Origin of the sequence: Pseudomonas sp. CCNWLW23, from assembly GCF_037095675.1 — a bacterium.
GTDB classification, from domain to species: domain Bacteria; phylum Pseudomonadota; class Gammaproteobacteria; order Pseudomonadales; family Pseudomonadaceae; genus Aquipseudomonas; species Aquipseudomonas atacamensis.
Window position 1 is genome coordinate 1 of sequence record NZ_JBAWKM010000004.1, and the last position, 55,996, is coordinate 55,996.

At 59.4% G+C, this 55,996-nt stretch carries 55 protein-coding genes (1 of these 55 cut by a window edge); 25 read left to right on the forward strand and 30 right to left on the reverse strand.

Going from position 1 to position 55,996, the window contains the following annotated elements; genetic code table 11:
- Positions 1 to 210: 210 nt before the first annotated feature.
- The gene (locus V8J63_RS07115; RefSeq protein ID WP_016773369.1) at positions 211 to 669 is read right to left on the reverse strand and encodes an REP-associated tyrosine transposase; all 459 of its coding nucleotides are present in this window, start codon (positions 667 to 669) and stop codon (positions 211 to 213) included.
- Between the two features lie 474 nt (positions 670 to 1,143).
- Here V8J63_RS07115 and V8J63_RS07120 point away from each other — a divergent pair, with 474 nt between their 5' ends.
- From V8J63_RS07120 to V8J63_RS07150, 7 genes are all read left to right on the forward strand, one after another.
- Entirely contained in the window at positions 1,144 to 2,565 is a 1,422-nt protein-coding gene (locus V8J63_RS07120) for an amino acid permease (protein ID WP_110646216.1), read from the forward strand.
- Positions 2,566 to 2,802: 237 nt separating this feature from the next.
- The gene (locus tag V8J63_RS07125) at positions 2,803 to 3,165 is read left to right on the forward strand and encodes a GtrA family protein (protein ID WP_016773371.1); all 363 of its coding nucleotides are present in this window, start codon (positions 2,803 to 2,805) and stop codon (positions 3,163 to 3,165) included.
- Positions 3,162 to 4,631 (forward strand): UbiA family prenyltransferase, encoded by a 1,470-nt coding sequence (locus V8J63_RS07130; protein ID WP_241663609.1) that lies wholly within the window; start codon positions 3,162 to 3,164, stop codon positions 4,629 to 4,631. The genes V8J63_RS07125 and V8J63_RS07130 overlap by 4 nt, the downstream gene beginning before the upstream one ends.
- On the forward strand, positions 4,628 to 5,944 hold the full coding sequence (locus V8J63_RS07135; RefSeq protein ID WP_130926770.1) for an FAD-binding oxidoreductase: 1,317 nt from the start codon (positions 4,628 to 4,630) through the stop codon (positions 5,942 to 5,944). Before V8J63_RS07130 ends, V8J63_RS07135 begins: the two co-directional genes overlap by 4 nt.
- Entirely contained in the window at positions 5,941 to 6,681 is a 741-nt protein-coding gene (locus V8J63_RS07140) for an SDR family oxidoreductase (RefSeq protein ID WP_016773373.1), read from the forward strand. Before V8J63_RS07135 ends, V8J63_RS07140 begins: the two co-directional genes overlap by 4 nt.
- A gap of 11 nt (positions 6,682 to 6,692) precedes the next feature.
- On the forward strand, positions 6,693 to 7,640 hold the full coding sequence (locus tag V8J63_RS07145) for a flippase-like domain-containing protein (protein WP_081489869.1): 948 nt from the start codon (positions 6,693 to 6,695) through the stop codon (positions 7,638 to 7,640).
- A gap of 21 nt (positions 7,641 to 7,661) precedes the next feature.
- Positions 7,662 to 9,080 (forward strand): glycosyltransferase family 39 protein, encoded by a 1,419-nt coding sequence (locus tag V8J63_RS07150; protein ID WP_016773375.1) that lies wholly within the window; start codon positions 7,662 to 7,664, stop codon positions 9,078 to 9,080.
- Positions 9,081 to 9,126: 46 nt separating this feature from the next.
- On the opposite strand, the gene V8J63_RS07155 is transcribed toward V8J63_RS07150, so the two are convergent.
- Together V8J63_RS07155 and V8J63_RS07160 are read right to left on the reverse strand one after the other, a co-directional pair.
- Entirely contained in the window at positions 9,127 to 10,746 is a 1,620-nt protein-coding gene (locus V8J63_RS07155; protein WP_016773376.1) for an FMN-binding glutamate synthase family protein, read from the reverse strand.
- Positions 10,747 to 10,904: 158 nt separating this feature from the next.
- Positions 10,905 to 11,705: a helix-turn-helix transcriptional regulator gene (locus V8J63_RS07160; RefSeq protein ID WP_024014176.1), complete on the reverse strand. Its 801-nt coding sequence runs from the start codon at positions 11,703 to 11,705 to the stop codon at positions 10,905 to 10,907.
- 124 nt (positions 11,706 to 11,829) lie between these two features.
- On the opposite strand from V8J63_RS07160, the gene V8J63_RS07165 reads away from it, so the two are divergent.
- From V8J63_RS07165 to V8J63_RS07185, 5 genes are all read left to right on the forward strand, one after another.
- The gene (locus tag V8J63_RS07165) at positions 11,830 to 12,651 is read left to right on the forward strand and encodes a carbon-nitrogen hydrolase family protein (protein ID WP_130926771.1); all 822 of its coding nucleotides are present in this window, start codon (positions 11,830 to 11,832) and stop codon (positions 12,649 to 12,651) included.
- Between the two features lie 267 nt (positions 12,652 to 12,918).
- Positions 12,919 to 14,244: an APC family permease gene (locus tag V8J63_RS07170; RefSeq protein ID WP_110603279.1), complete on the forward strand. Its 1,326-nt coding sequence runs from the start codon at positions 12,919 to 12,921 to the stop codon at positions 14,242 to 14,244.
- 68 nt (positions 14,245 to 14,312) lie between these two features.
- Positions 14,313 to 14,723 (forward strand): NUDIX hydrolase, encoded by a 411-nt coding sequence (locus V8J63_RS07175; RefSeq protein WP_125925654.1) that lies wholly within the window; start codon positions 14,313 to 14,315, stop codon positions 14,721 to 14,723.
- A 22-nt stretch (positions 14,724 to 14,745) separates the two neighbouring features.
- Positions 14,746 to 15,384, forward strand: coding sequence for a LysE family translocator (locus tag V8J63_RS07180; protein ID WP_024014171.1), 639 nt, complete (start codon positions 14,746 to 14,748; stop codon positions 15,382 to 15,384).
- 1 nt (position 15,385) lies between these two features.
- Positions 15,386 to 15,883 carry a GNAT family N-acetyltransferase gene (locus tag V8J63_RS07185; protein ID WP_122747866.1) on the forward strand — a complete coding sequence of 166 codons (498 nt, stop codon included), beginning with the start codon at positions 15,386 to 15,388 and terminating at the stop codon, positions 15,881 to 15,883.
- Between the two features lie 151 nt (positions 15,884 to 16,034).
- Here the strand turns inward: V8J63_RS07185 and metR are convergent, their stop codons facing one another.
- A complete protein-coding gene (metR, locus tag V8J63_RS07190; protein WP_016773382.1) occupies positions 16,035 to 16,952 on the reverse strand; it encodes a transcriptional regulator MetR in 918 nt (305 codons plus the stop codon).
- Between the two features lie 216 nt (positions 16,953 to 17,168).
- Between metR and V8J63_RS07195 the strand changes: the two genes are divergently transcribed.
- From V8J63_RS07195 to V8J63_RS07205, 3 genes are all read left to right on the forward strand, one after another.
- Positions 17,169 to 18,203, forward strand: coding sequence for an alpha/beta fold hydrolase (locus tag V8J63_RS07195; protein ID WP_076564013.1), 1,035 nt, complete (start codon positions 17,169 to 17,171; stop codon positions 18,201 to 18,203).
- A gap of 107 nt (positions 18,204 to 18,310) precedes the next feature.
- On the forward strand, positions 18,311 to 19,006 hold the full coding sequence (locus tag V8J63_RS07200; RefSeq protein ID WP_336463828.1) for a hypothetical protein: 696 nt from the start codon (positions 18,311 to 18,313) through the stop codon (positions 19,004 to 19,006).
- Entirely contained in the window at positions 19,003 to 19,911 is a 909-nt protein-coding gene (locus tag V8J63_RS07205; protein ID WP_130902353.1) for a hypothetical protein, read from the forward strand. The genes V8J63_RS07200 and V8J63_RS07205 overlap by 4 nt, the downstream gene beginning before the upstream one ends.
- 18 nt (positions 19,912 to 19,929) lie before the next feature.
- On the opposite strand, the gene V8J63_RS07210 is transcribed toward V8J63_RS07205, so the two are convergent.
- The 11 genes from V8J63_RS07210 to V8J63_RS07260 form a co-directional block, all read right to left on the reverse strand.
- The gene (locus V8J63_RS07210; protein ID WP_172834034.1) at positions 19,930 to 20,259 is read right to left on the reverse strand and encodes a GlpM family protein; all 330 of its coding nucleotides are present in this window, start codon (positions 20,257 to 20,259) and stop codon (positions 19,930 to 19,932) included.
- A gap of 8 nt (positions 20,260 to 20,267) precedes the next feature.
- Positions 20,268 to 21,593, reverse strand: coding sequence for a sigma-54-dependent transcriptional regulator (locus tag V8J63_RS07215; protein WP_336463829.1), 1,326 nt, complete (start codon positions 21,591 to 21,593; stop codon positions 20,268 to 20,270).
- Positions 21,590 to 23,491 carry a sensor histidine kinase gene (locus tag V8J63_RS07220; RefSeq protein ID WP_073473185.1) on the reverse strand — a complete coding sequence of 634 codons (1,902 nt, stop codon included), beginning with the start codon at positions 23,489 to 23,491 and terminating at the stop codon, positions 21,590 to 21,592. The genes V8J63_RS07215 and V8J63_RS07220 overlap by 4 nt, the downstream gene beginning before the upstream one ends.
- A gap of 228 nt (positions 23,492 to 23,719) precedes the next feature.
- The gene (locus V8J63_RS07225; protein WP_016773390.1) at positions 23,720 to 24,454 is read right to left on the reverse strand and encodes an amino acid ABC transporter ATP-binding protein; all 735 of its coding nucleotides are present in this window, start codon (positions 24,452 to 24,454) and stop codon (positions 23,720 to 23,722) included.
- Positions 24,451 to 25,122: an amino acid ABC transporter permease gene (locus V8J63_RS07230; protein ID WP_016773391.1), complete on the reverse strand. Its 672-nt coding sequence runs from the start codon at positions 25,120 to 25,122 to the stop codon at positions 24,451 to 24,453. Before V8J63_RS07230 ends, V8J63_RS07225 begins: the two co-directional genes overlap by 4 nt.
- Positions 25,122 to 25,868 (reverse strand): amino acid ABC transporter permease, encoded by a 747-nt coding sequence (locus tag V8J63_RS07235; protein WP_056790046.1) that lies wholly within the window; start codon positions 25,866 to 25,868, stop codon positions 25,122 to 25,124. The genes V8J63_RS07230 and V8J63_RS07235 overlap by 1 nt, the downstream gene beginning before the upstream one ends.
- A 200-nt stretch (positions 25,869 to 26,068) precedes the next feature.
- Entirely contained in the window at positions 26,069 to 26,983 is a 915-nt protein-coding gene (locus V8J63_RS07240) for a glutamate/aspartate ABC transporter substrate-binding protein (RefSeq protein WP_110603271.1), read from the reverse strand.
- A 521-nt stretch (positions 26,984 to 27,504) separates the two neighbouring features.
- The gene (glpD, locus tag V8J63_RS07245; RefSeq protein WP_016773394.1) at positions 27,505 to 29,040 is read right to left on the reverse strand and encodes a glycerol-3-phosphate dehydrogenase; all 1,536 of its coding nucleotides are present in this window, start codon (positions 29,038 to 29,040) and stop codon (positions 27,505 to 27,507) included.
- Between the two features lie 292 nt (positions 29,041 to 29,332).
- Entirely contained in the window at positions 29,333 to 30,088 is a 756-nt protein-coding gene (locus tag V8J63_RS07250) for a DeoR/GlpR family transcriptional regulator (protein WP_007953179.1), read from the reverse strand.
- Between the two features lie 95 nt (positions 30,089 to 30,183).
- Positions 30,184 to 31,686: a glycerol kinase GlpK gene (gene glpK, locus V8J63_RS07255; protein ID WP_024014162.1), complete on the reverse strand. Its 1,503-nt coding sequence runs from the start codon at positions 31,684 to 31,686 to the stop codon at positions 30,184 to 30,186.
- Positions 31,687 to 31,763: 77 nt separating this feature from the next.
- Complete coding sequence (locus tag V8J63_RS07260) at positions 31,764 to 32,615, reverse strand: MIP/aquaporin family protein (protein ID WP_016773396.1); 852 nt, start codon at positions 32,613 to 32,615, stop codon at positions 31,764 to 31,766.
- A gap of 350 nt (positions 32,616 to 32,965) precedes the next feature.
- Between V8J63_RS07260 and ybaK the strand changes: the two genes are divergently transcribed.
- Positions 32,966 to 33,436 (forward strand): Cys-tRNA(Pro) deacylase, encoded by a 471-nt coding sequence (ybaK, locus tag V8J63_RS07265; RefSeq protein ID WP_336463830.1) that lies wholly within the window; start codon positions 32,966 to 32,968, stop codon positions 33,434 to 33,436.
- Between the two features lie 99 nt (positions 33,437 to 33,535).
- Entirely contained in the window at positions 33,536 to 34,318 is a 783-nt protein-coding gene (locus tag V8J63_RS07270; protein WP_125917685.1) for a PhzF family phenazine biosynthesis protein, read from the forward strand.
- Positions 34,319 to 34,438: 120 nt separating this feature from the next.
- Here V8J63_RS07270 and V8J63_RS07280 read toward each other — a convergent pair whose 3' ends face one another.
- Positions 34,439 to 35,548 carry an ABC transporter ATP-binding protein gene (locus V8J63_RS07280; RefSeq protein WP_016773399.1) on the reverse strand — a complete coding sequence of 370 codons (1,110 nt, stop codon included), beginning with the start codon at positions 35,546 to 35,548 and terminating at the stop codon, positions 34,439 to 34,441.
- The gene (gene argF / locus V8J63_RS07285) at positions 35,545 to 36,465 is read right to left on the reverse strand and encodes an ornithine carbamoyltransferase (RefSeq protein WP_264365714.1); all 921 of its coding nucleotides are present in this window, start codon (positions 36,463 to 36,465) and stop codon (positions 35,545 to 35,547) included. Before argF ends, V8J63_RS07280 begins: the two co-directional genes overlap by 4 nt.
- Positions 36,466 to 36,869: 404 nt before the next feature.
- Between argF and V8J63_RS07290 the strand changes: the two genes are divergently transcribed.
- From V8J63_RS07290 to grxD, 3 genes are all read left to right on the forward strand, one after another.
- Positions 36,870 to 37,160: a hypothetical protein gene (locus tag V8J63_RS07290; RefSeq protein ID WP_016773401.1), complete on the forward strand. Its 291-nt coding sequence runs from the start codon at positions 36,870 to 36,872 to the stop codon at positions 37,158 to 37,160.
- A gap of 135 nt (positions 37,161 to 37,295) precedes the next feature.
- Entirely contained in the window at positions 37,296 to 39,401 is a 2,106-nt protein-coding gene (locus V8J63_RS07295; RefSeq protein ID WP_130902351.1) for a molybdopterin oxidoreductase family protein, read from the forward strand.
- A 97-nt stretch (positions 39,402 to 39,498) separates the two neighbouring features.
- Positions 39,499 to 39,840 (forward strand): Grx4 family monothiol glutaredoxin, encoded by a 342-nt coding sequence (grxD, locus tag V8J63_RS07300; protein WP_016773402.1) that lies wholly within the window; start codon positions 39,499 to 39,501, stop codon positions 39,838 to 39,840.
- 201 nt (positions 39,841 to 40,041) lie between these two features.
- On the opposite strand, the gene bfr is transcribed toward grxD, so the two are convergent.
- Entirely contained in the window at positions 40,042 to 40,515 is a 474-nt protein-coding gene (gene bfr / locus V8J63_RS07305; protein ID WP_016773403.1) for a bacterioferritin, read from the reverse strand.
- Positions 40,516 to 40,716: 201 nt separating this feature from the next.
- A complete protein-coding gene (locus tag V8J63_RS07310) occupies positions 40,717 to 40,935 on the reverse strand; it encodes a bacterioferritin-associated ferredoxin (protein ID WP_003227725.1) in 219 nt (72 codons plus the stop codon).
- A gap of 312 nt (positions 40,936 to 41,247) precedes the next feature.
- On the opposite strand from V8J63_RS07310, the gene V8J63_RS07315 reads away from it, so the two are divergent.
- Positions 41,248 to 41,850 (forward strand): peroxiredoxin, encoded by a 603-nt coding sequence (locus V8J63_RS07315; RefSeq protein WP_003227723.1) that lies wholly within the window; start codon positions 41,248 to 41,250, stop codon positions 41,848 to 41,850.
- Positions 41,851 to 41,925: 75 nt separating this feature from the next.
- Here the strand turns inward: V8J63_RS07315 and rnt are convergent, their stop codons facing one another.
- Positions 41,926 to 42,603: a ribonuclease T gene (rnt, locus tag V8J63_RS07320; protein ID WP_016773404.1), complete on the reverse strand. Its 678-nt coding sequence runs from the start codon at positions 42,601 to 42,603 to the stop codon at positions 41,926 to 41,928.
- A complete protein-coding gene (gene pyrC / locus V8J63_RS07325) occupies positions 42,600 to 43,646 on the reverse strand; it encodes a dihydroorotase (protein WP_016773405.1) in 1,047 nt (348 codons plus the stop codon). Before pyrC ends, rnt begins: the two co-directional genes overlap by 4 nt.
- A gap of 160 nt (positions 43,647 to 43,806) precedes the next feature.
- Here pyrC and V8J63_RS07330 point away from each other — a divergent pair, with 160 nt between their 5' ends.
- The gene (locus V8J63_RS07330) at positions 43,807 to 44,721 is read left to right on the forward strand and encodes a flagellar protein MotY (RefSeq protein WP_122507760.1); all 915 of its coding nucleotides are present in this window, start codon (positions 43,807 to 43,809) and stop codon (positions 44,719 to 44,721) included.
- 129 nt (positions 44,722 to 44,850) lie between these two features.
- A complete protein-coding gene (locus V8J63_RS07335) occupies positions 44,851 to 46,068 on the forward strand; it encodes an argininosuccinate synthase (protein WP_007953201.1) in 1,218 nt (405 codons plus the stop codon).
- A gap of 123 nt (positions 46,069 to 46,191) precedes the next feature.
- On the opposite strand, the gene V8J63_RS07340 is transcribed toward V8J63_RS07335, so the two are convergent.
- Entirely contained in the window at positions 46,192 to 46,905 is a 714-nt protein-coding gene (locus tag V8J63_RS07340) for a hypothetical protein (protein ID WP_110646234.1), read from the reverse strand.
- Positions 46,906 to 47,337: 432 nt separating this feature from the next.
- Between V8J63_RS07340 and V8J63_RS07345 the strand changes: the two genes are divergently transcribed.
- Positions 47,338 to 47,964 (forward strand): response regulator transcription factor, encoded by a 627-nt coding sequence (locus tag V8J63_RS07345; RefSeq protein ID WP_016773408.1) that lies wholly within the window; start codon positions 47,338 to 47,340, stop codon positions 47,962 to 47,964.
- Between the two features lie 88 nt (positions 47,965 to 48,052).
- Here V8J63_RS07345 and V8J63_RS07350 read toward each other — a convergent pair whose 3' ends face one another.
- The 8 genes from V8J63_RS07350 to metG form a co-directional block, all read right to left on the reverse strand.
- Positions 48,053 to 48,232 carry a PA3496 family putative envelope integrity protein gene (locus tag V8J63_RS07350; RefSeq protein ID WP_016773409.1) on the reverse strand — a complete coding sequence of 60 codons (180 nt, stop codon included), beginning with the start codon at positions 48,230 to 48,232 and terminating at the stop codon, positions 48,053 to 48,055.
- A gap of 107 nt (positions 48,233 to 48,339) precedes the next feature.
- Complete coding sequence (gene nth, locus V8J63_RS07355; protein ID WP_016773410.1) at positions 48,340 to 48,978, reverse strand: endonuclease III; 639 nt, start codon at positions 48,976 to 48,978, stop codon at positions 48,340 to 48,342.
- Positions 48,975 to 49,547, reverse strand: a complete 573-nt coding sequence (locus tag V8J63_RS07360; RefSeq protein ID WP_130902350.1) for an Rnf-Nqr domain containing protein — start codon at positions 49,545 to 49,547, stop codon at positions 48,975 to 48,977. The genes nth and V8J63_RS07360 overlap by 4 nt, the downstream gene beginning before the upstream one ends.
- Positions 49,544 to 50,149 (reverse strand): RnfABCDGE type electron transport complex subunit G, encoded by a 606-nt coding sequence (locus tag V8J63_RS07365; RefSeq protein ID WP_125925645.1) that lies wholly within the window; start codon positions 50,147 to 50,149, stop codon positions 49,544 to 49,546. The genes V8J63_RS07360 and V8J63_RS07365 overlap by 4 nt, the downstream gene beginning before the upstream one ends.
- On the reverse strand, positions 50,146 to 51,129 hold the full coding sequence (locus V8J63_RS07370; RefSeq protein ID WP_336463831.1) for an RnfABCDGE type electron transport complex subunit D: 984 nt from the start codon (positions 51,127 to 51,129) through the stop codon (positions 50,146 to 50,148). The genes V8J63_RS07365 and V8J63_RS07370 overlap by 4 nt, the downstream gene beginning before the upstream one ends.
- The gene (rsxB, locus tag V8J63_RS07375) at positions 51,116 to 52,120 is read right to left on the reverse strand and encodes an electron transport complex subunit RsxB (protein ID WP_336463832.1); all 1,005 of its coding nucleotides are present in this window, start codon (positions 52,118 to 52,120) and stop codon (positions 51,116 to 51,118) included. The genes V8J63_RS07370 and rsxB overlap by 14 nt, the downstream gene beginning before the upstream one ends.
- Complete coding sequence (locus tag V8J63_RS07380; protein WP_217878760.1) at positions 52,117 to 52,686, reverse strand: electron transport complex protein RnfA; 570 nt, start codon at positions 52,684 to 52,686, stop codon at positions 52,117 to 52,119. Before V8J63_RS07380 ends, rsxB begins: the two co-directional genes overlap by 4 nt.
- A gap of 114 nt (positions 52,687 to 52,800) precedes the next feature.
- Complete coding sequence (metG, locus tag V8J63_RS07385) at positions 52,801 to 54,852, reverse strand: methionine--tRNA ligase (RefSeq protein WP_024014151.1); 2,052 nt, start codon at positions 54,850 to 54,852, stop codon at positions 52,801 to 52,803.
- Between the two features lie 216 nt (positions 54,853 to 55,068).
- Between metG and apbC the strand changes: the two genes are divergently transcribed.
- Positions 55,069 to 55,996 carry the 5' portion of an iron-sulfur cluster carrier protein ApbC gene (gene apbC / locus V8J63_RS07390; RefSeq protein ID WP_024014150.1) on the forward strand. 167 nt of this gene lie beyond the right edge of the window, so only the first 928 of its 1,095 coding nucleotides appear in the window; it begins with the start codon at positions 55,069 to 55,071; its stop codon lies beyond the right edge, outside the window.

Genomic DNA, 55,996 nt, shown 5'->3' on the forward strand with positions numbered 1-55,996 from the left:
TCCCTGTGGCGAGGGGATTCATCCCCGCTGGGCTGCAAAGCAGCCCCAAAACCTGCCACCACAGTTTCTACAGGCCCTCCGCGTGTGAGCAAATGACGACTGCTTCGCAGCCGAGCGGGGATAAATCCCCTCACCACAAGGATGTTGTGCACATCCCGGGATGTTGTCTGTGTGACGAAGAAATCCACCTATTCCATAGAACTATTGTGCTCAGAGCCAGTAGGCATCCCAAAGCGGGTAATCACCGAGGTTATCGACCAGCCCGGCTCGCAAAGGATTATTGATGATGTAGCGGGCGAAGGGCTCCAGGTCCTCGCCGTCACGGATCGCACGGTCGTGGTAGCCGGTTTGCCACAGCGGTCCGTGACGTCCGGTTTTTCTGTTAACCGCATGCGCACAGCGAGCCTTTACACCGCCAATGACTTCACCAAGTGAGCCGCGTTGCAATTGCATCAGCCAATGAAAGTGGTCAGGCATGACAACCCAGGCGATGGATTGCGCGACTCCTTGCTCATGAGCCCGGCGCAGTTCGGCAACCAGTAATCGGCCGGTCTGCCAATCTGCAAATACGGGCTGGCGTTCGTGGATGACAGAGGTGACGAAATAGGCACGACCGTTTTCCGAGAAACGACCTTGGCGCAGACGGTGGGAGTTGGGACGGACTGGCATGTGAGCTTCCTTGCATGTGCTCCTGGCTTTTTCAAAGGTTAGTGGTTGGCCACCCCGCTCGGCGCTGCAACTGTTGAGCGAAATTTCTGAATCCGTCGGGCGATTTATCCGTGATCAAGCGCGAGGCGAGACATCACACAGTGGATCAAATGCCCTAGGGCTGAAACATGACGCTGCACCATGTCTGTGCAATACTTCGCGGCTTTTTCAGTGACGACTTTTCCTACGTAATGCAGGTAATGCCTCTCCGCAGAACCCACTATTGCCGAGAGTTGTCGCTGAATGTTGGGACTTTTAGAGTGAAAAATCCTGCCCTGAGCTTTTTATACTGCACGCCCCGCTGATCTTTCAGGCCCGCCCTGCAAGACGCGTCAGCCCACGAAGCAGACGCGGTTTCCTGCCCAGCCAAGGCCTATCGGCCGACGCTTCGAAACCCGGTGGTCATATCCAATAACAAGACGAGGTTGTACCCCTATGCCAGTTGGCAATCCTCTGCCGCACGGCGACACCGCTTCGGGCGGTCCGCTCAAACGTGAACTCGGCGAACGGCATATCCGCCTGATGGCGCTCGGTGCCTGTATCGGCGTCGGCCTGTTTCTCGGCTCGGCCAAAGCCATCCAGATGGCCGGTCCGGCGATCATGCTTTCCTACATCCTTGGCGGTCTGGCGATCCTGGTGATCATGCGCGCCCTTGGCGAAATGGCCGTGCATAACCCGGTGGCCGGTTCGTTCAGCCGCTACGCGCAGGACTATCTCGGTCCGCTGGCAGGCTTTCTCACGGGTTGGAATTACTGGTTTCTGTGGCTGGTGACCTGCGTCGCAGAAATCACTGCGGTGGCGGTGTACATGGGTATCTGGTTCCCGGATGTGCCGCGCTGGATCTGGGCCCTGGCGGCGTTGATCAGCATGGGCTCGATCAACCTGATCGCGGTGAAAGCCTTCGGCGAATTCGAATTCTGGTTCGCCCTGATCAAGATTGTCACCATCATTGCCATGGTTATCGGCGGCGTCGGCATCATCGCCTTCGGTTTCGGCAATGATGGCGTGGCGCTGGGCATTTCCAACCTGTGGGCCCACGGCGGTTTCATGCCCAACGGCGTGACCGGTGTGCTGATGTCGCTGCAAATGGTCATGTTCGCCTACCTCGGTGTCGAGATGATCGGCCTCACCGCCGGTGAAGCGAAGAATCCACAGAAGACCATTCCTGACGCAATCGGCTCGGTGTTCTGGCGGATTCTGCTGTTCTACGTCGGCGCGCTGTTCGTGATTCTGTCGATCTACCCGTGGAACGAAATCGGCACCCAGGGCAGCCCGTTTGTGATGACCTTCGAGCGGCTGGGCATCAAGACCGCCGCCGGTATCATCAACTTCGTGGTGATTACTGCGGCGCTGTCGTCGTGCAACGGCGGCATCTTCAGCACCGGGCGCATGCTCTACAGCCTGGCGCAGAACGGCCAGGCCCCGGCCGGTTTCGCCAAGACCTCGAACAACGGCGTGCCACGCCGCGCGCTGTTGCTGTCAATTGCGGTGTTGCTGTTGGGCGTAGTGCTCAACTATCTGGTGCCGGAAAAAGTCTTCGTCTGGGTCACCTCGATTGCCACCTTCGGTGCGATCTGGACCTGGGTGATGATCCTCCTCGCCCAGCTGAAATTCCGCAAAGGCCTGAGCGCCAGCGAACGTGCCGGGCTCAAGTACAAGATGTGGCTGTACCCGGTCAGTTCATATTTCGCCCTGGCGTTTCTGGTACTGGTGGTCGGCCTGATGGCGTACTTCCCGGATACCCGCGTGGCGCTGTATGTCGGGCCGGCGTTTCTGGTGTTGTTGACGGTGTTGTTTTACGTGTTCAAGTTGCAGCCGACGCAAGTGTCGCAAGGTTCGGTGCGTTCGGTTTCTTGAACCGTAAGTGCGTAAACAACGAAGCCCTGATCGAGAGATCGGGGCTTTTGGGTTTTATGGGCACGGCGTTTAACGGTCAACGCATTGAAATCGCACGCGATGAGCAATTGACACGTGAGTACGACAAGATGACCGCTGGTCGGATAAAGCCCTCTACCTGTAATTTCTGACAGTAGACCGTTTTCAAGCTCCGGCCTAGCTTGGAGGTCCGTCCTCTGGAAGCGGCTGGCAACCACCATGAAAGGATTCTCTGCAACTACCGTTATCGGACTGGCCGATGCGCTCATCCATTGGCAAATATTTTTCGTGCTCTGTCAGGCGGCCGCCCTGAGTCAGGCAGCCAGCAACTTTGCGGCGTTCTGCGTAGCTGCTGCGCTCTCTTTCTATCTGAACATGCTTTATATCTTTGAAAGGGAAACGCCGGTATTTCCCTATCTGATGTTCATCGGCCTGATGGGCGGCGTCAGTTTTGGCGTGGGTGTCATCGCGGACGTCTGGCGCTTGTCCGGGCTGGTGACGGTCGCTTCGTTTTCGCTGGTGAATATTGTTTTAGGGTACTGCGTTTTCCGCTTTGTCCTTTTTAGAGGGCGACGGGCATGAACGTCTCGCTGCCTGACGTACTGCCGATGTCAGCGTCCTGCGCTACTTCAATGCCCTTCGTGGTTGATCTGGACGGGACCCTCCTCAAATCTGATCTGCTGTTCGAATGTGTGATGTCCTTTGTCCGCAGCAAACCATTGCACTGCCTGAAACTCTTACCTTGGCTCTGGCATGGCAAGGCGTATCTGAAAGATCGACTGGCAATGGCGACGGACATCGATGTCGCGACTTTGCCCTATGATCCCGACGCGCTCCGGATGATTGAGGAACAGCGCAATGCCGGTCGGAAAATTGTTCTGGCCACGGCCAGTCATCACACATTGGCGGTACGTATCGCCGAGCACCTGAAGCTCTTTGATGACGTTTTGGGTACGACCCTTGAGCAGAACCTTTCCGGAACGAACAAGCGTGATGTGCTGGTGACGTTATATGGGGAAAAAGGGTTCGATTACATCGGTAACTCGCTGGACGACTTGCCGATTTGGCGCTCGGCCAGACGTGCATATATCGTCAACCCTTTAGCAGGCGTCGAACGCGCCACCCGGCACATGGATAACGTAGTTCAGGTGGTTCAATCTCGGGTTACGTACTTCAGAAGTTTGTACAAGGCCTTGCGCATTCATCAATGGATGAAGAATGTGCTGATTTTCGTTCCCCTTTTTGCCGCGCATCTAATGGCCAATCCGCTGCTGTTGGGGCGCGGCATGCTGGCCTTCATACTTTTCGGCTTGTGTGCATCGAGCGTCTATCTCCTGAATGACTTGCTCGACCTGAACGATGACCGCAAGCACCCGACCAAACGCCACCGACCTTTCGCCAGTGGATCGTTATCTATCCAGTCCGGTCTGGTGGTTTTTCCCCTGCTGTTGTCAGCTTCGTTCATCGGTGCCTGGTTGTGGCTGCCTCATCCATTCGTTGCCGTGCTCGCCTCTTATTACATTTTGACGCTGGTGTATTCGCTGGCGCTGAAGCGGTTGATGGCACTGGATGTGATCGCCTTGGCGCTGCTTTATACCTTGCGCATCATTGCCGGTGGCGCCGCGTTTGGCCTCGACCTGACGGGGTGGATGCTGGCTTTTTCCATGTTCATGTTTTTGAGCCTCGCGCTGGTCAAGCGCTATGCCGAGCTGTTGCTGGCGCTGCACAGCGGCATCACCGGTAAGACCGGCGGCCGCGACTACTTTCCTGCGGACCTGGCAATGCTCTCCTCTTTGGGGGCCGCATCCGGTTATCTCGCCGTCCTGGTGTTAGCGCTTTACATCCATGACAGCGTGACTACCCAGCTGTACACATCTCCCCGATGGCTCTGGTTTGCCTGCCCATTGATGCTGCTCTGGATCACCCGTATCTGGCTCCTGACGCATCGCGGCCGCATGAATGAGGATCCGGTGGTTTTCGCACTGCGTGATCGCTTGAGTCTGGTGATGGGAACGGCGTTCTGTCTGATTTTCTGGATGGCGGCATGATGGCCTCGCTGGCTTCCTGGGGAAACTATCCCCATGCCCCTCAGAGTGGTCGTCCCTGCCACTGGCAAGCGGATATCAGACCGCAGTGGCAGCATTTGATCGAATCTCACGGGACAACGTTACCGTTTGGCAATGGCCGCAGCTATGGCGATAGCTGCATGGCCGCAAGCGATCATGTGCTGCAATTACGCCCCCTGAACCGCTTCATCGAAGCCGATTGGGAAAAGGGTGAGATCTGCGCAGAAGCGGGTGTGACACTGGGCGAGATTCTGCAATTGGCCATTCCCCGCGGCTGGTTTTTACGCGTCACGCCCGGTACGCGGCACGTAACGCTGGGTGGGGCGGTGGCCAATGACGTCCACGGGAAAAATCACCATCGCTGCGGCACGTTTGCTCATTCGCTGGTGTGTTTCGAACTGCACCGATCCGTGCAATCGCCGATGGTCTGTTCGCTGCGGGAAAATCCTCAGTGGTTTGCTGCAACGATCGGCGGGCTCGGCCTGACGGGCGTGATTACCTGGGTGCGCATTCGTCTGCGCAAGATCCAGTCGAGCCTGATCGACAGCACACGGGTGCGTTTTGACTGTCTGGATGATTTTTTTGCCCTGTCGGCCGACATGGATGCGCAGCATGAATACAGCGTCGCGTGGATCGATTGCCTGGCCAAGGGCAATGCGCTAGGGCGCGGATGCTTCACGGCTGGTGATCATTGCGTGGCGGGGCCCCTTGAGGTCGCTGCACCACGTTCTCTGTCTGTCCCGATCCGCCCTCCGGTATCGCTGATCAATTCGCTCACCTTGAAACTGTTCAACGATCACTACTGGAAACGGCAGCCAGCGAACGGACAACATCAAAAGGTTGGCTACAGCTCGTTTTTCTATCCGCTGGACCGTATCGAAAACTGGAATCGCATCTACGGACGCAGAGGTTTCCAGCAATTTCAGTGCGTATTGCCGGCCTCGGTTGCAGCCGTGGCACTGGCCGAATTACTCAAGTCGATTGCGCGTAGCGGCAGTGGCTCTTTCCTCGCGGTACTCAAGCGTTGTGGCGACATTCCTTCGCCGGGATGGCTTTCCTTTCCTATGCCCGGTACTTCATTGGCGCTGGACTTTCCACACGACATAGATCTGCCGAAAAAACTTCTGCCGCGGCTCGACGCCATCGTGCGGGAAGCAGGCGGTCGTTTGTATCCAGCCAAGGACGCTCACATGAGCGGCAGCGATTTTCGCCAGGCCTATCCCGCCTGGGAGCAACTGGAAGCGATGCGCGATCCAACCCTGATGTCCCGTTTCTGGCAGCGAGTCACGCGATGAAAAAAATACTGATTGTGGGCGCCACCTCGGCGATTGCCTGCGCTTGCGCACGATTGTGGGCGGCTGATCGCAGCGAATTGTTCCTGGTCGGCAGGGATGCGCAAAAGCTCCAGCAAACCAGTGTCGATCTGCAGGCTCGAGGTGCCAGAGCCGTGACCACGTACGTCATGGACGCCAGTGATATCGCCGCACATCCGGTCATGTACGAGAAGTGCCTGGCGACGTTGCAGACGGTGGATATCTGTCTGATTGCCTATGGCTCGCTGCCAGATCAGTACGCGTGCGAACAACACGTTGAACAGGCCATGGAGCAGTTCGCCAATAACGGCAGTTCAATGATCGCGCTGTTGACGCTGTTGGCAAACCGCATGGCTGTCCAGCAGCACGGCACGCTGGCGGTCATTTCCTCGGTTGCCGGGGATCGAGGACGACCTTCCAATTACCTGTACGGCGCGGCAAAGGCGGCCGTGTCCACGTTCTGCGAAGGCCTGCGGGTACGCTTGTTCAAGGCGGGTGTGCATGTGATCACGATAAAGCCCGGGTTAGTCGACACGCCCATGACGCAAGGGCTGGCGCTGCCCTCCTTGCTTGTAGCGCAACCCGATACGGTTGCCCGGCGAATAGTCAGAGGGATCAATCGACAGGTGGCGGTGCTGTATGTGCCCGGGTTTTGGGGGCTGATCATGTGGCTGATTCGGGTGATGCCGCAGCCGTTGTTCAAGAGGCTGAACCTGTGAATCAGAGACTGATGTTATCCGGGTGGCGCTATCGCGTTTTGATTGGCTCGGTGATCTGCTCCGCCCTCGCTTATCTCGCTGTTTCCCTGTGGGGTGGGTGGTCGGCTGTGAGCGTGGCGGTCAGTCGAGTGGGCTGGTGGCAGTGCGGGCAAATCGTCAGCGTGGTTTTGCTTGGATACGGTCTGCGTTTCTTGCGTTGGCAGGGTTATCTGTCTGCCCTGGGCCACCGGTTGCCCTGGCGGCCGAGCTTGAACATCTACCTGGCCGGATTCGCCCTGACGACTACTCCCGGCAAGGCCGGGGAGGCGTTGCGCGGTGTTTTGCTCAAACGTTTGGAGGTGCCTTACGCACAGAGCTTTGCCGCGCTGTTCAGTGAGCGGCTTGCGGACCTGCTGGCGATGGCGGGCCTGGCATTCTTCGGCTTGAGCGCGCATCCGGAATGGTTGTCGATGATCGTTGCCAGTTTCGTCCTCCTGGCATGCGGTGCATCGATGATGTTTTCCCCAAGCCTTGCCAGCGCGATTGATCGTCGCACTGAGCAACGGCACGACAGATTCTCGCGGTTGCTGGGGCATGCCGTTCAGGTATTGCGTCAGTCGCGCCGCTGTCATTCTCCTCGTCGCGTCATGGGCGCAACGCTATTGAGCCTGCTGGCCTGGGGGCTTGAAGCATTGGCGTTTTACTGGATTTTGCAGGCGATGGGCGCGGACGTGAGGCTGACGTTAGCGATCTTTATTTATGCGGTGGCCATGTTGGCGGGGGCGTTGAGTTTCATGCCGGGCGGCTTGGGCACTGCCGAAGCAGTGATGCTAGCGCTGCTGGTTTCAGGCGGAGTCGGGTTGGCGGATGCGATCGCGGCGACGGTTTTGTTGCGGCTGGTGACGTTGTGGTTGGCGGTCGGGGTGGGGATGCTCGCACTTTTATGGAAGAGGTCGGTAGCCGGTTTTGCTCATGGCTGAGTAACTACTGAGGAGATGAAAATGGACATTGAGTCGCGAAAGTACAAGTTGGCAATGTACCTGTGTCTGACTGGCGCGATTGGATTTGGCCTGTATGTAAGGTTGCGCAACATCGATGCTACTGGCCTGTGGCTGGATGAGGCCTTCAGTGTGTCGGTAAGCGATCCGCAAAATGGATTCTTTGACGTTTATCGAACTACATTGAATGATGTTCATCCTCCCTTTTATCAGATTTTACTGTGGGCTTATTATCATGCTGTCGGATTTGGAGAGCACACAGGGCGGTATCTCTCTGCGGTAATCGGCGTGCTGTTGATTCCCGCTATATTCCTCCTCGGGCGCAAATTGTTTGATGAGCAAATAGGGCTCATCGTTGCGTGGTTGGCATCGGTCAACAGTTTTTTGGTTCAGTATTCGCAAGAGACTCGCTCTTATGCGCTTTTGACGTTGCTTACCGTTTTGTCTTTTGTGGTCTTTTTGCGTTGCTTGAGTCGAGGCAGGGGGCAGGATTTTTTTTGCTACTGGCTGATTTCCGCTGCACTGATAAATACTCATTACTTCGGCTATCTGCCAGTCTTTGCTCAGGTGCTTGTGTTGCTTCGCATGATCTTGCGCAGTGAAGTCCAGAGCCAAGTTATATACAAGTTCGCTTGCGCTGGATTTTTCGCCGCGTTAACCGTGGTTCCTGCTTTATCGTACGCTGAGAGTAGCTTTTCGCGGGAGTTCTGGATTCAACCGCCTGAGGATGTGTTTTTTTTCAAGGTTTTCCTGTCGTATTTTGGAGATTCGTTTTTAGCTGCTTTGTGCGCAGTAATCTTGATTACAGGGCTGGTTTCGATAGCTGGAAATCCTGCAGGCACAAGTACTTACAGGCTGATTATGTTCTGGGGGGTAGTAGGAATTGTGGTGCCCTATGTCTGTTCTGTTTATCTACGGCCGGTGGCGACTATACGCAATTTTATTTTTCTTCTGCCTGCGGTATTGCTGGTAGCTGCGCACGCGGTTGGCAATATAAGAGATGTGACAGTAAAAATTTTAATGCTGGTGGTTTTGATGACATTTTCTGCTACGCCTTTATTCAAGGATGTCAGTTATCTAAGGGATCCTGAAAATCCCTACTCCCGCGAAACGCACATGAGAGATATCGTCATCTCTGTAATGGGTAAGTCAAAGGTGTTGCCAATTTATTCGCTTGATGCGGTTCAGTTTGGCGTCTATTTCAAATTGCTGGAGTCTCCGCTGCTTGTGAATAATTTAGAGAAGCTGAAAGCTGATTTGTCGTTGCCCGGTCGCCCAAAAGATTTTTATGTTCTGGAAACGAACTATGGTGCTGGCTTTGCTCAGGAAGTCGAACTTTTGCAAAGATACGAAGCAAAAATTATCGATAAGGAAGAAATAGGTCATGTGCGTTTATTCAAGATACGTACGTTTGCACCATGATCGGTAAGGGTGTGCATTCCGAATGGAAATGCACACCTTTCAGCCGTTACGCAGCGACGACTTCTGCCGGCTCAAAACTGTCCGCCCGCGCCATCTGCCACATCCGCGAATAGAACTCGCCATTCACCTCACCGGTGAGCAACTCCCCCGGTTTCAAAAACACGTGCAACTGCGAGAACAGTTTGATCTCGGTCGCCGACATGCGCCGCACCAGATGCTTGGCCGACAGTTGCGATGGATGATCGAGCCCGGCGGCAGCGAGCATCTCCGCCAGCGCTTTGAGCGTGCTGCGATGGAAGTTGTAGACGCGCTGGGCCTTGTCCGGCACCACCAGAGCGCGCTGGCGCAGGGCGTCCTGGGTGGCGACGCCGGTCGGGCATTTGTTGGTGTGGCACGACTGTGACTGGATGCAGCCGATGGCGAACATGAAGCCGCGCGCCGAGTTGGCCCAGTCGGCGCCGATGGCCAGCACGCTGGCGATGTCGAAGGCGCTGACGATCTTGCCGCTGGCGCCGAGTTTGATCTTGTCGCGCAGGTTCAGGCCGACCAGGGTGTTGTGCACGAACAACAGGCCTTCGCGCATCGGCACGCCGATGTGGTCGGTGAACTCGACAGGCGCTGCGCCAGTGCCGCCTTCCTTGCCATCGACGACGATGAAGTCGGGAAGAATGCCGGTTTCCAGCATGGCCTTGGCAATGCCCATGAATTCCCACGGATGGCCGAGGCAGAACTTGAAACCCACCGGTTTGCCACCGGACAGCTCACGCAGTTGCTGGATGAACTGCATCATCTCGATCGGCGTGGAAAACGCACTGTGGCGCGACGGCGAAACGCAGTCCTCGCCCATCAGGATGCCGCGGGTTTCAGCAATCTCTTTGGTGACCTTGTGCTTGGGCAGGATCCCGCCGTGGCCGGGTTTGGCGCCCTGGCTCATCTTGATTTCAATCATGCGCACTTGCGGATTCTGTGCCTGTACGGCGAAGCGCTCCGGGTCGAAACGGCCGTCGCTGGTGCGGCAGCCGAAGTAGCCGCTGCCCAGCTCCCAGGTCAGATCGCCGCCGTGTTCGCGGTGATACGGGCTGATGCTGCCTTCACCGGTGTCGTGGGCGAAATTGCCGAGTTTCGCGCCCTGGTTCAGCGCGCGAATGGCGTTGGCGCTGAGCGAGCCGAAGCTCATCGCCGAGATATTGAAGATCGACGCTGAATACGGCTGCGTGCACTGCGGCCCGCCGACAGTGACGCGGAAACCATTCGGGTCGCTCAACGGCGCCGGGCGCATCGAGTGGCCGATGAATTCGAAGCCGGACTGGTAGACGTCGATCAGCGTGCCGAACGGTTTGTCGGCGGTTTCGTTTTTCGCTCGCGAGTACACCAGCGAACGCTGGGCGCGGGAGAAGGGCAGGGCGTCGCTGTCGGACTCGAGCAGGTACTGGCGAATCTCCGGGCGGATACCTTCGACCAGATAACGGATGTTGCCCAGAATCGGATAATTGCGGCGTACTGCATGGCGCGTCTGCAACAGGTCGAACACGCCGAGCAGGCTCAGCACCGCGGTGACGGCGGTGATTGGCCACAGCCAGTCATGTTCGAGAAAGGGCAGGCTGGCGAGGGTGAAAATCACGCAGACGGCAAAGAAGGCGTAGCGGCTCAGCAAAGACAGGCTCATACGGGTTCCTTGGTTCGGACTCAATTTTGTGCAACGGCACGCATTTCTGTGGGAGCGAGCCTGCTCGCGAAGACGGCGGACCAGCCAACCTTGATGTCGGCCATAAGGGCCTCTTCGCGAGCAGGCTCGCTCCCACAAAAAGCGTTAGTCACATTGTTTCAGGCGTTCTGCGCCTGCAGAAAAATCGAAAACAGCTCGGACTGGGATTTGATCCCCAGCTTGCTGTACATGTGTTTCTTATGGACTTTCACGGTTTCCACGGAGATTTCCAGCTTGCGGGCGATTTCTTTGCTGGAACAACCGCTGAGCATCAAACGCCCTACGTCCAGTTCCCGCGCGGTCAATTGGGCGCCCTTGAGCTGTTGCACCGACGCTTCCAGTTGCACCCGCCAGTCTGCCTGCGCAGGTGCGGCGGCGAGGGCCACGGTTTCGTTGATCTCGTACGGCAGACGCTGGCGCAACAGACCCAGTACCCACGGCTGGATCAAAGACAGCAAAGCGATCTGTTCGCCAGTGAAACGTTTTTCACTGCCCAGCGACAGGCACAGCGTGCGCTCGCCCTCGAGCTGGCAATTGAACTGGATTTCGTCGGCCACCACATTCAGACGAAAGTATCGCTGGTAGTACTCGGTCAGCTCGAAATGCTCCGGCGCGACTTCCGAGAGGCGATACAGGCCGGTGCGCGACTGCTCGCGGCAGGCGATGTAGAACGGATCGAGCAGATACAGCCCGCGCAGGTAATCCTGGAACAGCGGGTCCGGGCTGCCGTCCTCGCCGGGGCATTCGGCGAAGACTTGCGGATGCTGATCGGCGCTGAACAGCAGCACCACCCAGCTATCGAACGCCACGTACTGCTCAAGCAGGCGCACCAGTTGCGCCCAGAAATTCGGCTTGTCGAGCGCGTCGATCAATTGCCCGACCGCGCGGTGCCAAGTGATGTCATTCAACGAAAGTGTCATCGATCTACCCCAATCGGGTTACCCCGGCCGCGTGATTCCCTGGCCGGTTGCTTGCTGCGCATACTGGCCCACAGACGGGCACCGGGCAATCTTTCCGGGCCGGGCCACATAACAAGGGATAACCATGAAAGTCGAACTCGCCCAACTGGCGGGCCGTGACAACGACACGGCTTACAACCTGCAACGCGCACTGGCGGCGATTGCTGCCTGCGCGGCCGACACGCAGATGATCGTGTTCCCGGAAACCCACCTGATGGGCTTCCCCAACGCCGAAACCGTGGCGCAGATCGCCGAACCGCTCGACGGCCCGACCGTCAGCGCCGTGCTCGCATCAGCGCGTGAGCGTGACATGGCTGTGGTGATCGGCATGGCCGAAAACGACAACGGCCGCTTCTACAACACCACGCTGCTGATCACTCCCGAAGGCATCGCCCTGAAATACCGCAAGACCCATCTGTGGGCTTCGGATCGCGGCGTGTTCGAGGCCGGCGACCGTTACGCCACCTGCGTGTGGAACGGCGTGCGCGTGGGCCTGTTGATCTGCTACGACATCGAGTTCCCGGAAACCGCCCGCGCCCTGGCGCAACTGGGTGCGGAATTGCTCATCGTCACCAACGGCAACATGGACCCGTACGGCCCGACCCACCGCACCGCGATCATGGCCCGCGCCCAGGAAAACCAGGCGTTTGCGCTGATGGTCAATCGCGTTGATGCAGGGGATGACGGCCTGGTGTTTGCCGGCGGCAGCGCGCTGGTCGATCCGCTGGGTGCGCTGCTGTTCGAGGCCGGGCGCGAAGAAGGGCGGTTCAGGGTCGAGCTGGATTTCACGCAACTGGAGATTGCGCGCAAGGATTATCGCTATCTGGATGATCAGCGTTTGAAGTTGCCGGGGGAGGTGGTGGAGCAGGCTTGCGGTGTTCGCGAGCTATTGATTCCACACCCATAACCGCTGCCCTCACCCTAGCCCTCTCCCGGAGGGAGAGGGGACTGACCGAGGTGTAGTTTCGAAATACATCGACCTGAGATACCGAGTCGAACTCAGATATTGAAGTCCACATAGATCGGCTCCCTTTCCCCCTCGCCCCCTTTGGGGGAGAGGGCTGGGGTGAGGGGGGTAACGATCTTCAGTCGAACAAAAATAATCAGCCACACCCGAAATTTTTGCCGAACCCGGCTCTGCCATAAATCCAATAACATTCGGAGTAAGTCGCCCATGGCTCGTTTGCAACGCACCCTTTCGCTAGGGTCGGTGGTGCTGTTCGGCATCGCCTACATGACGCCGATCATTGTCCTCGGCACTTTCGGCATCCTCGCCCAGTCCACCGCCGGCATGGTGCCGGCCGCCTATCTGGCGGCGCTGGTGGCGATGTTCTTCACCGCCATGAGTTACGGACGCATGGCCGCCGCTTTCCCGGTCGCCGGTTCGGCTTACAGCTATGTGCGCAAGGCGATCAGTCCGAAACTCGGTTTCATTGCCGGCTGGGCGGTGTTGCTCGATTATCTGTTTCTACCGATGGCGATCTGGCTGATCGGCGCCGCTTATCTGGCTTCGGCATTTCCGTCGATCCCGCAATGGATCTGGGTGCTGGCGTTCATCGGCATCACCAGTGCGATCAACATCGTCGGGCTGAAACTGGCTAACGGCATCAACGCCTTGCTGATGCTGGTGCAGTTCCTCGTATTGATTGCCTTCGTTGCGCTGTGCGTGCACTACATCGGCGGCGATGCGAGCACGCCGCTGTGGTCGATCAAACCGTTCTTCAACGGCGACATGCAGATGCCGCTGATCATGAGCGGCGCGGCGATTGCCTGCTATTCATTCCTTGGCTTTGACGCTGTGAGCACCCTGACCGAAGAGACCCGCGATCCACGCCGCACCATTCCCCGGGCGATCATGCTGATCACCCTGATTGGCGGCCTGATCTTCGTCGGCGTTTCGTACTTCGTGCAGATCGCTCATCCATCGTTCCAGTTCGACAGCGTCGACTCGGCAGCCTATGAAATTGCGCGCAATATCGGTGGCGACCTGTTCGTGTCGATCTTCCTGATCGGCCTGATCGTCGGCCAGTTCGCCTCGGGGCTGTCGGCCCAGGCAAGTGGTTCGCGACTGTTGTTCGCCATGGGCCGCGACGGCGTCTTGCCGAAGTCGTTTTTCGGCACCTTGCACGCGCGTTTCGGCACCCCGGTCAACAGCATTCTGTTGTGCGCGGCGGTGGCGTTGCTGGCGCTGAGACTCGACGTTACCACCTCGACCTCGTTCATCAACTTCGGCGCGTTCCTGGCGTTCAGCCTGGTCAACCTGTCGGTGATCTTCCACTACTGGATCGGCGGCGAGAAAAAAGGCCCGCGCGAGTTGCTGCTGTTTTTGCTCTGCCCGCTGATCGGTCTGGTCGCCGACCTCTGGCTGATGGTCAGCCTCGATCATCTGGCGGTGTGGCTGGGGCTGAGCTGGCTGGCGATTGGTGTGGTGTATCTCGCCGTGCTGACCGGTGGTTTCCGCCGGCAGCCGCCGGAACTGGATTTTCAGGAAGCGACCTGAGCTTCGTGGCTTGGCTTCCCTCTGACGGGCATGGGATCCTTGGCGCTTTTGCGCCAAGGGAGTCCTTTATGTCGACCATTCATATCGCCGCTGCGCTGCTGCTCAACCCGCAAGGCCAGACCCTGCTGGTGCGCAAGCGCGGCACCACGGCTTTCATGCAACCGGGTGGCAAGATCGAGGCCCATGAGCTGCCGATCCACGCCCTTGCCCGAGAGCTGGAAGAAGAATTGGGTCTGCAGATCGACCCGGCGCAGGCGATTTTCCTCAACAGTTTTTCCGCCCCCGCCGCCAACGAGCCGGGCTTCATCGTCCATGCGGAAATTTATCAACTGACCATCGATACTGACGTCTGCCCGGCGGCGGAAATCGAGGAAGTCATCTGGGTCGATCCGGCCACTGATCCGGCGCTCGAGTTGGCGCCATTGACACGCGAGCACATCCTGCCGTTCTATCGCCGTTCACTGACTGCACTCGCCTGATCATTCCGCAAAGGACGTTGCCATGATCCCGTTGCAAGACCTGCTGATCTTCGCCGCCGCCGCATTGCTGATGGTGCTGACGCCGGGGCCGAACATGATCTATCTGATCTCGCGGTCGATCTGTCAGGGGCGCCGCGCCGGAGTGACTTCGTTGCTTGGCGTGGTTGGCGGGTTCTTCGTGCATATGTTCGCCGCGGCGGCGGGTTTGACGGCGGTGTTTCTGGCGGTGCCGATGGCCTATGAAGTGTTGAAATGGGCCGGTGCGCTGTACCTGCTGTGGCTGGCCTGGCAGGCGCTGAAACCCGGCGCACGTTCGCCGTTCGAAGCGCAGCAATTGCCACCGGACTCGTCGCGCAAGCTGATCACCATGGGCTTTCTCACCAGTGCGCTGAACCCGAAAATCGCCGTGTTCTATCTGTCGGTGTTTCCGCAGTTCATCAGCCCTGAGCACGGCTCGGTGTTCGCCCAAAGCATCGTCCTCGGGCTCACGCAGATCAGCGTCAGCTTCAGCGTCAATCTGTTGATCGCGCTGTTCGCCGCAGGCATCGCCTCGTGGTTCGTGCGCAATCCGACGTGGTTGGCGATGCAGCGTTATTTCATGGGCCTGGTGCTCGGCGGCCTCGCCGTAAAACTGATGCTCGAACAACGCCGGGCCGCCTGACATGTGGATCGAGCGGCTGGACGCCAGCCATGCCCTGGCTTACCGCGAACTGATGCTTGAAGCCTATGACCGGCATCCGCAGGCCTTCACTTCCAGCGTGCGCGAACGCGCAGTGATGCCGTTGAGTTGGTGGGAAGGGCGCCTGACCAGCAAGCTCGATGTGGTGCTGGGGGCATTCGATGCCGGGACGTTGGCCGGGATTGTCGGCCTGGCGTTCGAACCGCGCGAGAAGGCGCGCCACAAGGCAACGCTGTTCGGCATGTATGTCTCTGCGGATTTTCGTCGCAAGGGGCTGGGCTTTGATCTGGTCCAGGCGGCATTGGCCGAAGCGCAAAAGCATCCGGCGCTGAAACTGCTGCAGCTCACCGTCACCGCCGGCAACGACGCGGCTTTTCAGTTGTACCAGCGTTGCGGCTTCATTCAGTACGGCCTCGAACCGCTCGCCGTACGAGTGGGCGAAGAGTATTTCGACAAGATCCACATGTGGCGCCAGCTCTGACCCAGCGATAATTTCCGCCTACTGATCGTTCCCACGCTCTGCGTGGGAATGCAGCCCGGGACGCTCTGCGTCCCATCCAAAGCCGAACGCAGAGCGTCCGTTGAGGCATTCCCACGCAGAGCGTGGGAACGATCATCTCCTGCACAGCAGATCAGCGTACGGCGCTGACCCCATCGAGGGTCGAAAACGAGGTGTCCTTGGCGGTCAGCAGGAAATCGCGCATGTACGGCGCGTCGAGCATGTCGGTGCGAATCGCCGCGTACAGCGTCGCGAACAAGCCCTTTTCACCCAACCGTTTGCCCTTCACATAACCGCGCGAGCTGTATTCATGCAGCGCCCAGTGCGGCATGCCGCAGACGCCACGGCCGCTGGCGACCAGTTGCATCATCATCACCGTCAGTTCCGAAGTGCGCACCTGCGCCGGTTCAATGTCGGCCGGTTCAAGGAAGCGGGTGAAGATGTCCAGACGATCACGCTCGACCGGGTAGGTGATCAGCGTTTCCGTCAATAAGTCTTCAGGAACGATGTACGGCTTACTCGCCAGTGCATGCTGATTGGCCACGGCGAGCATGGCTTCGTAGGTGAACAGCGGCACGTAAGTGATGCCGGCAATCTCCAGCGGATCGGAGGTCACCACCAGATCCAGATCGCCCCGGGCCAGTGCTGGCAGCGGGGCGAAAGCAAAACCCGAAGCCAGGTCCAGCTCGACTTCCGGCCAGGCATCGCGGAACTGGTCGATGGTCGGCATCAGCCACTGGAAGCAGCTGTGGCATTCGATCGCCATGTGCAGACGCCCGGCGGTGCCACCGGCCAGCCGACCAATGTCCCGTTCAGCGGCGCGCAACAGCGGCAGGGTGGCGTCGGCCAGTTGCAGCAGGCGCAAACCGGCGCTGGTGAAGCGCACCGGTTTGGTCTTGCGCACGAACAACTGCATGCCCATGCGCTCTTCCAGCTCTTTGAACTGGTGCGACAAGGCTGACTGCGTCAGATGCAGGCGGTCAGCGGCATCGACCAGGCTGTCGGCTTCGCGCAGGGCGTGCAGGGTTTTCAGATGTCGGATTTCAAGCACCGGCGGGCTCCATGAAGAAAACTTGTGACGAATGCGTAGAAGGTGAGTTTGTCTCATGGAGCACGCTTTGTCGATCTGCAGGCCAGGATCCGGCGGAGCACTCGACAGACGACCGCTCGGCACTCTTCATCAAACTGTCATGCAAGTGTGGCAGCGCGCTCGCACGAACTTCATCAGACTCGCGCTCTACTGGGGTGCTGCGTTTTGGTGTTTTTCATGTTCAAGAGATTGTTTTCAGTCGCGGCCGCGTTGGCCGCGCTTTTGTTCGGGGCCGGCTCGTTTGCAGCCGGACGCTGTGACGTCAACGTGCCGACCGAGCACGCCGAGCTGGCGCAGGTCAGTCTTGCCTATCAAAGTATCGGCCGCGCATCGGACCCGGCGCTGTTGCTGGTCATGGGCCTGGGTGGGCAGTTGATTCACTGGCCGGATGAAGTGGTTGTCGCTTTGTGCCAGCAGGGTTTCCGGGTGATCCGCTATGACAACCGCGACGTCGGATTGTCGACCTGGCGGCAGGCGCCGATCGAGGCCAATCTGACCTTCGAAGTGCTGCGTTACAAACTCGGTCTGCCGGTCTCGGCCCCTTACAGCCTGACTGACATGGCCGACGATGCGCTGGGCTTGATGACCGCGCTGAAGGTTGAGCAATTCCACGTGCTCGGCGCGAGCATGGGCGGAATGATCGCCCAGCACATGGCGGCGATGGCGCCGCAGCGGGTGGAAAGCCTGACGCTGATCATGACCACTTCCGGCGCTGAAGGTCTGCCGGCGCCGAGTGCGGCGCTGGTGCAGTTGCTCTCGCGCCGAGGCGCGCCGAACCGCGAAGTGGCGCTGGAGCAACAGGCCGATCTGCTCGCGGCACTCGGTAGCCCGGCGGTAACCGATGATCGTCAGGCCTTGCTGCAACAGGCGGCGGCCTCCTACGACCGCGCGTTCAACCCCGAAGGCGTCAAGCGCCAGATCATGGCGATCCTTGCCGAACCGAGCCGGGTGGCATTGCTCAATCAACTGCGCGTGCCGACCCTGGTGGTGCACGGCACGGCAGATCCGCTGCTACCGGTGATGCACGGCGTGCATCTGGCGGCGCACATTCAGGGCAGTCAGTTGAAACTGATTCCGGGACTGGCGCATCGCTTTCAGGAGGCGTTCAAGGAACCGTTGCTGGCGGCGGTGCTGCCGTATCTGCAGGCGCATCGCGAGGATACTTCGCATTGGGCGCAGGTCGATCCGGCGGCGCCGAACAATCTGCTGTAAGAGTGCGCCAGCATCCTGTCGCCAAAAAAATATCAATGTGCCACTATTGTTTGCCGCGTTGTTGCCGATAAGGCGCAGGAACGTTTTCAGACATAGGGACTTGATCCATGATTTTTCGCGCTACACGTCAATGGGTCGCGCTGGCTCTGCTCGCCGTACTGACTCTCACCGGCTGCGCCCATGTGCAACCGCCCGTGGCCCTGGACAAACAGTTCTGGGATGCCAAAGAGCCGACCATCGGTGTGGCCATTACCGTCGTACCGTCGCCAGTGCTGGCGCTGACCGGCAATCAGGGCATCCTCGATTACGCCATTAATGCCGGCGTCAACAGCAAGCTCAGCGCCAATGTCGAGACCTGGCAGGTACGCGATCTGGAAACCCTGCCCGACGCCATAGTCGCCAAGTTGCAGGCCAAGGGCTACAAGGCCAAGCGCATTGATGAAAAGGTCGATCTGAAGACCTTCAAGGAAGTCGATTTCCGCGAGGGCTACATGACCAAGGACCTGTCGCCGATGAAAGCTGCCCACGGCATCGACCGTCTGCTGCTGGTGTCGATTTATGCCACCGGTGCCACCCGCAGCTACTACAGCATCGTGCCCACCAGCGTGCCGATGGCCCAGGTCGGCGGCCAGGGCATGGTGATCGATCTGTCGGACAACAAACTCTTGTGGTACCAGCCATTCGCCGCTGTGCAAGCCGCGCAAGGCGAGTGGGACGAGCCGTCCTACACCAACCTGTCCAACGCGTTCTATCAGGCGATGGATAACAGCCGTCAGCAAATGATCGCCCCGTTCGCGCAATGAAACGTCTGGCGCTGACCCTCGCGGCGATCTCGCTGCTGGTGTTGCCTGGCTGTGCGCAGAAACCGGCACCCGAGGCCGGTTTCAAGGATCAGGCCGCCATGAGCTATGTGCAGGCACACGGGCTGAAGGTCGACGTGCAACTGCCGGCGGAATTCGTCGGCGCCAGCACGGTGATCGACAGCAAGGCGGCAGTGAACGCGGCCAATTCCAGCTACACACTGGTGTCGAGCTCCGGCGCTGGCGCCGGGTTGGCGGGGATTCTGGTGGCCAGCCTGATCAACACGCAAATGGGTTCCGGTACGTTACAGCGCGATGCCGAAAAAGCCGCGCTGAACGAATCGCGGCCGCTGGCCGACCTGCTTGCTGGCGTGCCGTTGCAGGAGCGCTTGCAACAGCGTTTTCAGGCGGCGTCGCAGGTGTCCGGATTCAAGCAGGGGGCAGGTGCGGTGACGGCACGCTTGCTGATCGAACCGAAGCTGATGCTGACGCCCGATCGCGGCAGTTTCGTGCTGGTCAATCAGGTGCAATTGCAGGATATCGCCGGCTCGCCGCTGTACCGCATGCGCATCGAAGTGGCCAGTCAGCCGATTCGTCGTTGCGGCAAGCAATGCATTGATGATGGCGCCCTTGACCTGGCCAAGGTCACCGCCGTGCTGGATGAATGCATTGATGAATCCATGCGCGTGTTGAGCGCCGACCTGATGCAACCGACGCCACCGCCCGCCGCGCAGGAAACCCTGCGTTACGTGCTCGACGGCCAGCGCGTGGTCGAGCGCGGTTATCAACTGGCGCAGAGCGGCAACTACTGGCGCTACCGCAATCTCTACGGTGCGGTGAAGTCAGTGCCGGTGCCGTTCGAGGATGCCTTGTCGTCCGCGCAACTGGCCCGAGTCTACGGTCGCTAGAGGCAGATGCGCGTGGGTTCAGGCATGCAGCCTGACCCACACGCTCACCAGCACCGTCGCCGCTATCAACCAGGCTACCGCCGCCACCGCCAGTGACGCTTCCAGGCGCATGCGGTCGACCATCACATACAACGTCGCCAGATACACGAAGTAGGGAATGATCGACCACATCCCAAACACGATCGTGGTCTTCAGGTCGTCGACCGAACGCCCCTTGCCAACGATGTAGTGCGCAATCAGGGCAAAGGTCGGGAACAGCGGCACCAGGCCGGCGATGTAATAGTTTCTGGTCTTGGACAGTGCCGCGAGGATCAGCACCACTGCCGCGCCGATAGCGGCTTTGAGAATCAGATCCATCAGTGGCTCAGCCCGTACTTTTTGACTTTGTCGAACAGCGTGGTCTTGGCCATGCCCAGTTCCTGGCTGGCCTGGGTCAGGTTGCCGCCGCTGCGTTGCAAGGCGTCGACCAGCAGATTGCGCTCGAACGCTTCCACCGCTTCGGCAAACGCCAGGCCCTGGCCGGCGCTGGCCCCGGACTTCTTGAAGGCCGGCAGGCCGAGGGCGAAGCGTTCGGCGACGTTGCGCAGTTCGCGCACGTTGCCCGGCCAGTCGTGGCTCATCAGGTTCGACAGGGTCTGGTTGTCCAGCTCCGGCAGCGCGCGGTCGAAGCGCAGCGCCGATTGCTGGGTGAAGTGTTCGAACAGTTGCAGGATGTCTTCGCGGCGTTCGCGCAGCGGTGGCAATTCCAGGGTCACGACGTTGAGGCGGTAGTACAAGTCGCTGCGAAACTCGCCGGCCTTGCTTGACTCATCGAGGTCGGATTTGGTCGCCGCAATCACCCGGCAATCCACCGCCACACTCTGGTTCGAGCCGAGCCGTTCGAGGGTGCGTTCCTGCAATACGCGCAGCAACTTGATCTGCAATGGCAGCGGCATGCTTTCCACTTCGTCGAGGAACAGCGTACCGCCGTCGGCATGCTCGATCTTGCCGATGCGGCGTTTGCCGGCGCCGGTGAAGGCGTTGGCTTCGTGGCCGAAGATCTCGCTTTCAAAAAGGTTTTCCGGCAGGCCGCCGCAGTTCAGCGCGACGAACTGTTTGCTGTGGCGCCGACTGAAATCGTGCAGGCAACGGGCGACCAGCTCCTTGCCGGTGCCGGTCTCGCCTTCGATCAAGACGTTGGCCGAAGTGTCGGCGACGTTGGCGATCAGTTCGCGCAGATTCTGCATCGCTGGTGAACGGCCGATGATCCGCCCTTCAAGGGAGTCGCGTTCAGCCAGTTGCCGACGCAACGAGGAAACCTCGCGGGCGAGGCAGCGTTGCTCCAGCGCCCGTCGCGCGACATCGACCAGGCGCTCCGGCGAGAACGGTTTTTCCATGAAATCGTAGGCGCCTTTCTGCATCGCGCCGACGGCCATGGAAATGTCGCCGTGGCCGGTGATCAGCACCACCGGCAGGCTGCGGTCACGTTGCTTGAGACGGGTGAGCAATTCCAGGCCATCGATGCCCGGCAGGCGGATGTCGCTGATGACGATGCCGGCAAAGTTGTCGCCGACCTGCGCCAGTGCTTCTTCGGCACTGCCGACGCCGATGCACGGAATGTCTTCGAGGGTCAGCGCCTGTTGGCAGCCGAGCAGCACATGGGGGTCGTCTTCGACAATCAACACACTGAGTTCGTGGTTCATATTGGCTCGGCAGGAGTAGGGCTTACCAACGGTAAACTGAGGACGAAAGTGGTGCCACCGCCGGCCGGGTGTTCGACACCCAGGTGCCCGCCGGTAGCGGCGGCGAGGCTGGCGGACAGGGTCAGGCCCAGTCCCAGGCCTTGCTCGCCGGGTTTGGTGGTGAAGAACGGTTCGAACAGATGCTTGCGCGCTTCGGCGTCGATACCGTGGCCGTTGTCGCGCACCCGCAAGCGGTACTTGCCGTTGAATTCTTCCCCCTCCAGCCACAGTTGCGGCTGTGGTTGCGCGTGCATGGCGTCGAGGGCGTTGCCGATCAGGTTGACGAGGATCTGTTCGAGGCGGGTCTGATCGATCAGCAGCTGCACATCGGCAAACTGCCGGTGAATTTGCAGCGCGGTGTTTTCCACACGCGCGCCGAGCACTTGCAAGGCGGCGTCGACGGCTTTGCCGAGACTGGCCTGACCCTTATTGTCGCCGCGCCGGGCAAACGAACGCAGGCTGGCGGTGATCCGGCCCATGCGGTCGATCAGGTCATTGATGGTCTTGAGGTTGGTGCTGGCGACGTCGAGCTGGCCGCGCTCGAGAAAGCGCACGGTGTTGCCCGACAGCGTGCGCATCGCCGCCAGCGGCTGGTTCAGTTCATGGGCAATACTGGTCGACATCTGGCCGATAGCCGCGAGTTTGCCGGCCTGCACAAGTTCATCCTGGGCGCGGCGCAACGTCTCTTCGGCCTGGCGGCGCTCGCGGATCTGACTCTTCAGGCGTTCGTTGCTGGCGCGCAGATCGGCGGTGCGTTCGGTAATCCGACGTTCGAGTTGGCTGTTGGCTTCCTGCAACGCTTCGCGGGCGGCGAGACGGGTGGCGAGGACTTTGCGTCGCTCGTTCCAGGCAATCAGCAGGAAGGCGAACAGGGCAAACGCCACCGCCACCAGGATGCCTTGGTTGATCGCTTCGCGGCGCAGGTCCTGCAACGGCGTGAGCAGGGTGAAATTCCACGGCGTGTCGCTCAGCAGTCGGGTTTGCGCCAGATAACTGATGTCGTCTTCGTCGGGCTGTAATTCGCTGTTGGCCGGGAAAGTCAGTTTCTCCACGCCCTCGGCCAGTGTCTCGCGGGCCAGCGGTTGCAGTTCGTTGAGCGGGAACCAGTAGTACTGCAGGCTGCGGGCGAGTTTTTCCTTGACCTCATCGCTGAGCGGGATCACCGATTTCAGCCGCCTGGCGGGATCGCTGGAGAGAATGATGATGCCGTTCTCATCGCTGACGAACGCTTCCAGACGCGCCCGTTGCCAGCGCTCTTCCATGGCTTCCAGACGCACCTTGACCACCGCGACACCGATGATCTTGCCGTGCTCTTCGAGGCCGTGGGCAAGGTAGTAACCGGGTTCACCATTGGTGCTGCCGATGCCATAGAAGCGCCCGGGCTGGCCGCGCACGGCGTCTTTGAAATAGGCGCGGAAGGACAAGTCTTCACCGAGATAACTGTCGACATCGCGCCAGTTGCTGGTGGCCATGACCCGGCCGGTGGTGTCCATCACGTAGATGGCCCGGCTGCGGCTGCGGCGGTTCAGGCCTTCGAGGTAATCGTTGACCGTCTGCCGGTGCTCCGGGGTCGGGTCGGCCAGCAACTGCGGCACACTCGTTTCGAGTTCCAGCAGACTGGGCAGGTAGGTGTATTTGCTGATCTCGCTTTCGACCGCGCGGGCGTGCAGTTCCAGCTGACGCTGGCCGTTCTCGCCGAGGCTGCGGATGCCGAAGTGTTCACTGGTCCAGAAGCCGATAAAACCCAGCCCGACCATCAGGGCGATGATCAGTGGCGGCAGGAACAGATGACGGATCAGACGGGGCTTCACGGCAAGTGATGGCTCTGCAGCGCGATAAAGAGTGGGGTCGCATTTCATCACAGATGCCTTGGGTCAACCACAACACTTGTTTGTGCCTGTGGCGAGGGGATTTATCCCCGTTGGGCCGCGAAGCGGCCCCAAAACCATCACTGCGGTTTAACTGAAAGACCGCATGCACAGGTTTTACGACTGCTGCGCAGCCGGACGGGGATAAATCCCCTCGCCACAGGGGATCTCATTGTCAGGCTGCCCGCACCCCACAGACAGGGTGCGGGTGTGTTGCTTTTAGTGCTGCAGAATTTTCTCGAGGAAGTGCTGCGCGCGTTCGGAGCGGGCGCTGATGTCGCCGAAGAATTCCTCTTTCGGGCAGTCTTCGATGATCTTGCCCTGGTCCATGAAGATCACCCGGTCCGCCACTTTACGGGCGAAGCCCATTTCGTGGGTCACGCACATCATGGTCATGCCTTCGTGGGCCAGCTGCACCATGACGTCGAGCACTTCATTGACCATTTCCGGGTCGAGCGCCGAGGTCGGTTCGTCGAACAGCATGACGATCGGGTCCATCGCCAGCGCACGGGCAATCGCCACACGCTGTTGCTGACCGCCGGACAGTTGCCCCGGATGCTTGTGGGCGTGCGCCGACAAACCTACGCGCTCGAGCAGTTGCAGGCCTTTTTTGGTCGCCTCTTCCTTGCTGCGGCCAAGCACCTTGATCTGCGCGATGGTCAGGTTTTCGGTGATGGTCAGGTGCGGGAACAGCTCGAAATGCTGGAACACCATGCCCACCCGCGAACGCAGTTTCGGCAGGTTGGTTTTCGGGTCAGCGATCGACGTACCGTCAACCACCACGTCGCCTTTCTGGAACGGCTCCAGGGCGTTGACGCACTTGATCAGCGTCGACTTGCCGGAACCCGACGGGCCGCAGACCACAATCACTTCGCCTTTTTTGACCTCGGTGCTGCAATCAGTCAGCACCTGGAAGTCCCCATACCACTTGTTGATGTTTTTGATAGAGATCATACGGCGAACCTTTTTTGCAGACGCTTGACCAACCGCGAGGCGGCGAAGCTGATGATGAAGTACACGAGACCGGCGAAAATCAGGAACTCATTGGAGCGGCCGATGATGTCGCCGCTGGCGCGCGAGGCATTGAGGAAGTCCACCAGGCCCACGGTGTAGACCAGCGAGGTGTCCTGGAACAGGATGATGCTCTGCTGCAGCAGCAGCGGGGTCATCTTGCGGAACGCCTGCGGCAGGATGATCAGGCGCATCATCTGCCCGTAGTTCATGCCCAGCGCTTGCGCGGCACCCATCTGGCCCTTGGAAATCGACTGCACACCAGCCCGGACGATTTCGCAGAAGTACGCCGCTTCGAACATCATGAATGCCACGACGCACGAGGTGAACGCACCGATCGGCGTGTCTTCGCCGGTGATCCAGCGCAGCACGAACGGCACCGCCAGGTAGAACCAGGTGATCACCAGCAGCAGCGGAATCGAGCGGAAATAGTTGACGTAGGCGCCGGCGATGCTCGACAGCAGCTTGTTGTGCGACAGACGGCACAGCGCGAGGATCGTGCCGAGAATCATCCCGCCGATCACGCCCATGGCCATGAGCTTGAGGGTCATCACCATGCCGTTCCACAAACCGGGAATGGCCGGGACGATGCCACTGAAATCGAATTCCATTATTTACCCCCCACGGAGATCAGGCCGGGCACCGCGACTTTCTTCTCGACCAGGCGCATCAGCAGCATCAGGCTCATGTTGAGGGTGAAATAGATCAGGGTTGCCAGGGTGAACGCTTCGAACAGGTTGGCCGAGAACTCGGCGGTCTGTTTGGTCTGCGCCAGCAATTCCATCAACCCGATCAGGGACGCCACGGAGGAGTTCTTGAACACGTTCAAAAATTCCGAGGTGAGCGGCGGAATGATGATCCGGTAGGCCTGGGGCAGCAGCACGTTCCAGTAGATCTGCGGCAGTTTGAAACCCATCGCGCGGGCGGCGGATTCCTGGCCACGAGGCAGCGCCTGGATACCGGTACGCACTTGCTCGCAGACACGGGCGGCGGTGAACAGACCGAGGCAGACGACAACGCTCAGGTAGGCCGAAGTAGTCGGGTTGAGGTCCTGCTTGTACCACTCCTGCAGATCCGGCGGCAGCAGATCGGGCACCAGAAAGTACCAGATGAACAGCTGCACCAGCAGCGGCACGTTACGGAACAGCTCGACGTAGCAGGTCGCGATGCCCGATACGATGCGGTTCGGCACGGTGCGCATGATGCCCAGCAGCGAGCCGAGCAGCAGGGCGATGATCCACGCCACGACGGCGATGGCGATGGTCCAGCCCAGACCGGAGATGAACCAGTCGAGATAGGTCTCGCTGCCCACGCCGGTGGACTTGAAGAACACGCCCCAGTCCCAGTTGTAATTCATTAGGGTCTCCCCTCGATTCGATCGATGTACAAGTGCCCGCCTGGGGAACTCCGTTCCCTCCCCAGTCTTTTTTCAAAGACCGGGCACACGCGATCGGCTCGACAGCCACCGGTTCGAGTGTTTCCAGAAAAATGCCAGCAGGGAGTGACCATCCCCTGAAAAGGCAGGCGCCTCCTCAGGGGATAAGGTTAGTCAGAAAATCAGGACTTCTTGTCGTCAGCCGCTTTGTCGGTCGGATTGGCGATCAGGGTCTTGAGCTCGTCGCTCATCGGGAAGTTCAGGTTCAGGCCTTTTGGCGGAATCGGCTGCATGAACCACTTGTCGTAGATCTTGTTGATGTCGCCCGAAGCGTAAGTGGCCTTGATCGCGTCATCCACAGCCTTTTTGAACGGCTCGTCGCCTTTGCGCATCATGCAGCCGTAGATTTCGTACGACTGTGGCGTGCCGGTCACTTCCCAATCGGCGGCTTTCTTGGCCTTGGCGGCTTCGCCGGCCAGCAGCGCGTCATCCATCATGAAGGCAACGGCACGGCCCGATTCCAGCATCTGGAAGGACTCGCCGTGGTCTTTGGCGGAGATGACGTTCATGCCCATCTGCTTGTCGGCGTTCATCGCCTTGAGGATGCGCTCGGAAGTGGTACCGGCGGTGGTCACGACGTTCTTGCCTTTCAGATCGTCGAAATCCTTGTACTTGGAGTCTTTCTTGGACAGCAGACGGGTACCGATTTCGAAGATGCCGACGGAGAAGTCGACCTGCTGCTGACGCTCGACGTTGTTGGTGGTCGAACCGCACTCGACGTCCACGGTGCCGTTCTGCACCAGCGGGATACGGGTCTGCGAGGTGACGAGGTTGTATTTGACTTGCAGGTTCGGCAGGTCGAGGTCTTTCTTGATCGCTTCGACGATGGCCAGCTGGATGTCGTGCGAGTAGCCGACCGGTTTGCCGGATGCATCAGCGATGTAGGAGAACGGAATGGAGGCGTCACGGTGGCCCAGGGTGATGACACCGGACTCTTTGATTTTCTTCAGGGTGCCGGTGAGCTCGGCGGCGAAAACTGGCGTGCTGATCAGAGCGGCAGCAATGGCTGCGCCCAGGATATGGGGAACGATGCGCATCAAATTTTCCTCGACATTGTTTTTTTTATGGAGCCAGTTTGTCGGCCCTTTTTGTGCTTCGAATGCCTGACGGCTCCTGAAGTGTTGGCACAGCAGGCATTCGTCGAGAGAGTGTAGAGCATGACTCGTGCCAGAGCAGTCGAAGTCAGTTAAGCGGTTGTTTTATAACGTTATTAAAGTTTTATGGCGGTAATTTGTTGAAGATGAGATCCGGTTAACCGAATCGACTGTGGAGTCGCGTTCGGAAAACCGAACGATCAAAAGCCCCTCACCCTAACCCTCTCCCGGAGGGAGAGGGGACTGACTGCGGTGGATGGTCGAGTTACGGCGACGTGAGATACCGAGTCGACCTCGGACTGTGGAACCCACGGAGATCGGCTCCCTTTCCCCCTCTACCCCTGGGGGGAGAGGGCTGGGGTGAGGGGGAAAAGATCTAACTGCCCCAATCAGGTTCAACAAAGTCCACATAACAAAAAGCCCCTGAATCTCTCGATTCAGGGGCTTTCATTTGAACGGTGAGATCAAGCCGCTTCGATCTTCCGATTCTGCTCAACCTTGCCCAGATACGTCGCGAGCTTCTGCTGCTCCTCCGCTGTGGTGAACAAGCCTAGCTTGGTACGGCGCCACAGGATGTCGTGCGCCGTGGTCGCCCACTCTTCGCTGCACAAATAATCGACTTCGCGGGTGTAGAGACCGCCGCCGATGTGCTCACCCATGTCGGCCAGGCTTTCCACGCCTTCGAGCATGCGCCAGGTGCGGCTGCCGTAGGTGACGGCCCAGCGCCGGGCGATTTCAGTCGGGACGAAATCGAACTTGTCGCGAATTCGCGCGCTCAGCGCCTCTGGCGTGGTCATGTCTTCGCCGCCGGGCAGGGTGGCGGTGGCAGTCCAGCTCGGGCGCATTTGGGTGAAGAACGGCATCAATTGCGCCATCGCCGACTCGGCGAGTTTGCGGTAAGTGGTCAGCTTGCCACCGAACACCGACAGCAACGGCGCTTCTTCGGTACTGCCCGACAGCGCCAGGGTGTAATCGCGGGTCACTGCCGACGGGTTGTCGGATTCGTCGTTGCACAAAGGACGGACGCCCGAGTAGCTGTGCACAATGTCTTCGCGGCTGAGCTGCTTCTTGAAGTGGGCGTTGACCACTTTCAGCACGTAATCGGTTTCGCCTTCGGTGATCGCCACTTTCGCCGGGTCGCCGGTGTACTCGCGGTCGGTGGTGCCGATCAGGGTGAAGTGGTTCAGGTACGGAATAGTGAAAACGATGCGCTGATCTTCGTTTTGCAGAATGTGCGCATGTTCGCCTTCGTACAGTTTCGGCACGATGATGTGGCTGCCCTGAATCAGACGGATGCCGTACGGCGATTCCATCTTCAGGTCGTCACGGATGAACTTGGCCACCCATGGGCCGGCGGCGTTCACCAGTGCTTTGGCGGTGATAGAAAACAGGCTGCCGTCGGCGCGCTCCAGATGCAGATGCCACAAACCTTTGCTGCGACGTGCGCTGACGCAACGGGTCTGGGTGTGCACATGCGCACCTTTTTCGCGGGCGGCCATAGCGTTCAGGACCACGAGGCGGGCGTCATCGACCCAGCAGTCGGAGTATTCGAAGCCTTTCTTGATTTCGCTTTTCAGCGCGCTGTCGGCGCCGAACTTCAGGCTTTTCGAACCCGGCAGTTTTTCGCGCTTGCCGAGGTTGTCATAAAGGAACAGGCCGGCACGAATCATCCACGCCGGCCGCAGGTGCGGGCGGTGTGGCAGGACGAAACGCATCGGTTTGACGATGTGCGGCGCTTTCGCCAGCAGCACTTCACGCTCAGCCAGCGCTTCACGCACCAGACGGAATTCGTAATGCTCCAGATAGCGCAGGCCACCGTGGATCAGCTTGCTGCTGGCCGACGAGGTGTGGCTGGCCAAGTCGTCTTTTTCGCAAAGGAACACCGAAAGACCGCGACCGGCGGCATCCGCTGCGATCCCTACGCCGTTGATCCCGCCGCCAATCACGGCAACGTCATAGATCTCGGAGAGAGGGGGCGTACGCAAGGTAGAGGTGGACATCGGCTGGCCTCGGTTCTTTTGGTTTTATGTCTTGGAAATCGAACATTAATGTTCATTTGCGAAAATGGTAGCCCATAAACACGCGCACAGCCAGTCGCGTTCGATTGAAAAAACTCATCGAAGGGCGATTAAAAGAAAATTTTCGAACATGAATGCGCGCAAGGACGCAGGAGATGTGTTGTGTAATCGATTGTTTTCGCGAGCAGGCTCGCTCCCACATTTTGCAATGCATTCCGAGTGTGGGAGCGAGCCTGCTCGCGAAAGCGTCGGTTCGGTCAGCGAGGGAGAGGAATCAGACGACTTCCAGACGAATCTTGTGCTGACTCAACAACTGCGCCAGCGCCGGTACCGGCTGCTGATCGGTGACCAGGCAATCGATCAGGCTGATCGGCCCCAATCTAATCATCGCGTTACGCCCGAACTTGCTCGAGTCCGCCGCCAGAATCACCTGCCGCGCATTGGCAATGATCGCTTGGGAAACGCGAACTTCCTGATAATCGAAGTCGAGCAGGCTGCCGTCCTCATCGATGCCGCTGATCCCGACCAAGGCGAAATCGACCTTGAACTGGTTGATGAAATCCACACTCGCCTGACCGACCACACCGCCGTCGCGGCGCACGTTGCCGCCGGTCAGCAGCACATCGAAATCATCCTTGGCGCTGAGCATCGAGGCGACGTGCAGGTTGTTGGTGATGATTTTCAGGTGGCTGTGATTGAGCAGGGCGCGAGCGATCGATTCGGTGGTGGTACCGATATTGATGAACAGCGAGGCGTGATCGGGGATTTGTGCGGCGATGGCTTCGCCGATGCGTTGCTTTTCGTCGCGCATCTGATCGGCGCGCATCGCATACGCGGTGTTTTCGACACTGGAATCGTACGCGGCGCCACCGTGGTAGCGACGCAGCAGATTGGCTTCCGCGAGCTGATTGATATCGCGGCGGATGGTTTGCGGGGTGACAACGAACAGCGTGGCCATTTCCTCGATGCTCACATAGCCGCGTTCGCGGACCAGCTCGAGGATTTGCTGCTGACGGGGAGGCAGATTCATGGGGCTTCCTTTGGGCTGCCGTGCAAAATTTGCCCATGATGCCGCAGGAATCTGCTCCCTACCAGTTAGATACCCTTCTGGAACTGCACGTTGGCTTATTCGGCGTCCTCACGTGCCCAGTCGCGGGTGCGGCTGACGGCTTTTTTCCAGCCTTTGTAGAGTTTCTCTTTCTCGGTTTCGTCCAGGCTCGGTTCGAACTCGCGCTCGATCACTGCTTTGCCGCGCAGTTCTTCCAGGCTGCCCCAGAAGCCGCAGGCCAGACCGGCCAGATAAGCCGCGCCCAGTGCAGTGGTTTCGCGCATTTGCGGGCGTTCGACCTGGGTGCCGAGGATATCGGCCTGGAATTGCATGAGGAAGTTGTTCGCCACCGCGCCGCCGTCCACGCGCAGGGCCTTGAGGCGTTCGCCGGAGTCCTGTTGCATGGCGTCGAGTACGTCGCGGGTCTGGTAGGCGATCGATTCCAGCGCGGCGCGGATGATGTGATCGACGCGTACGCCGCGCGTCAGGCCGAACAGCGCGCCACGGGCATACGGGTCCCAGTACGGTGCGCCGAGACCGGTAAACGCCGGCACCAGATACACGCCGTTGCTGTCCTTGACCTTGTTGGCAAAGTACTCGGTGTCGTGGGCGTCGTTGACGATTTTCAGTTCATCGCGCAGCCATTGCACGGTCGAACCGCCGTTGAACACGGCGCCTTCCAGAGCATAAGCCACTTCGCCGCGTGGGCCGCAGGCGATGGTGGTGAGCATGCCGTGCTGGGATTTCACCGCTTTGTCGCCGGTGTTCATCAGCAGGAAGCAACCGGTGCCGTAGGTGTTTTTCGCTTGGCCCGGCTCCACGCACATCTGGCCGAACAGTGCCGCTTGCTGGTCGCCGGCGATACCGCCGATGGCGATGCCGCTCTTGGTACGACCGTAGATTTCCGAGGAGGCTTTGACCTCCGGGAGCATCTCGCGTGGGATGTCGAGGATCTCCAGCATCTTCGAATCCCACTCCAGCGAGTGAATGTTGAAGAGCATGGTGCGCGAGGCGTTGGTGTAGTCGGTGACGTGCACCTTGCCGCCGGTGAATTTCCAGATCAGCCAGCTATCGACGGTGCCGAACAGCAGCTCGCCGTTGCGCGCACGCTCGCGGCTGCCTTCGACGTTGTCGAGGATCCACTTCAGTTTGGTGCCGGAGAAGTACGGGTCGGTGACCAGGCCGGTGGTGTCGCGGATGTAGTCTTCGTGACCATCGCGCTTGAGCTGCTGGCAGATCTCGGTGCTGCGGCGGCACTGCCAGACGATTGCGTTATAGACCGGACGGCCAGTGGTCTTGTCCCAGACCACAGTGGTTTCACGCTGGTTGGTGATACCGATCGCGGCGACTTGGTCATGATGCAGGCCGGCCTGGGCCAGCGCCTCAACCATCACCGCGCTCTGGGTGGCGAAAATTTCCATCGGGTCGTGCTCGACCCAACCGGCTTGCGGGTAATGCTGAACGAATTCGCGCTGCGCGGTGCAGACCACGTTCGCGTCGCGGTCGAAGATGATCGCGCGCGAGCTGGTCGTACCCTGATCAAGGGCAATGATGTAGTTCTTGTTCTGAATGTCGGTCATGTCGATTGCCTTGGACGAAAAAAACGAGAGTGGGCCGTGGCGCAGGCTCGGATGGGCAGGAGCCGGCGCCGACTGTTTCAAGAAGTTCTTGGTTTGCCGTCAATGGCCGGTTCTGCATCCTTTGTAGCAGGTGTGGCGCCGGTCAGGTGACGGGCAATCAGCCCGCGATACCCGGCAGCGCCGAGGCAGGCACCGACAATCGGTGCAAAAATCGGAATCAGGAAGTACGGAATATCACGACCACCGGTGAAGGAAATTTCACCCCAACCGGTAAAGAAAGTCATCAGTTTCGGCCCGAAGTCACGCGCAGGGTTCATCGCGAAACCGGTCAGCGGACCCATCGCACTGCCGATCACGGCGATCAGCAAACCGATCAGCAGCGGCGCCATCGGGCCGCGTGGCAGGCCGTTGTTGTCATCGGTCAGGGCCATGATCACGCCCATCAGGATCGCGGTGATGATCATCTCGACCAGAAACGCCTGGGCCGTCGACAGCACCGGGTTCGGGTAGGTCGAGAACACCGAGGCCAATTCCAGGCTGGCAGCCGAGCCACGAACCATCTGGTGGGTTTGTTCGTAATCGAAGAAGAGGTTGCTGTAGAGCGTGTAGACCAGCAACGCGCCGCAGAAGGCGCCGGCAATTTGCGAAAGGATGTAGAACGGCAGTTTGCGCTTTTCGAAGTCAGCGAAGATTGCCAGAGCGATGCTCACGGCCGGGTTCAAATGCGCGCCGGAAACCCCGGCGGTGAGGTAGATCGCCATGCTCACGCCGACGCCCCAGATGATGCTGATTTCCCACAGGCCGAAGCTGGCGCCCGCGACTTTGAGCGCGGCGACACAACCGGTGCCGAAGAAGATCAGAAGGGCAGTGCCCAGGAATTCGGCCATGCATTGGCCGGAAAGCGATGGTTGCGGTAAAGCAGCTGTCATTGAAAACCTCGGTTCTTTTTCTTGTGTAGCGCCTTGCCAACGGAGCAGGGCGCGATCTTCACCGGGTCGGAATCCCCATTCGGTTCCCGGGTTACTGCTGGGTACTGCGCGGAACATGATTCTTACATTATTCAGATTCGAAAAAATATAGACAAGAAACAAACCTGTCAAAGGTCGAAAGTGAACCGTCGGTCACAATAAAACTATTCGCCGTGTGAATGATCAGTAGCGCGAACGGCTTGAATGCAGCGCGAGGCCACGGGATTCGCGGCTTGGAATAGAGCCTTTTGCCCAACGATGACCTAGAATCCGCCGCAGGTTTTTCAAAGATTGCCGAACCCGGAGCTGCCATGACCCCTGCGTTGGACTTGTTGAAAAAAGTTCGTGCCGAACATCGCGTGCACAGTTACGAACATGATCCGAAGGCCGCGTCCTACGGGCTGGAGGCAGCGGAGAAGCTCGGGCTCGAACCGGCGCAAGTGTTCAAAACCCTGCTGGCCGCCAGTGAAAAAGGCGAACTGCTGGTGGCTGTGGTGCCGGTCGTCGGAACGCTCGACCTCAAGGGACTGGCACACGCCGCCGGAGTGAAGAAAGCCGAAATGGCTGATCCCGCCGCCGCGCAACGCTCCACCGGCTACCTGTTGGGCGGCATCAGCCCGCTCGGGCAGAAGAAACGCCTGCGCACCTTCATCGACAGTTCCGCTCAGGAGTTTGCGACTATCTATGTGAGTGCCGGGCGGCGAGGACTGGAAGTGGAACTGGCGCCTGCGGTGCTGGCCGAGCACACCCAGGCGCAGTTCGCCGATATCGGCCGGGCGTAATAGTCGCGCCGGCTGTATGAAGAAAAAATTGCGCTTCTGTCACTGGCAGTGATCCGGCCCGCCGTTGCATGCTCGGTCGACCAATTCAGGGAGAAAATCATGCAGCTTGCGTTTCATCAGGTCGACGCGTTCAGTGATCGGCCATTCAGTGGCAACCCGGCGATGGTCTATCGGCTCGACAGCTGGCTGGCCGATGACTTGATGCAGAAGATCGCCGCCGAACACAACCTGGCGGAGACTGCGTTTCTGGTGCGCGAAGGCCAGGCCTGGCATATCCGCTGGTTCACCCCGACCACCGAAGTGCCGCTGTGCGGGCATGCGACCCTGGCCAGCGCGTTTGTACTGTTCGAAATCTATAAGGAAAGTGCCGAGCGCATCGACTTCACCTGCAAGTCCGGGCCGCTGAGTGTCAGCCGCGAAGCCGGCCGGCTATGGCTGAATTTCCCGACCATCGTGCCTTCGGAAATCGGCGTGACGCTGGATGTCGAGCGGGCGCTCGGTGTCGAGGCGGTTGATGTGCTCGGCTCCAACGAGCTATTCGTGGTGCTGGACTCCGAACAGGCCGTGCTCGACTGCCAACCGGACATGGCGGCGCTGGCGAAACTGCCGTGGCTGGGGGCGATTGTCACTGCGCGCGGCAACCAGCATGACTTCGTCTCGCGCTATTTCGCCCCGGCCATCGGTATCAATGAAGACCCGGTGACCGGCTCGACCCATTGCAGCCTGATTCCGTACTGGGCCAAACGTCTGGGCAAATCGAACCTGACCGCGTGCCAGCGCTCGGCGCGGGGCGGGGAGTTGTTCTGTCGGCTGGAAGGTGAGCGAGTGAAGATTGGCGGCAATGCGACGCTGGTGGCCAGCGGTACCCTGTTTTTAGGCTGAGGCAATACCAACTGTGGGAGCGAGCCTGCTCGCGAAAGCGCTCTTTCAGTCAACATCTTCGGCGACTGAAACACCGCATTCGCGAGCAGGCTCGCTCCCACAATTTTTATCCAGTGCAGATCAGAGGCTGGTGCTGAATCGACGGACGCCGTTTTCCACCGCCGGAATCTGTGCCGCAGTGCTCCCCGAAGCCTGGAACAGCACCAGGTGATCCGCCGCTACGCGAATCCCGACCTGCGCGCCAACCAGATGATCGGCATGGCTGGGGAAGATCGATTCCAGCTGCGCGCCGGTCGGCAGTTGCAGGCGATACAAGGTCGCCGCGCCGAGGAATGTCTTGCCGACAATCTGCGCCTGCAACGCGCTGTCCGGCGCGTAAACAATGTCATCCGGACGCAACAGCACATCCACCGCGCCGCCAATCGGCCAGGTGTAAGCACGGTTGCCGCGCAGTTCACCCAGCTCGGTCTGCACCGATTCCGGGGTGACGAGCTGGCCGCGAATGAAATAGCCCTGACCGATGAAACTGGCGACATATGGCGTCGCCGGTTCGTGATAGAGGTTGTAGGGCGTGTCCCACTGTTCCAGCCGACCTTCCTTGAACACACCAACGTGATCGCTGACGGCAAAGGCTTCTTCCTGATCGTGGGTGACCAGAATCGCACTGGTGCCACGGGCCTTGAGAATGTCGCGCACCTCATGGCTGAGCTTGCGGCGCAACTCGCCATCGAGGTTGGAGAACGGCTCGTCGAGCAGCAGCAACTGCGGCTCCGGCGCCAGGGCGCGGGCGAGGGCGACGCGCTGTTGCTGACCGCCGGACAATTCGTGGGGGAAGCGCTTGCCGAGGTTTTTCAGGTTGACCAGTTCCAGCAGCTCTTCGACCACGCGCGCCTTGTTCGGGTGCTTGCGAATGCCGAAAGCGATGTTGTCGGCCACGCTCAGGTGCGGGAACAGCGCGTAATCCTGAAACACCATGCCGATCCGGCGTTTCTCCGGCGCCAGGGTGAAACCGGCGCTGGAGAGGGTTTCGCCACCGAGGGTGATTTCGCCTTCATGCACCGGTTCGAAACCGGCGATGGCGCGCAGGGTGGTGGTCTTGCCGCAGCCGGACGAGCCGAGCAGGCAGCCGATGTCGCCGGCGTTGAGGTGCAGATTGAGGTTCTGCACCACGCGTTGATCTTGGTAGCCGCAAGCGAGGTTGCGCAGGTTCAGCAGTAATTCATGGCTCATGCGTGGTGATATGCCGGTTCGACGAGGAACTCGAGCAGGGCCTTCTGTGCGTGGAGACGGTTTTCTGCCTGATCCCAGGCGACTGAGCGCGGGTCATCGAGCAGGTCGAGACTGATTTCTTCGCCACGGTGCGCCGGCAGGCAGTGCATGAACAGCACGTCCTCGGCAGCGAGGTCGAGCAGGGCACGGTTGACCTGAAACGGCGCGAACAGCTTGAGGCGCTTGGCAGTTTCCTCTTCCTGACCCATCGAAGTCCAGACGTCGGTGCTGACCAGATGCGCGCCACGCACGGCGTCTTGCGGATCGCGGACGATGGTCACGCGATCACCAGCCTGGGCGACGAATTCCGGGTTCGGCTCGTAGCCTTCCGGGCAAGCAACGCGCAATTGGAAGTCGAACTGGATCGCCGCTTCTATATAGCTGTTGCACATGTTGTTGCCGTCACCGACCCAGGCCACGGTCTTGCCCTGGATCGAGCCACGGTGTTCGAGGAAGGTCTGCATGTCGGCGAGCAGCTGGCACGGGTGCAGATCATCGGACAGGCCGTTGATTACCGGCACCCGCGAGTTGGCGGCGAATTCGGTCAGGGTGCTATGGGCGAAGGTACGGATCATCACCGCATCGAGCATGCTCGACATGACGATGGCGCAATCGCTGATGGGCTCGCCACGGCCCAGTTGGGTATCGCGCGGGGACAGGAAGATTGCCTGGCCGCCGAGCTGGATCATGCCGGCCTCGAAGGAGATCCGGGTGCGGGTCGAGGATTTTTCGAAGATCATCCCCAGCACGCGGTTTTTCAGAGGCTCGAACAGTACGCCGCGGTTACGCAGGTCCTTGAGCTCAACGCCTCGACGGATCACGCTGACCAGCTCTTCGGGCGTGCAATCCATCAGGGAGAGAAAGTGCCTTGCGCTCATCATTGACTACCTTTTTGCTACAGACCGCAGATGCTCAAAGCCTTGTTTAACGGAACAACGGGCGAGACCTGCGGCGTAAGCCGCACGGGGCGACGAAATAGGGGAAGGCGCGATATTGACACTAAATGTCGCGTTTTTCCAATAGGGTACTTTTTCAGCGGGATTCGTAGCGCGGACCGAGCATTTCGATCACGCATGTTGAAGCCGGATTCAGTACAGCGGTGAGCCTCTTTGTACACTGGCCCCGCCGCGCTTGGCAATGCGCCGCGACGGCAGCGCAGCTGTCTTGGTCGGTTTGCGAGTCTGTGCCACGGATTCGCTTGGTCGGATGTTCAGACTGAAACATTTGCTAAAGCAAAGTGCTGGGTTATAAATAAGTTTCGAGCGACGCAGGAAGCCTCCGCATGGAATCGAAAGAACAACTGTTAATGGAACTGCTGGGCCACACGGCTCGCTCCCTGACCCATCTCACCGCGTCAGTTACCTCGATGTCTTTCGAGTTGCTGCGCAGTGACGATGAAGTGGTCAAATCCGCCGGTCGACACATGATCGATCGCATGGCCACCATCAGCGCCGGGCTTGATGAGCACTGGCGTTTGATCGGCGAGCTCACCGGCGTCCACGTCGCCCATGAGCAGATAGAAACCATTCAGGAAATCCAGCTGGCGGCACCGCCGCAGTTGCCGCCGAACTGACGGCGGCGATTTATCGGCTGTCCTGATAACCGTCGATTCACAAGACGAACGTCGCTGGCGCCGTCTCTGCGCACGGGCCATAGTTTTGTTCCCGCGGGCGTGATTGCCTGCTCCCGAACAAGACAGAGACTGGCCATGACCAAGACTCTTCACCACCGTGCATGCCATCTGTGCGAAGCCATTTGCGGCCTGACCATCGAAACCACGGAAACCGATGGCGATGTCGCGATCACCTCGATCAAGGGCGATGCCCTCGACACCTTCAGCCGCGGCCATATCTGCCCGAAAGCCGTGGCCCTGCAAGATATTCAAAACGATCCCGACCGGCTGCGTCAGCCAATGCGCCGCGTCGGCAGCGAATGGCTGCCGATCGAATGGGACGAGGCGTTTGCGCTGGTGTCCGAGAAACTCGCGGCGATTCAGGAACGTCACGGGCAGAACGCCGTTGCGGTGTATCAGGGCAATCCGAGCGTGCACAACTACGGCCTGATGACCCACAGCAATTACTTCTTGGGGTTGCTGAAAACCCGCAATCGCTACTCGGCAACGTCGGTCGATCAACTGCCGCACCACCTCAGCAGCTACCTGATGTACGGCCACGGTTTGCTGTTACCGATTCCCGATATCGATCACACCGACTTCATGCTGATCCTCGGCGGCAATCCGCTGGCGTCCAACGGCAGCATCATGACCGTGCCGGACGTCGAGAAGCGCCTGAAGGCGATTCAGGCGCGCGGCGGCAAAGTGGTGGTGGTCGATCCGCGCCGCAGCGAAACCGCAGCGATGGCTGATCAGCACGTGTTCGTCCGCCCGGGCGGCGATGCGGCGCTGTTGTTCGGCATGCTCAATACGCTGTTCAGCGAAGGCCTGACCCGCGACAGCCATTTGCCGGTCGATGGCCTCGACGAGGTGCGCAGCGCCGTGGCTGCGTTTAGTGCCGAAGCGATGAGCCCGCTCTGCGCAGTGCCTGCCGAACAGATTCGCCAACTGGCGCGCGACTTCGCTGCCGCACCGAGTGCGGTCTGCTATGGGCGCATGGGCGTCTCGACCCAGGCCTTCGGCACCCTCTGTCACTGGGTGGTGCAGTTGATCAATCTGGTCACCGGCAATCTCGACCGCGTTGGCGGTGCTCTTTGCACCGAGCCGGCGGTGGATCTGGTGGCGTCGACCTCGGGCGGGCATTTCAACAAATGGCAGAGCCGGGTTTCCGGGCGTCCTGAATACGGCGGCGAGTTGCCGGTCTCGGCACTGGCCGAAGAGATGCTCACGGAGGGCGAGGGGCAGATCCGCGCGCTGATCACTGTGGCCGGCAACCCGGTGTTGTCGACACCCAACGGCCGGCAGCTGGAGCAGGCGCTGGACGGCCTCGACTTCATGCTCAGCATCGACCTGTACATCAACGAAACCACGCGCTATGCCGATCTGATCCTGCCGTCGACCTCGGCGCTGGAAAACGATCACTACGACACCACGTTCAATCTGTTCGCGGTGCGTAACGTCACCCGCTTCAATCGCGCCATCCTCGCCAAGCCCGAGGGGGCTTTGCATGATTGGGAGATCTTCGTCGGGCTGGCCAAGGCCTTCGCCGAGAAAACCGGTAAAGAACTGAAACCGACGATGCCGCCGGCGAAGATGATCGACATGGGCCTGCGCATGGGCCGCTACGGCGATGCGTCCGAGCACAAGTTGTCGTTGGCGACGCTGTTCGATCATCCGCATGGCGTGGATCTGGGTGCGCTGAAGCCGAATCTGGCATCACGTCTGAAAACGCCGAATCAGCGTATCCAGGCCGCACCGCCGGAAATTCTCGCTGACCTCGCTCGCTTTGCCGCGTTGCAGGCGCCGGCTGCCGATGAATTGTTGATGATCGGCCGCCGCCATGTGCGCAGCAACAATTCGTGGATGCACAACTTCCATCGACTGGTGAAGGGCAAGCCGCGGCATCAGTTGCTGATGCACCCGGATGATCTGGCCAGCCGTGGCCTGGCTGACGGGCAACGGGTTCGGGTGAGTTCGCGGGTCGGGCAGATCGAGGTGGAAGTGCTCGCCAGTCTCGACATGATGAAAGGCGTGGTCAGCCTGCCCCACGGTTGGGGCCATGCGCGCCCGGGCGTGCAGATGGCGATCGCCAGCGGCCAGCCGGGATCGAGCGCCAACGACCTGACCGACGAGTGCCAGCTCGACGAACTGTCGGGCAACGCGGCGTTGAACGGTGTGCCGGTGACGGTGGCGGCGGCTTGAGCGGGTCTGTCGGGGAGACCGAGCATGGCGCTCGGGATTCCGTTACAATGCGCCACCGTGCCGACCCCTGAGTCGGAAAGTTCAGCCGAGGTGCTCCATGGATATCATCGAAACGATTAAAGAGCAGATTGCCAACAACACCATTCTGCTTTACATGAAAGGCTCGCCGAATGCCCCGCAGTGCGGCTTCTCCGCGAAAGCTGCGCAAGCCGTGATGGCCTGTGGTGAAAAGTTCGCGTACGTGGACATCCTGCAGAACCCGGAAATCCGCGCCAACCTGCCAAAGTACGCCAACTGGCCGACTTTCCCGCAACTGTGGGTCGGCGGTGAGCTGGTCGGCGGCAGCGACATCATGACCGAGATGGCTGCAGACGGTTCGCTGCAAAGCACCATCAAGGCGGCTGTGGAAGCGGCAGCGGCGAACAAGTCCGAAGCCTGATTCTACTTTCATATAGTTTCGCTCGACGACGCGTCTCCTGTAGGAGCTGTCGAGTGAAACGAGGCTGCGATCTTTTGATCTTCGGCCAACAAAAAGCCCCGCACCTCGAAAGAGGGCGGGGCTTTTTGTTGGTTATACGAGTTGACTGAGTATCAAGGCTGAAATCGATAAAGATCGCAGCCTCGTTTCACTCGACAGCTCCTACTCTTCGCCCATCTGCGACTGTAGATAGTTTTCCAGGCCGATCTTGTCGATCAGGCCGAGCTGGGTTTCCAGCCAGTCGATGTGTTCTTCTTCCGACTCGAGAATGTCTTCGAGCAGTTCACGGCTGCCGAAGTCGCCAACGGTTTCGCAATGGGCAATGGCGGCTTTCAGGTCGGCATGGCCGGTCTTTTCGATGCGCAGGTCGCATTCGAGCATTTCGCGGGTGTGCTCGCCGATGTGCAGCTTGCCCAGGTCCTGAACGTTCGGCAGGCCTTCAAGGAACAGAATGCGCTTGATCAGCTTGTCCGCGTGTTTCATCTCGTCGATGGATTCGTGATATTCGTGCTTGCCGAGCTTGTTCAGACCCCAATCTTCATACATGCGTGCATGCAGGAAGTACTGATTGATCGCGACCAGCTCATTGGCGAGGATCTTGTTGAGATGCTGGATGACTGTAATGTCGCCTTTCATGATCGGAGTCCTGCCCTGTATTAACCGTATATAAAGCGGAGTTTGAGCTTGGCAGTTATAAGTGTCAAACCTAAGTTATTGAATAATAAATGAAAATTAATCGGAATAAGAATGTTTGTGTTCCGCGTCTGGACGCTAAGCAATTGATTTTCAGGCATAAAAAAACCGGACGCGAAGTCCGGCTCTTTGAAATGGGGGCATTTACGCAGCAGTAAATTCTACAGGGTAAGGGATCGCGGCTTGGGCGGTTTGCAGCTTGGTCAGGGTTTCGCGCACCACTTCCTTGGCAAGGCAGGCGCATTTGCCACACTGGCTGGCGACGCCGGTGGCCTGGCGAACTTCTTTGTAGCTGCAGCAACCTTCATAGATCGCTTCGCGGATCTGTCCGTCGGTGACGCCAGTGCAGAGGCAAACATACATAAGTAAGAACCGTCGCTGGTTGTGACTCAATTGCGATGGATCTTAATGTTAACGAGAATGATTGTCAAAGTGCTTTCGGAACGCTTCGCAGCCAATTTCCCAGCGACTGACGAACGGTATTTTCCAAATGCGCGTCTGACCCCATGAATACGCAGTGGATAACCGAACAGGGAAAATCCGTTACGGACAGGCCAAACACGCAGTGTATGATGGTCGTCCCTTGCGAAGAGGGTTCGTGTCACAGGGCTGTCGCCTGAGGGTGACAGGCTGGCCCGGACCCTGAACTTCCAGTTTTTACACCAGGAGATATCAATGAGCGTACTCGTAGGCAAACAAGCCCCAGACTTCACCGTCCCGGCCGTACTCGGCAATGGCGAGATCGTTGACAGCTTCACCCTGTCCTCGGCCATCAAAGGCAAATACGGCCTGGTGTTCTTCTACCCGCTGGACTTCACCTTCGTCTGCCCGTCCGAGCTGATCGCTCTGGACAACCGCATGGCTGACTTCAAGGCGCGCAACGTTGAAGTGATCGCTGTGTCGATCGACTCGCACTTCACCCACAACGCCTGGCGCAACACTCCAGTGAACAATGGCGGCATCGGCCAGGTGAAATACACCATGGCTGCCGACATGAAGCACGACATCGCCAAGGCATACGACGTTGAATCCGAAGGCGGCGTGGCTTTCCGTGGCGCGTTCCTGATCGACGACAAAGGCGTGGTTCGCTCGCAGATCATCAACGACCTGCCGCTGGGCCGTAACATGGAAGAGCTGATCCGTCTGGTCGACGCGCTGCAATTCCACGAAGAACACGGCGAAGTCTGCCCGGCCAACTGGAAGAAAGGCGACAAAGGCATGAACGCTTCGCCGGAAGGCGTTGCGGCTTACCTGACCGAGAACGCTGCGGCCCTGTAAGGCGCAACGTCGAGGTACAAAAAAAACCGGCCCACGTGGCCGGTTTTTTCATGCGCGGGATTTGTTCGTCGAGGATCAGTCGTCGAAGTCTTCCCAGCCGCCCATCTGCTTCCAGCGATTGACGATGCCGCAGAACAGCTCAGCGGTCTTTTCGGTGTCGTAACGCGCCGAGTGTGCTTCACGACCGTCGAAATCGATGCCGGCCGCCTGACAGGCTTTCGCCAGCACGGTCTGACCATACGCCAGACCCGCCAGGGTCGCGGTGTCGAAACTGGAGAACGGGTGGAACGGGTTGCGCTTCATGTCCAGGCGCGCAACTGCTGCATTGAGGAAGCCCAGGTCGAAACTGCTGTTGTGCCCGACCAGAATTGCCCGCTTGCAGCCGTTGGCTTTCAGCGCCTTGCGGATGCCACGGAAGATGTCGGTCAGCGCGGTTTCTTCGCTGACGGCCATGCGCAGCGGATGATCGAGCTTGATCCCGGTGAACTCCAGCGCTGCCGCTTCAACGTTGGCGCCTTCGAATGGCTCGACGCGGAAGAAGTAGGTGTGATCCGGGTAGACGAAACCCTTTTCATCCATGGCGATGGTGGTCGCGGCAATCTCCAGCAAGGCATCGGTGGCTGCGTTGAAGCCACCGGTTTCTACGTCGACGACAACCGGCAGGTAGCCGCGAAAGCGCGCTGCCATCGGATGACGGGAACCGCCGCCGCCACCTTGACCGTCCAGTTCATCGTCGAAATTGTCTTCACTCACGCGTGTTCCTCCAGCAGGCGCCAGCGCAGTTTTTCACCGGCGCGCAGCGGGATAACGGTCAGCTCGCCAAATGGCAGACTGGTCGGGGCGGTCCATTCTTCACGGACCAGGGTGATGCGATCGGTATTTGCCGGCAGGCCGTAGAAACGCGGGCCGTTGAGGCTGGCGAAGGCTTCGAGCTTGTCCAGCGCGTTACGCTGTTCGAACGCTTCGGCATACATCTCGATGGCGGCGTAAGCGGTGTAGCAACCGGCACAACCGCAGGCGGCTTCCTTGGCGTGCTGGGCGTGGGGCGCCGAGTCGGTGCCGAGGAAGAACTTGGCGCTGCCGCTGGTGGCGGCGTCGAGCAAGGCTTCCTGATGGGTGTTGCGCTTGAGAATCGGCAAGCAGTAGAAGTGCGGCCGAATCCCGCCGACCAGCATGTGGTTGCGGTTGTACAGCAAGTGATGCGCGGTGATGGTCGCGCCGACGTTGGCCGAAGCCTCGTTGACGAACTGCACGGCGTCGCCGGTGGTGATGTGTTCGAACACCACTTTCAGCGTCGGGAAACGCTCGACCACGCGGCGCATGTGCTCGTCGATGAAAATCTTTTCGCGGTCGAATACATCGACGTCGCCACGGGTGACTTCACCGTGGATCAACAGCGGCATGCCGACTTCGGCCATGGCTTCCAGCGCCGGGAAGATCTTGTCGATGCTGGTCACGCCGGAATCGGAGTTGGTGGTCGCGCCGGCCGGGTACAGCTTGGCGGCGTAGACGAAACCGCTGGCCTTGGCCTGACGAATTTCTTCCGGTTGGGTGCGGTCGGTGAGGTACAGCACCATCAACGGCTCGAACTGACTGCCGGCCGGGCGGGCAGCGAGAATGCGCTGACGATAGCCGTCGGCTTCAGCGGCGTTGCGCACCGGCGGTACCAGGTTCGGCATGATGATCGCGCGCCCGAAGGTGCGGGCCACATCGGCAACGGTATTGGTCAACACGGCACCATCGCGAAGATGAATGTGCCAGTCGTCGGGACGCAGCAGGGTCAGGCGGTCGGACATGAGGGGATTCCAGGCGGGTCAAACTGAGGCGAATGCTACCGGAAAAGACTCTTGCAGGCACCCGCTATCAAGTTTTGCCACACGCGTCCGATATCCCGGAGGTATGCCGTAAACATTGTGTGAATCGGTGTTTGTGTTTCACAAGCCAATGGAGCCTCCCGTGCGCCAGCGTTATTTAGCCCTGCTCAGTGTGTTTGCCAGCCTTCCCGCGATGGCGCTGACTTACCAGACCCGTCTGGAGAACATTGAGTGGACGGTCGCCGGCGACCAGTTCGAATGCCGCCTGACGCAACCGATCACCGATTTCGGCTCGGGCGAGTTCGTGCGCAAGGCCGGTGAGCAGGCGATCTTTCGCCTGAATGCCTACAACGCCATGCTTGGCGGCGGTTCGGCGACTTTGCTCGCTGCCGCTGCACCTTGGCAGCCAGGGCGTGGCGACATCAATCTGGGCTCTGTGCGTCTGGGCAGCGGCAATGTGTTGTTCAACAGCTCGCAATCCCAGGCCGGGGGATTGATCAGCGGTCTGCTGGACGGTCGCAGCCCGGTGGTACGCCGTGCGTCTGGCGATGGCCGCGTCTCCGAAGTGCGTTTGTTGCCGGTGAAATTCAGCAAGGCGTTCAACGACTATCAAGGCTGTGTGGCGAAATTGCTGCCGCAGAATTTCGACCAGATCAAGCAGTCGCAGATCGGCTTCCCCGGCGAAGGCGTTGAGCTGGACCCGGCTGCCAAGGCCAAGCTGCAAGTGATGCTCGAATACATGAAGGCCGACCCGACGGTGAACCACATCGACCTCGACGGCCATTCCGACAACAGCGGCAATCGTCTGACCAACCGCGAATTGTCGCGCCGCCGCGCGCTGGCGGTGGTGGATTTCTTCAAGGCCAACGGCATTCAGGAATCGCAGATCACCGTGCGTTTCCACGGCGAGCAGTATCCGATCGTGCCCAACACCAGCAAGGCCAATCGTGCGAAGAACCGTCGGGTCAACGTGAAACTGTCGCGCGTCGCACCGACTACCGCCCCGGCTCCGGCGCCGCAAGCGGGTACGCCAGCCACCGCCGCAACGACTTCCTGACTCGCTGGTCATCGTCGCGCTCTCGACAGATTCTGTCGCTTTGTCGTCTTAAGCTGTCGCGCCTCTGTAAATTATCGCGTTTGAGCGGTAGACTCCCCGGCTTTCCGTAGAACCCCGTGGAGTGATGGCATGGCGGACGTAAACAAGGTCGTTCTGGCGTATTCCGGCGGCCTGGACACTTCGGTGATCCTCAAGTGGCTGCAGGATACTTATAACTGTGAAGTGGTGACCTTCACCGCTGATCTCGGTCAAGGCGAAGAGGTCGAGCCGGCCCGCGCCAAGGCTCAGGCCATGGGCGTCAAAGAAATCTACATCGACGACCTGCGCGAAGAATTCGTGCGTGATTTCGTGTTCCCGATGTTCCGCGCCAACACCGTTTACGAAGGCGAGTACCTGCTGGGTACTTCCATCGCCCGTCCGCTGATCGCCAAGCGCCTGATCGAAATCGCCAACGAAACCGGCGCCGACGCCATTTCCCACGGCGCCACCGGCAAGGGCAACGACCAGGTGCGCTTCGAACTGGGCGCCTACGCGCTCAAGCCAGGCGTGAAAGTCATCGCCCCTTGGCGCGAGTGGGACCTGCTGTCCCGGGAGAAGCTGATGGACTACGCCGAGAAGCACGCGATCCCGATCGAACGCCACGGCAAGAAGAAATCCCCGTACTCGATGGACGCCAACCTGCTGCACATCTCTTATGAAGGCGGCGTGCTGGAAGACACCTGGACCGAGCACGAAGAAGACATGTGGCGCTGGACCGTCTCCCCGGAGAAGGCTCCCGACACCCCGCAGTACCTGGAACTGACCTACCGCAACGGCGACATCGTCGCGCTGGACGGCGTCGAAATGACCCCGGCCACCGTACTGGCGACGCTGAACAAGATCGGCGGCGAGCACGGCATCGGTCGTCTCGACATCGTCGAAAACCGTTATGTCGGCATGAAGTCCCGTGGCTGCTACGAAACCCCGGGCGGCACCATCATGCTGCGCGCTCACCGCGCCATCGAATCGATCACTCTGGACCGCGAAGTCGCTCACCTCAAAGACGAGCTGATGCCCAAGTACGCCAGCCTGATCTACACCGGTTACTGGTGGAGCCCTGAGCGTCTGATGCTGCAACAGATGATCGATGCTTCGCAGGTCAACGTGAACGGCGTAGTGCGCCTGAAGCTGTACAAGGGCAACGTCATCGTCACCGGTCGCAAGTCCGATGATTCGCTGTTCGACGCCAACATCGCCACCTTCGAAGAAGACGGCGGCGCTTACAATCAGGCCGATGCGGCGGGCTTCATCAAGCTCAACGCGCTGCGCATGCGCATTGCTGCCAACAAGGGCCGCAAGTTGTTCTGAGTGGCTCAGACCCACGCGCAATAAAAAAGGCGGCCAGTTCAGGGCCGCCTTTTTTTCGGAATTTTCATCGGGTTCATCAGGCCGTTTCTCTTGTCTGCCCGCTTGCGGGATGTGCCACGCCTGTCAGCTGGTTCGCCCCAGCAGGGTAACTGTCTGTGTGCACAGGTTGTAAACGACACACAGTGTTGCACCTGAGCTTTTCTTCGCCTGCTTGATCTGTTGCAGCGAAGTATGCGCCAGAGAGTCCGAAACATGATTCGACAGAAAAACCAGCACTCGCGGATTTTTTTTACCGGCGCTCCGAAGAGTGTCGAGAATCGCATCGAACTCCCTGGACGCATCAACGTCCCGGGCGTCGATGATGTTCAGTTCGCTTATCAGCGGTGACAGTTTGATCGTCTGCACCACGGGGTTCGCTTGGCCATCGATATCGGTTGGTGGGTCAGGCGCGTTGTGAATCCTGCATGGACGCTGGAATCCGCCGCTCCCAGTGTTGCTGGACACGACGCAGCTGGTTATCTCGAAAGCGCACGATCCATCGGTTTTTCGCAACGGTACTTTTCGTTCGCTGTCGCGTTCCGAATGTTCAGCCGCCTTCAGGAAATTTTTGTCCTTGCCGAAATCCGAGGGCGAGTAGAGTGAGCGGTGGTTGAAGTTCAGCGTGATAAAAAAAAGAAATAACAAGTAAAACGGAAAGCTGATCAGAAACCAGACATAAATCTCCCGGTCCTTGTTGTCGAGAAACGGCAGCGATACCGCCGCTGAAGTTTCCGAGATAATGGCGAATATCGCGATGACGGTCATTGGGTTAGTGATCTTTTTCGTTATCTTGAGCATGATTCAAGTTCTATGCTGTTTGTTTGAGGTTGAATATTTCTATATATAGCAAAAGCCTTCATTGAAGTTTCAGGCTGTTGTTTCAAGTTTTATAGAAGGGCTGCCGGTGCGTCGAATATGCAGTAGCGGCGGTTCGTTACGTCATATGTCGAATCGGCAGCCGGCAAAAGTGGTCCAGGAAATTTCAGATGGCTCGATTGGAATTCGCAGCTGCGTAGGACGTGTGCGCAGTAAACGGAAATTCGCTGCGGTCTTGAAGGACGCGAAGCAGTTGCGATGGATGCGACGGGACCTATTTGTGGGAATTATCCTCAATGCCTGTAGGGAATGTCTCTCGATGCAAATGCGTGTAAAAGTTGCCATCCCTTGAAGCAAGTGACTGGGATATCGTGCGTGTTCTAAAAATTCGAACAGCGAAAACTGGACTTGCCCATGAATAAAGTGCTGATCGTGGATGACCACCCCGTCATTCGACTTGCGGTACGTATGCTGATGGAACGGCATGGCTACGAAGTCATTGCAGAAACGGATAATGGCGTTGATGCACTACAAATTGCTCGTGAACAAATACCGGATCTTGTCATTCTGGATATTGGAATACCCAAACTCGATGGACTGGAAGTTATTGCTCGCCTGACTTCCACCGCCATGCCGGTGAAAGTGCTGGTGCTGACTTCCCAGGCTCCCGGACATTTTTCAATGCGTTGCATGCAATCGGGTGCAGCGGGTTATGTGTGCAAGCAGCAGGATCTGACCGAACTGCTGAGTGCGATCAAGGCAGTTCTGTCCGGCTACAGCTATTTCCCCAATCAGGCCCTGCACACTGTGCGTACCAGTCTGGGCAATGCGAGTGAGGCGGACATGGTTGATCGTCTGTCCGGGCGGGAAATGATGGTGTTGCAGCAATTGGCGCGCGGCAAGACCAACAAGGAAATCGCCGACGGCATGTTTTTGAGCAACAAGACTGTAAGCACTTACAAGACTCGCCTGTTGCTGAAACTCAATGCGCGGTCTCTGGTTGATCTGATCGAGTTGGCGCAGCGCAACGGCCTGGTTTGAACGATTCGACAGCTGAGACCGTCATGGGCCGATCAAGCTCGGTTGTCGCAGAAAATGAAAAGCCTCCGCTTCGGGAGGCCTTCAGGTATCACAGATCAAAATCGTAATCGGCCAATTGCCTTTGCAGTCGGCGCTCCTCAAGCAGGTTGTCGATTGTGCGACGCTTGCTGAGGTTGGTCTTCGCCACCTCGACCACCGGTTCGACCTCATCGGCCTCGACGGCAATAAAATCTTCTTCTACATCCAGTTGCTCTTTGTCGGTACTCATGAAGTCAACTCCCGGCTAAGACTGCCTTTGGCGCTCCTTATATCGACATTACTGCGGCGGGTAAAAAAGATTTTTTCAATCGATGGATACGAAAAACCGATGACGGCTCAATCGTCAGAAGTTTTATGTTTGTATTCGCACAGATCTTCGATGCGGCAGCTGCCACAGCGCGGTTTACGCGCCAGGCAAACATAGCGGCCATGCAAAATCAGCCAGTGATGGGAGTCGAGCAGGAATTCTTTCGGTACAAACTTCATCAGCTTCATTTCAACTTCCACCACATTTTTCCCCGGCGCGATGCCGGTGCGATTGCTGACGCGGAAAATGTGCGTGTCGACCGCCATGGTCAATTGACGGAAAGCGGTGTTGAGCACCACGTTGGCGGTCTTGCGCCCGACGCCGGGCAAGGCTTCCAGTTCTTCCCGGGTTTGCGGAACTTCACCGCCGTGGCGTTCAACCAGCAAACGGCAGGTTTCAATGACGTTCTTCGCTTTGCTGTTGTACAGGCCAATGGTCTTGATGTACTCGGACAGCCCCTCGACACCCAGCGCATGAATCGCGGCAGGTGTATTGGCGACGGGAAAGAGTTTGGCAGTCGCCTTGTTGACCCCGACATCGGTGGACTGCGCCGAAAGAATCACCGCAATCAGCAGCTCGAACGGCGAAGAGTAGGCCAGTTCGGTTTTCGGCTCGGGATTGTCTTCGTGCAGTCGGCGAAATATCTCAAGACGTTTTGCAGCATTCATGGGCGATGCGTTTCCTTGATGACAGAGTTGCGGCGTGTCCACGCCTGACGTACGGCGAGAAGCAGGCCCAGTAAAACGAAAGCGCCGGGGACCAGCGTAAACAGATGCAGCCCATCGGGGAACAAAATCAGACCTTGCCAATGCTCCGAAAGACCTCGGCCAAGGCTGCCATAACCGATGATCTCGCGCAGCCCGCCGACCACCAGCATGAGCGCGCCGAACAAGGCGCAGCGTTTGAAGCTGACAGCGACGGGCTCGCGGAAGGCACCGTGGTATTCAAGCACGACGCAGTGCAAGGCGATCAGCCCTATGTAGAGCCCAGATGTTTGCTGCCATGGCAAAAACCAGCGTTGCGCCACAATATCCGCGCAACTAGTCAACGTCGCAGCAAGCGTCAGGCTGGCGAGCAACGCACGGGTGCCCGTCAGGCGTTCGCGCAGCGGCGACATGCAAACGGCAAAAACGCCGAGCACCGCGCCGAGCATCAAGGTTATCCCCAGTGCAGCGCTGAGTGTTTGTGTGGCGCCCAATAGCGGCACCAGCATCAATAAACCTACCGTGCGTTTCATGAGCCAGTTCCTAACAGCAACGCCCGATGCTCATCGAAATAACGCAGTGCGTCATGAATCGCGTTGATGGCGGCACGGGAGGTAATGGTCGCGCCAGCGATTTGATCGAACTGCCCCTGATCCTTTTTCAGCGCCCAACCGGCGTCTGTCGGCTCAGTGCGGGATTTGCCGAGGAAGGTCTGAAGCCAGGCATTCGGCCATTCACCGATGTGACCACCCAATCCCGGCGTTTCGCGCTGCTCAAGGGTTTTCACGCCTAGAACTCTGCCGTTTGCATCGATGGCTATCAGCAGTTCCAGAGTGCCTGCGTAACCTTCGCTGCGACTGCGCAACAGCACCGCAACTGTCTGTCCGGAGCGGGTCGCTCGATAGCCGCCTGACAGCGTGCTATGGCGCAAAACAGGCTCGGCGAGCGTCAGCGGTTGCTCCAGCGGCTGATTGTCGTAGAGCGCTGCAGGCATGACATCGAGCAATTGGCGGCTGGCGAGCAAGCGCTGCTCGCTGGCAATCTGCGGTGCACTGCTGCGCTGCAGCACGTATGTCGCGCTCACGCCAACGAGAGCCAGCAGTACAACCGTCACGACACTCACCGAGCGGTTCATGTGCTCACCGGCAGATGGCGGCTGGCGGCGAAGCGCTCCAGCGTCGGCACCAGCAGATTCATCAGCAATACCGCAAACGCGACGCCGTCCGGGTATCCGCCCCATGTGCGAATCAGGTACGTGAGCAGGCCGACCCCGACGCCAAACAACAGGCGGGCGAGGGCGCTTTTCGCGCCGGACACAGGTTCTGTCACGATAAAAAATGCACCGAGCATGGTCGCGCCGCTGAGCAGATGAAACAGCGGCGAACCATGGGAATCGGACCCCGATCCGTTCCAGCACAACAGGCTGATGAGGAACAGACTGGCGAGCATCCCCACCGGCGCATGCCAGGAGAAGATCCGCCGCTGCAACAGCCACAGACCGCCGAGCAGAAACGCCAGATTCACCCATTCCACACCGCGCCCGCCGAAGCGGCCGAAGGCCGGGTTGCTGGCGAACAGCTCATCGATGGTCAGGCTTTTATTGATGCGCAGACTGTCCAGTGCCGTGGCCTGAACCCAGGCGTCCGGCGCTTGAGCCGGGTTGAAAACCTGTTGCAGCGCCGAAAGGAAATCAAGGCCATGGCCCGGCCAGTGCGTCATCCCTTGCGGGAACAGCACGATGCTCAAGGCGAAGCCAAGCATGGCTGGGTTGAACGGATTTTTACCAATCCCGCCGTACAGGTGTTTGCCGAATAACAAGCCTGAAATGGTCGCGGTGATCGTCAGCCACCAAGGGCAATAGGCGGGAAGCGCAACGGCCAGCAACAGCGCACTGACCAGTGCACTGCCATCGCGCAGCGTCGGTTGCACGGCTTGTCGACGCAGGCTGGCGACGGCAGCTTCGACGAGCAAAGCGCTGATGACCGCCAGCAGCAGATTGATCAACACGCCCCAGCCATAAAGCCAGAACAAAGCGAGCAGCCCCGGCAGCGCTGCGAGCAGCACGGTATTCATCGCCTGTTGCAGGCGATCGTCCGCTGCCTCAAGGGGTGGCATGGTTTTGCACCTGGCGCTCGGCGTCAGTCACGGCTTGCTCCAGTGCTGCGATCTGCTCCGGCGCAGCCTCCGCTGCCTGGGCTTTTTTCAGTTCGGCGCGGCGCATGGCCAACTGGATCTTGGCTCGCTTCAGTTCGGCGTCGTTGGTCGGTGCGGGAACGGCGGGAATTGCCGGTTGGCTGCTTTCCAGATTCGCCAGTGCTTGCTCGGCGGCTTCGAATTGTTGCTGCAGGACGATCAATTGCGACTGCTGCTCGAATGTCGGCGGATGGCCGAAGGCTTTCAGCGATTTGTGCAGTTGCGCTCGACTCATCGCCACATCGACCTTGGCCTTCTTCAGCGCCGCATCGGCGTTCGCGGCTTTTTGCGCACGCACCCGCTCCAGCGCAGCCTGCACCGGGTCGGCGGTCGAGACTTGCGGTTGTGCCGCACGCGCGGCTCGCGCTTCACGTTCGGCCTGCTTTTGCTGTTCTTCACGCAGCAGGCGCTGGTTGCGGCGCTCGAAACGCTGGCGCGCGTGGTCACGTTTGATCGCGCGGGCGCGCTGTTCTTCAAGATCGAATGCGAGACCGCCAACCACTGGGATCGTGTTCGCAGGCAAAGGATGCATTTCGATGCAGTCGACCGGGCACGGCGCAACGCACAGATCACAACCGGTGCACTCGTCGATCAGCACCGTGTGCATGAGTTTTGCCGCGCCGACGATGGCGTCGACCGGGCAGGCCTGAATGCACTTGGTGCAGCCGATGCATTCGGCCTCGCGGATGAAGGCGACTTGCGGCGGTGCCGGGCCACGGCTGATGTCCAGCTCCAGGACCGGTATTTTCAACAGCTCGGCCAGGGCAGCGATGGTTTCTTCGCCGCCCGGCGGGCACTTGTTGATCGGCTCACCGTCAACAATGCCTTGCGCATAGGGTTTGCATCCGGGATGGCCGCACTTGCCGCATTGGGTCTGCGGCAGCAGGGCATCGATGCGTTGAAGCAGACTCATGTTTTGATCAATCCACTGAATCCGAGAAAAATCACTGCGATCAGTCCGGCGCTGATCAGATCGATCGGCAGGCCGCGAAAGGGCAGGGGAATATCGTTGTCGACCGTGCGCTCGCGCAGATCGCAGAACACGCTCAACACCAGCCAGAAACCCAGCCCGGCGCCGAAACTCAATGCTGTCGCGTGCAGCAGGCCTTGATCATTTTGCGCATTGATCAACGCCAGCCCGAGTACGCCGGCATTGCCGAGCAGCAGCGGCCACAATCCGTCGAACGGCCAATCCGGCAGCCCGCGCGTCAGCAGTTTCAGTAGCGGCGCGATCATCAACACACTCAGCGGCAGAAACACGAACAGGCGCAGCGCTTCAAGCTGCAACGGCAGCAGTATCCACTGCCAGATCGCCTGACCGATAACGCCGACCACCACCATCAGGCACAACGTCGCCAACCCCAGCGCATGCACCTGGCGTCGGTTGCCCGCCAGCAGCGGAGCGACGCCCAGCGGCCAGTGCAACACGAAGTTGTTGAGCAGCGCAGCACTGATCAGCGTTAACACGAGTTCGGTCATGGTTCTGCCAGCGAAACGGGCGGGTGTCTCTTAAGGGTAGGCACTATCGGGCCAGATATGAAAAATCCCACCGGCATGCAGAGCACGTCGGTGGGATCGTTTTATCGCAACGTCTTACTTGATGCGCTGACCCGGCTTGGCGCCGCTGTCAGGGCTCAGCAGGTAGATCTCTTCACCGCCGGGACCGGCTGCCATCACCATGCCTTCGGAAATACCGAACTTCATTTTCCGTGGCTTGAGGTTGGCGATCATCATGGTCAGGCGACCGTCGAGCTTGGACGGGTCCGGATACGCGCTCTTGATCCCGGAGAACACGTTGCGTTGCTCGTCACCGATGTCGAGGGTCAGGCGCAGCAGCTTGTCCGCGCCTTCGACGTGTTCGGCCTTGACGATCAAAGCGACGCGCAAATCGATGGCGGCAAAGGCGTCGAAATCGATTTCCGGCGACAGCGGATCCTTGGCCAGTTCGCCGTTGCCTGCAGGGGCGGCTGCGCCAGTGTCGGTCTGGCTGGCGGTCAGGTCTTCCTTGGAGGCGTCGGTCATGGCTTGCACTTTTACCGGGTCGATGCGGGTCATCAACGGTTTGAATTCGTTGAGCTGGTGGTTGGCCAGCAGGGTGGTGTGGTCATTCCAGGTCAGCGGCGCGACGTTGAGGAACGCCTCGGCATCAGCGGCCAGCAGCGGCAGTACCGGTTTGAGGAAGATCACCAACTGGCGGAACAGGTTGATGCCGGTGGCGCAGATCGCCTGGACTTCATCCTGCTTGCCTTCCTGCTTGTTCAACGACCACGGCGCCTTGTCGGCGATCCACGCGTTGGCGCGGTCAGCCAGGGCCATGGTTTCACGCATGGCGCGGGCGAAGTCGCGGGCCTCGTAAGCGTCGGCAATGCTCGGCGCGGCGGCGAGGAAGGCCTCGGTCAGCTCCGGCGCGGCATTGTTGTCGACCAGCAGGCCGCCGTTGCCTTTGTGGATAAATCCGGCGCAACGGCTGGCGATGTTGACCACTTTGCCGACCAGGTCGGAGTTGACCTTCTGCACGAAGTCTTCGAGGTTCAGATCGAGGTCATCGACGCCACGGCCCAGCTTGGCTGCGTAGTAATAGCGCAGGTATTCCGGCGATAGATGATCGAGATAAGTGCGGGCCTTGATGAACGTGCCGCGCGACTTGGACATTTTCTGACCATTGACGGTCAGGTAGCCGTGCACGTTGATGCCGGTCGGCTTGCGGTAGCCGGCGCCTTCGAGCATGGCTGGCCAGAACAGCGCGTGGAAATTGACGATGTCCTTGCCGATGAAGTGGTACAGCTCGGCAGTCGAGTCCTTGCCCCAGAACGCGTCGAAGTCCAGCTCCGGCGTGCGGTTGCAGAGGTTCTTGAAGCTGGCCATGTAGCCGATCGGTGCATCCAGCCAGACGTAGAAATACTTGCCCGGTTCGCCCGGAATCTCGAAACCGAAATACGGCGCATCGCGGGAAATGTCCCACTGCTGCAGGCCGGCGTCCAGCCATTCGGCGATCTTGTTGGCCACGGCGTCCTGCAGGGTGCCGCTGCGTGTCCAGGCCTGGAGCATTTCCTGGAAATCCGGCAGCTTGAAGAAGAAGTGCTGGGAATCCTTGAGCACCGGGGTGGCGCCGGAGATCGCCGACTTCGGATCCTTCAGGTCGGTCGGTGCGTAGGTCGCGCCGCATTTTTCGCAGTTGTCGCCGTACTGGTCTTCGGTGCCGCATTTCGGGCAGGTGCCCTTGATGAAGCGGTCGGCCAGGAACATTTTCTTTTCCGGGTCGAAATACTGCGTGATCGAACGCTGGGCGATGTGCCCGGCGTCACGCAGCTTGAGGTAGATCTGGCTCGACAGCTCACGGTTTTCTTCGGCGTGAGTGGAGTGGAAATTGTCGAAATCGACGAGGAAGTCGGCAAAGTCGGCGCTGTGTTCAGCCTGCACGTTGGCGATCAGTTGTTCCGGGGTGATGCCTTCCTTTTCCGCGCGCAGCATGATCGCCGAACCGTGGGCGTCGTCGGCGCAGACATAGATGCATTGGTTGCCGCGATGCTTCTGGAAGCGCACCCACATATCGGTCTGGATGTATTCCAGCATATGGCCAAGGTGGATCGAACCGTTGGCGTAGGGCAGGGCGCTGGTGACGAGGATCTTGCGTGGCTCGGACATGGGGCTTCGCTACTTGATGAAACGGAGGTCGGCCACTATAAAGCGCCGGCGCATATTTTTCACCCCTGCGCCACTGGGTACTTTGAGAGCTCGTGTGGTGAGGGGATAAGTCCCCTCACCACAGTGGCTTTTCAGCGCAAGTAATCTGTTCGCCTCAAATCGGTGTCCAGCGTACGATAGCCGCCATCTTTTCCAGTCTTGTTATCGGAGTTGCCCATGAGCGCCGTCACTCGCGCAGCGGTGGAAGCCGTCCTCAGCCAATACACCGACCCTTACCTGAACCAGGACCCGGTCAGCGCCGGTTGCGTGAAAAACATCGAGATCATCGGTGACCGCGTCAATGTGCAGCTGGAAATCGGCTACGCCGCCGGCCTGTTCAAGAGCGGTTGGGCGCAATTGCTGCAACTGGCCATCGAAAACCTCGACGGCGTGGTCATCGCTCGCGTCGAGGTCACCAGCGTGATCGCCGCGCACAAGGCCCAGGCACAGATTCCCGGGCTGGCCAACGTCAAGAACGTCGTCGCCGTCGCTTCCGGCAAGGGCGGCGTGGGCAAATCCACCACCGCTGCCAACCTCGCGCTGGCGCTGGCCCGTGAAGGCGCCAAAGTCGGCATCCTCGACGCCGATATCTACGGCCCGAGCCAGGGCATCATGTTCGGCATCCCCGAGCGCACCCGTCCTGAGGTCAAGGATCAGAAGTGGTTCGTGCCGCTCAAGGCTCACGGCGTGGAAGTCATGTCGATGGCCTTCCTGACCGACGACAACACGCCGATGGTCTGGCGCGGGCCGATGGTTTCCGGTGCGCTGCTGCAACTGGTCACGCAAACCGCGTGGGGCGATCTGGATTATCTCGTCATCGATATGCCGCCAGGCACCGGCGACATCCAGCTGACCCTGGCGCAGAAAGTCCCGGTGGCGGGTGCGGTGATTGTCACTACGCCGCAGGATCTGGCACTGCTCGACGCACGCAAAGGCGTGGAAATGTTCCGCAAGGTCAACATTCCGGTGCTGGGCGTGGTGGAAAACATGGCCGTGCACATCTGCTCGAACTGCGGGCATGCCGAGCATCTGTTCGGTGAAGGCGGCGGCGAGAAACTGGCCACCCAGTACGGCGTCGAACTGCTGGCCTCGCTGCCGCTGTCGA

Excerpts from the sequence above, each read along its gene's own strand:
- V8J63_RS07115 (WP_016773369.1), bottom strand. The coding sequence starts at position 669 with ATGCCAGTCCGTCCCAACTCCCACCGTCTGCGCCAAGGTCGTTTCTCG.
- V8J63_RS07120 (WP_110646216.1), top strand. The coding sequence starts at position 1,144 with ATGCCAGTTGGCAATCCTCTGCCGCACGGCGACACCGCTTCGGGCGGT.
- V8J63_RS07125 (WP_016773371.1), top strand. The coding sequence starts at position 2,803 with ATGAAAGGATTCTCTGCAACTACCGTTATCGGACTGGCCGATGCGCTC.
- V8J63_RS07130 (WP_241663609.1), top strand. The coding sequence starts at position 3,162 with ATGAACGTCTCGCTGCCTGACGTACTGCCGATGTCAGCGTCCTGCGCT.
- V8J63_RS07135 (WP_130926770.1), top strand. The coding sequence starts at position 4,628 with ATGATGGCCTCGCTGGCTTCCTGGGGAAACTATCCCCATGCCCCTCAG.
- V8J63_RS07140 (WP_016773373.1), top strand. The coding sequence starts at position 5,941 with ATGAAAAAAATACTGATTGTGGGCGCCACCTCGGCGATTGCCTGCGCT.
- V8J63_RS07145 (WP_081489869.1), top strand. The coding sequence starts at position 6,693 with ATGTTATCCGGGTGGCGCTATCGCGTTTTGATTGGCTCGGTGATCTGC.
- V8J63_RS07150 (WP_016773375.1), top strand. The coding sequence starts at position 7,662 with ATGGACATTGAGTCGCGAAAGTACAAGTTGGCAATGTACCTGTGTCTG.
- V8J63_RS07155 (WP_016773376.1), bottom strand. The coding sequence starts at position 10,746 with ATGAGCCTGTCTTTGCTGAGCCGCTACGCCTTCTTTGCCGTCTGCGTG.
- V8J63_RS07160 (WP_024014176.1), bottom strand. The coding sequence starts at position 11,705 with ATGACACTTTCGTTGAATGACATCACTTGGCACCGCGCGGTCGGGCAA.
- V8J63_RS07165 (WP_130926771.1), top strand. The coding sequence starts at position 11,830 with ATGAAAGTCGAACTCGCCCAACTGGCGGGCCGTGACAACGACACGGCT.
- V8J63_RS07170 (WP_110603279.1), top strand. The coding sequence starts at position 12,919 with ATGGCTCGTTTGCAACGCACCCTTTCGCTAGGGTCGGTGGTGCTGTTC.
- V8J63_RS07175 (WP_125925654.1), top strand. The coding sequence starts at position 14,313 with ATGTCGACCATTCATATCGCCGCTGCGCTGCTGCTCAACCCGCAAGGC.
- V8J63_RS07180 (WP_024014171.1), top strand. The coding sequence starts at position 14,746 with ATGATCCCGTTGCAAGACCTGCTGATCTTCGCCGCCGCCGCATTGCTG.
- V8J63_RS07185 (WP_122747866.1), top strand. The coding sequence starts at position 15,386 with ATGTGGATCGAGCGGCTGGACGCCAGCCATGCCCTGGCTTACCGCGAA.
- V8J63_RS07195 (WP_076564013.1), top strand. The coding sequence starts at position 17,169 with ATGTTCAAGAGATTGTTTTCAGTCGCGGCCGCGTTGGCCGCGCTTTTG.
- V8J63_RS07200 (WP_336463828.1), top strand. The coding sequence starts at position 18,311 with ATGATTTTTCGCGCTACACGTCAATGGGTCGCGCTGGCTCTGCTCGCC.
- V8J63_RS07205 (WP_130902353.1), top strand. The coding sequence starts at position 19,003 with ATGAAACGTCTGGCGCTGACCCTCGCGGCGATCTCGCTGCTGGTGTTG.
- V8J63_RS07215 (WP_336463829.1), bottom strand. The coding sequence starts at position 21,593 with ATGAACCACGAACTCAGTGTGTTGATTGTCGAAGACGACCCCCATGTG.
- V8J63_RS07220 (WP_073473185.1), bottom strand. The coding sequence starts at position 23,491 with ATGAAATGCGACCCCACTCTTTATCGCGCTGCAGAGCCATCACTTGCC.
- V8J63_RS07225 (WP_016773390.1), bottom strand. The coding sequence starts at position 24,454 with ATGATCTCTATCAAAAACATCAACAAGTGGTATGGGGACTTCCAGGTG.
- V8J63_RS07230 (WP_016773391.1), bottom strand. The coding sequence starts at position 25,122 with ATGGAATTCGATTTCAGTGGCATCGTCCCGGCCATTCCCGGTTTGTGG.
- V8J63_RS07235 (WP_056790046.1), bottom strand. The coding sequence starts at position 25,868 with ATGAATTACAACTGGGACTGGGGCGTGTTCTTCAAGTCCACCGGCGTG.
- V8J63_RS07240 (WP_110603271.1), bottom strand. The coding sequence starts at position 26,983 with ATGCGCATCGTTCCCCATATCCTGGGCGCAGCCATTGCTGCCGCTCTG.
- glpD (WP_016773394.1), bottom strand. The coding sequence starts at position 29,040 with ATGTCCACCTCTACCTTGCGTACGCCCCCTCTCTCCGAGATCTATGAC.
- V8J63_RS07250 (WP_007953179.1), bottom strand. The coding sequence starts at position 30,088 with ATGAATCTGCCTCCCCGTCAGCAGCAAATCCTCGAGCTGGTCCGCGAA.
- glpK (WP_024014162.1), bottom strand. The coding sequence starts at position 31,686 with ATGACCGACATTCAGAACAAGAACTACATCATTGCCCTTGATCAGGGT.
- V8J63_RS07260 (WP_016773396.1), bottom strand. The coding sequence starts at position 32,615 with ATGACAGCTGCTTTACCGCAACCATCGCTTTCCGGCCAATGCATGGCC.
- ybaK (WP_336463830.1), top strand. The coding sequence starts at position 32,966 with ATGACCCCTGCGTTGGACTTGTTGAAAAAAGTTCGTGCCGAACATCGC.
- V8J63_RS07270 (WP_125917685.1), top strand. The coding sequence starts at position 33,536 with ATGCAGCTTGCGTTTCATCAGGTCGACGCGTTCAGTGATCGGCCATTC.
- V8J63_RS07280 (WP_016773399.1), bottom strand. The coding sequence starts at position 35,548 with ATGAGCCATGAATTACTGCTGAACCTGCGCAACCTCGCTTGCGGCTAC.
- argF (WP_264365714.1), bottom strand. The coding sequence starts at position 36,465 with ATGAGCGCAAGGCACTTTCTCTCCCTGATGGATTGCACGCCCGAAGAG.
- V8J63_RS07290 (WP_016773401.1), top strand. The coding sequence starts at position 36,870 with ATGGAATCGAAAGAACAACTGTTAATGGAACTGCTGGGCCACACGGCT.
- V8J63_RS07295 (WP_130902351.1), top strand. The coding sequence starts at position 37,296 with ATGACCAAGACTCTTCACCACCGTGCATGCCATCTGTGCGAAGCCATT.
- grxD (WP_016773402.1), top strand. The coding sequence starts at position 39,499 with ATGGATATCATCGAAACGATTAAAGAGCAGATTGCCAACAACACCATT.
- bfr (WP_016773403.1), bottom strand. The coding sequence starts at position 40,515 with ATGAAAGGCGACATTACAGTCATCCAGCATCTCAACAAGATCCTCGCC.
- V8J63_RS07310 (WP_003227725.1), bottom strand. The coding sequence starts at position 40,935 with ATGTATGTTTGCCTCTGCACTGGCGTCACCGACGGACAGATCCGCGAA.
- V8J63_RS07315 (WP_003227723.1), top strand. The coding sequence starts at position 41,248 with ATGAGCGTACTCGTAGGCAAACAAGCCCCAGACTTCACCGTCCCGGCC.
- pyrC (WP_016773405.1), bottom strand. The coding sequence starts at position 43,646 with ATGTCCGACCGCCTGACCCTGCTGCGTCCCGACGACTGGCACATTCAT.
- V8J63_RS07335 (WP_007953201.1), top strand. The coding sequence starts at position 44,851 with ATGGCGGACGTAAACAAGGTCGTTCTGGCGTATTCCGGCGGCCTGGAC.
- V8J63_RS07340 (WP_110646234.1), bottom strand. The coding sequence starts at position 46,905 with ATGCTCAAGATAACGAAAAAGATCACTAACCCAATGACCGTCATCGCG.
- V8J63_RS07345 (WP_016773408.1), top strand. The coding sequence starts at position 47,338 with ATGAATAAAGTGCTGATCGTGGATGACCACCCCGTCATTCGACTTGCG.
- V8J63_RS07350 (WP_016773409.1), bottom strand. The coding sequence starts at position 48,232 with ATGAGTACCGACAAAGAGCAACTGGATGTAGAAGAAGATTTTATTGCC.
- nth (WP_016773410.1), bottom strand. The coding sequence starts at position 48,978 with ATGAATGCTGCAAAACGTCTTGAGATATTTCGCCGACTGCACGAAGAC.
- V8J63_RS07360 (WP_130902350.1), bottom strand. The coding sequence starts at position 49,547 with ATGAAACGCACGGTAGGTTTATTGATGCTGGTGCCGCTATTGGGCGCC.
- V8J63_RS07365 (WP_125925645.1), bottom strand. The coding sequence starts at position 50,149 with ATGAACCGCTCGGTGAGTGTCGTGACGGTTGTACTGCTGGCTCTCGTT.
- V8J63_RS07370 (WP_336463831.1), bottom strand. The coding sequence starts at position 51,129 with ATGCCACCCCTTGAGGCAGCGGACGATCGCCTGCAACAGGCGATGAAT.
- rsxB (WP_336463832.1), bottom strand. The coding sequence starts at position 52,120 with ATGAGTCTGCTTCAACGCATCGATGCCCTGCTGCCGCAGACCCAATGC.
- V8J63_RS07380 (WP_217878760.1), bottom strand. The coding sequence starts at position 52,686 with ATGACCGAACTCGTGTTAACGCTGATCAGTGCTGCGCTGCTCAACAAC.
- metG (WP_024014151.1), bottom strand. The coding sequence starts at position 54,852 with ATGTCCGAGCCACGCAAGATCCTCGTCACCAGCGCCCTGCCCTACGCC.